Source organism: Pseudomonas sp. 2725, from assembly GCF_050434585.1.
GTDB lineage: Bacteria > Pseudomonadota > Gammaproteobacteria > Pseudomonadales > Pseudomonadaceae > Aquipseudomonas > Aquipseudomonas jessenii.
The window spans coordinates 109,724-165,014 of record NZ_JBNDIV010000002.1 but is presented as its reverse complement, the minus strand read 5'-3'; the positions used below and the strand labels follow the sequence as shown (position 1 = coordinate 165,014).

The window sequence follows — 55,291 nt, the reverse complement described above, 5'->3', positions numbered from 1 at the left end:
TGCGCTGAACCCCGGCGGTGAAGGCGCGGCACAGATCGAGGAACTCGCGCATCGCCGAGGTCTGATATTTCTGTTTATGCCAGATGAAATAAAACTGTCGCGCCAGATCCAGATCCGGCGTCTCGACAGGTACTAGGCTGCCGCGGCGAAATGCGTCGCGCAAAGCCAGCCTGGAAATGCAGCCAATCCCCAAACCAGACTCCACCGCGCGTTTGATCGCTTCGGTGTGCTCAAGCTCGAGCCGGATGTTTAACGAAGTGCGGTGATGGCGCATGGCTTGATCGAAGGTCAACCGCGTGCCCGAGCCCTGTTCGCGCAGGATCCAGGCTTCGTGGCTCAACTCCTCCATGGTGGCCGTGCCACGCTTGGCCAACGAATGCTGAGGGGCGCAAAACACCACCAGTTCGTCCTCGACCCAGCTTTGCACTTCGATGTCCGGATGACTGCAGTCGCCTTCGATCAGACCCAGATCAATTTCATAGTGGGCCACTTGCTGCACGATATTGGCAGTGTTCTGCACATGCAGCTTCACCTGGCTTTCCGGGTGGCGCTGCATGAAGCTGCCGATCAACAATGTGGCCAGGTAATTGCCGATGGTCAGGGTCGCACCCACGGCCAGCGAGCCGAAACCGGATTTGCCATTGAGCAGGTCCTCGATTTCCTTGGCCTGGTCCAGCAGCGCCACCGCTTGTGGCAACAGCTGTTTGCCCAGGGCGTTCAGGCTCAACCGTTTGCCGGCACGGTCGAACAACTGGCAGCTGCACTGGCGCTCCAGTTCGGTGATCGAGGTGCTCGCCGCCGATTGCGAGAGGTTGAGCAGGCCCGCGGCACGGGACACACTTTCCTGCTGGGCGACGGCGACGAATACTTGAAGTTGACGGAGAGTAAATCGCATATCGATATAACCGATAACCCTTATCTTAATAATCCATTTAACAGATATTGTCTCTGCCTTTAGAATGCGATGCAATTGCGCAGAGCTGGCTTTTTTTGCAGAGCAGGCGCCGAACACGCGCAGACAAATCTCCAGGAGTCCCACGTACATGAGCAACATGAACCACGAGCGTGTCCTCAGTGTTCACCACTGGAACGACACTCTGTTCAGCTTCAAGTGCACCCGTGATCCGGGCCTGCGCTTCGAGAACGGTCAGTTCGTGATGATCGGCCTGCAACAGCCCAACGGCCGCCCGCTTATGCGCGCTTACTCGATTGCCAGCCCGAACTGGGAAGAGCATCTCGAGTTCTTCAGCATCAAGGTGCCTGATGGTCCGCTGACTTCGCAGTTACAGCATCTGAAGGAAGGCGATGAGATCATCATCAGCAAGAAGCCTACCGGCACGCTGGTACTGGATGACCTCAAGCCTGGCAAACATTTGTACCTGCTCAGCACCGGCACCGGTCTGGCGCCGTTCATGAGCGTCATCCAGGACCCGGAAACCTACGAGCGCTTCGAAAAAGTGATCCTGTGCCACGGCGTTCGTTACGTCAACGAAGTCGCTTACCGCGAGTTCATCACCGAGCACCTGCCGCAGAACGAGTTCTTCGGTGACGCGCTGCGTGACAAGTTGATCTACTACCCGACCGTGACCCGTGAGCCGTTCGAGAACGAAGGTCGTCTGACCGACCTGATGCGCAGCGGCAAGCTGTTCAGCGACATCGGTCTGCCACCGATCAACCCGCAGGACGACCGCGCCATGCTGTGCGGCAGCCCGAGCATGCTCGACGAGACCAGTGAAGTGCTGAACAGCTTCGGCCTGAAGGTTTCGCCGCGGATGCGCGAGCCGGGTGATTACCTGATCGAGCGAGCGTTCGTCGAGAAGTGACCGCAGGTCACGTTGTAGGAGCGAGCTCGCTCGCGATGGTCGTTAACGATAACGCGCGTTTTCTGGTTTAACGCGGTGAGTTCGAGCCCATCGCTGGCAAGCCAGCTCCTACAGTAGGTACGCAGCACAAAGAAAAGCCCGCATGGCCTGAAAAGGTCATGTGGGCTTTTTCGTTGCCGGGTTTATTTAACCGGGATAACTTCCAGGACCCGGATCACGTTTGTTTCCGGGTAATGCCAACGCACATCCAGATCCCAGAACTGCGCGCCGTATTCCCGCTCGGGTGCAGGTATTTGATAGGCCGGGCGTGGATCTTGCGCCAGGCATTGCTCGATCAACTCAACCAAAGGCTCTTCAAGACGCTGAGCGTGCTCGTGAGCCTGTTGCAGCGCTGCGTCCGTCCACTGCACGGGAATCAATAGCGGCGCAGCGCTGGCGATGCTGTTGGTGGCTGTATCGATGATGTCGGCGTAAGGCACGTAGGGTTTTATGTCGAGAATCGGCGTGCCGTCCAGCAAGTCAATACCGGATATCCACAGGCGATTGGCTTCGATCTTGTCCAGCTTGACCACGGATTGACCGATGCCATTGGGGCGGTGGGTGGCGCGGGTGGCGAACACGCCCATGGACTTGTTGCCGCCGAGGCGCGGTGGGCGGACCTTCAAGCGAGGTTTTTCTTCCAGGGCCTGGTGGAACAGGAACAGCAGCCACACGTGGCTGACCTGCTCCAGGCCTTGTACCGCGTCCCCTTGATCGAACGGAGCCACCAGTTCCAGCACGCCACGGGCAGCCGGGGCCAGTTGCGGTTGGCGCGGAATGGCGAATTTCTCCTTGAAGCAGGAGCGCACGAAGCCGATGGGGGAAACGCTGTAGGTCATGGTTTGGGGTCGAGGTGGAATTTAAGGCAGGCATGATAACCCACACGGCCTTTGGCCCGGTGGCGCCTATCAGTCCGTCATCGCGGGCAAGCCACGCTCCCATAGGGTTCTCGAGCGCACACAAGATTTGTGTCCGTCTCAAAACCTGTGGGAGCGTGGCTTGCCCGCGATGGCCGCACCGCCGATCTACAGGCTGAACCCACCATCCAGCGGAATGATATTCCCGGTCATATAAGCCCCGGCAGTACTCGCCAGGCTGATCGCCAGCGCCGCCATTTCCTCCTCGCGGCCCCAACGCTTCATCGGGATCAACGCCGTATCCTGCGCCAGCGCCTGTTCATCATTGCCGATGTGCTGGGTCATCTTGCTCGGAAACCGCCCCGGGGCGATCACGTTGACGTTGATGTGCTGGCTCACCAGTTCGCGCGCCAGAATCCTCGACAGTTGGTGCAACGCAGCCTTGCTCGGCCCGTAGGCATACGCCTGCTCGCCGAAGGAGGAAATCCCTGCCACCGATCCTATGTTGATGATCCGCGCCGGATTCGCTTCGGAACCGGCCTTGCGCAGCAGGGGCAGGAACTGCTGGATGCAGTTGAACACCGACGTCACGTTGAGCTGCATGACTTTTTCCCAGCCTTTGATCGGGTAGCTCTCCAACGGTGCGCCCCAGGTGGTGCCGGCATTGTTCACCAGGATGTCCAGATGAGTGATCTGCTCGCCCAGGCGCGTGGCCAGTTGCAGGACGCCCTCTTCGGTGGCGAGGTTCGCCGCGATGGCGCGGCAGCGGCCAAGTGCACCGAGTTCGTCAGCGGTTTGCTGGCAGGCTTCGACGTCGCGGGCGCAGACGTATACGGTGGCGCCCGCCTCGACGTAGGCCTTGGCGATCATCTTGCCGATACCACGGGTGCCGCCGGTCACCAGGGCGGTGCGGCCTTGCAGGGAAAAGTAGGGATGCATGGCGAATCCTGAGAACTGAGGTCTTTACACCCTAGTCGTCAGCCGCCAGAAGCGGAGCCACTATTTTTGCGCGGAATAGGGAGGCATTCGGTCCTGTAGGAGCTGGCTTGCCAGCGAAGGATGAGAGACCGCCGCGCTCATCCAGTCAGCACGCGTTATCGTTTGCGACCATCGCTGGCAAGCCAGCTCCTACAGAAAACAGATGTGTCTCGAGCTTACTGCGGGCGCACTCGCAGGGTCAGGCCCTTGAGGAAATTGCGTAGCAGCTGGTCGCCGCACGGGCGATAGTTGGTGTGACCGAACTTGCGGAACAGTGCGCTCAGTTCAGGCTTGGACACCGGGAACTCGGCAGCCTTGAGGATCGCGTGCATGTCGTCTTCTTTCAGCTCGAACGCTACCCGCAGCTTTTTCAGGATGATGTTATTGGTCACCGGCACTTCGATCGGCTGCGGCGGGCGGCTTTCGTCCTTGCCGCGCTTGAAGATCACCAGACCGTCGAGGAAGTGCGCCATGACTTCGTCCGGGCAGCGTACGAAACCTTCCTCGTCTTCCTCTTTCTTGTCGAGGTAGGTCAACAGGTCCGGCAGGGTCACGTCCAGGCCGCCGAGCTTGATGATCTCGATGACTTTCTTGTCGCTGATGTCGAGCATGTAGCGCACGCTGCGCAGTACGTCGTTATGAATCATGTGTGCAGTCCTGATATTCAGCTGTGAGCGTCGCGGCCAGGCGCGGCGCCGAAATGGATGGCGGCCAGAAAAGCCTTAGAACTTCTCTTTGCCGGACAGATAGCGCCATTGCCCCACCGGCACTTTGCCGATGGACACGCCACCGATGCGAATACGGCGGATACCGACGACCTTGAGGCCGACCGCCTGGCAGAGCAGGGCGATGATGCCCGGCTGCGGGTTCTTCATGGCAAAGCGCAGACGGTTCTCGTTCTGCCAGCTGGCCTTGACCGCCGGCAACTCCTTGCCCTTGTAGGTCAGGCCGTGGTTCAGGCGGTTCAGGCCGTGGGCCACCATCTCGCCTTCAACCTCGACCACATACTCTTGCTCGATCTTGCTGGAGTCGGCGGTGAGTTTGCGCAGGATTTTCCAGTCCTGGGTGAACACCAGCAGCCCGCTGGCGTTGGCCTGCAGGTCGGTGCTGGCGGTCAGGCGCAGGAAGTGCCCGCGCAACGGGCGCTTGCCGTAGCGGTGCTCTTCGCTCAGGGTCTCGGCGCCGAGGGTGGCCAAGGCGGTGTCTGCGTCCATGCCTGCGGGCACATTGAGCAGCAGGGTCACCGGTTCCGGCGCAGTGGCCTTGGCTTCTGGATCAAGCTCGACTTTCTGGGTGTCGACCTTGAATTGCGGCTCGTCGATGACCACACCGTCGACGGTGACCCAGCCGCCCTCGATGAACAGCTCAGCCTCCCGACGGGAACAGCCGACGAGTTCGATGAGGCGTTTGGAGAGACGAATCGGGTCAGTCATGTCAGGGCCGTAACAAAAAGGGGGTGGGCATTGTACCTGCCTGGCGCCGGTTAATCCCGGTTCCATTTACGCAGTGAGGCTTTTTGTGGGAGCGGGCTTGCTCGCGAAAGGGCCATCAGCCTCAACATGTATGTTGGCTGACACACCGCCTTCGCGAGCAAGCCCGCTCCCACATTTGATCTGTGTTGTGTCATCCATGCCGTGATTTTTGCTGGTCCTGACGCAAACGCATGTGCAACAACGGATACGGCTGGCCCATGCCATCGACCTCCGAACGACCGATGACCTCGAAGCCTTGCTTGAAGTAAAAGCCGAGGGCTTGCGGGTTCTGTTCGTTGACGTCCAGTTCGTCGGCGTTCAGGTGTTCCAGGGCATAGTGCAACAATTTCTTGCCCAGGCCCTGGCCGCGATGGTCGGGGTCGATGAAGAGCATTTCGATCTTGCCCGCCGCGACGCCGGCGAACCCGGTGATGCGCTGGTTCGAATCCTTGGTGCAGATCAGCATCACCGCGTCGAGGTAGCGGGTCAGCACCAGGTTCTTCAGCAGTTCGATGTAGCTGTCTGGCAGAAAGTCGTGGGTGGCGCGTACCGAGGCCTCCCAGACCCGGGTCAATTCTTCGTAGTCGCCGAGTTTCGGCGTGTGGATGACCGAATGCTGACGCATGCCCGTCTGCCTCTTATGCAGTGGTTGATAGGAATCCTTCCATGTGCAAACGATAGCCGTAAAAAAGCCCCGCATCTCGTCAAGAGAGCGGGGCTTTGCGTATTTTTTGCGTTTAGATCTGTTCAGCCCACAGATCGTATTCGTCGGCGTCGGTCACTTTGCACCAGACCTTGTCGCCCGGCTTGAGGTTGCTGCCGTTGTCGATGAATACGTTGCCGTCGATTTCCGGGGCATCGAAGAAGCAGCGGCCGACCGCGCCTTGCTCGTCGACTTCATCGACCAGCACTTCGATCTCACGGCCGATGCGCATTTGCAGACGCGCCGAGCTGATGGCCTGCTGGTGCGCCATGAAGCGCTCCCAGCGGTCCTGCTTGATGTCGTCCGGGACGACTTCCAGGTCCAGGTCATTGGCCGGTGCGCCTTCAACCGGCGAGTACTGGAAGCAGCCGACGCGGTCGAGCTGGGCTTCGGTCAGCCAGTTCAGCAGGTACTGGAAGTCTTCTTCGGTCTCGCCCGGGAAGCCGACGATGAAGGTCGAACGGATGATCAAGTCCGGGCAGATTTCGCGCCAGTTCTTGATCCGCGCCAGGGTCTTGTCTTCGAAGGCCGGGCGTTTCATCGACTTGAGCACTTTCGGGCTGGCGTGCTGGAACGGGATGTCCAGGTACGGCAGGATCTTGCCGGCGGCCATCAACGGGATCAGCTCGTCAACGTGCGGGTACGGGTAAACGTAGTGCAGGCGAACCCAGACGCCGAGGGTGCTCAGGGCTTCGCAGAGTTCGGTCATGCGGGTTTTCACCGGCGCGCCGTTCCAGAAACCGGTGCGGTATTTCACGTCGACGCCGTAGGCGCTGGTGTCCTGGGAGATCACCAACAGCTCTTTGACGCCGGACTTGACCAGACGCTGGGCCTCGTCGAGCACATCACCCACCGGGCGGCTGACCAGTTTGCCGCGCATCGACGGGATGATGCAGAAGCTGCAGCTGTGGTTGCAGCCTTCGGAAATCTTCAGGTAGGCGTAGTGGCGCGGGGTCAGCTTGATGCCTTGTGGCGGCACCAGGTCGATCAGCGGGTTGTGGTCCTGGCGCGGCGGCACGACTTCGTGCACGGCATTGACCACTTGCTCGTACTGCTGCGGGCCGGTCACCGCCAGCACGCTCGGGTGTACGTTGCGAATGTTGCCTTCTTCGACGCCCATGCAGCCGGTCACGATGACCTTGCCGTTTTCCTTGATGGCTTCGCCAATCACTTCCAGGGACTCGGCCTTGGCCGAATCGATGAAGCCGCAAGTGTTGACTACCACGACATCGGCGTCCTGGTAGGTGGACACCACGTCATAGCCTTCCATGCGCAGCTGGGTAAGGATGCGCTCGGAGTCGACCAGTGCTTTGGGGCAACCCAGGGATACGAAGCCAACCTTTGGATTGGCCGGCGCAGGAGTGGTGGACATGTCTAACCTCGGTATTTTGTGACGCCGCTTGCCGGGCAGGGCAAAACCGACGGACGGGCGCTTGAACTGCGCCTCTGATCAAAAAGTGCGCAATTCTAGCGATGAGTCGTTCACTTGACCAGCTTTATGCGGGGAAATACGACGAGTGCTGCGCTATGCTTCGCGCCGTTACGCCTTACAGATTTTTTACTGTCAACAAAACGTCTGTAACGTGAAGTAAAACAGCGCATGCTGCACGACAAAGCATAGTGCTTCTTTCAAAGAAGCCCGGGTCTGAGAAGTAGGAGTGGTGGATGGGTCAGGCAAGTAGTCAGGCTACCGATGCCGAGCATTCGGCGGTGAAGCCGATCGGCATGCTGGTCGCGGCAGTCGGGGTGGTTTATGGCGATATCGGCACCAGTCCGTTGTACACCCTGAAGGAAGTATTTTCCGGAGGCTATGGCGTGCCGGTCAACCATGACGGGGTGCTGGGGATTCTTGCGCTCATTTTCTGGTCGCTGATCTGGGTCGTGTCGATCAAGTACATGATGTTCGTGCTGCGCGCCGACAACCAGGGCGAAGGCGGGATCATGGCCTTGACCGCACTGGCCCGGCGGGCGGCGGCGGGGCATGCCAAATTGCGCATGTTGCTGGTGGTCTGCGGACTGATCGGCGCGGCATTGTTCTATGGCGACAGCATGATCACCCCGGCGATCTCCGTACTGTCGGCGATTGAAGGCCTGGGGCTGGCGTTCGAAGGTATCGACCATTGGGTCGTGCCGCTGTCGCTGGTGGTGCTGGTCGCGCTGTTTCTGATCCAGCGTCACGGCACGGCGCGAATCGGCATTCTGTTCGGGCCGATCATGGTCACCTGGTTCCTCGTGCTGGGTGCATTGGGCGTCTATGGCATCAGCCAGCATCCGGAAGTCCTGGAAGCGATGAACCCGATGTGGGGCGTACGTTTCTTCATGGTCCATCCGGGCATGGGCGTGACGATTCTCGGCGCCGTGGTGCTGGCATTGACCGGTGCCGAAGCGCTGTACGCGGACATGGGCCACTTCGGCCGCAAGCCGATCGCACGTGCGTGGTTCATCCTTGTACTGCCGGCGCTGGTGCTGAACTACTTCGGCCAGGGCGCGCTGCTGCTAGGTGATCCGGAAGCGGCCCGTAACCCCTTCTACCTGCTGGCGCCGAGCTGGGCGTTGATCCCGCTGGTCGGCCTGTCGACCCTGGCCACGGTGATTGCCTCGCAAGCGGTGATTTCCGGTGCGTTCTCCCTGACCCGCCAGGCGATCCAGCTCGGTTACATTCCGCGCATGCACATCCGACACACTTCCAGTGCCGAACAGGGCCAGATCTACATCGGTGCGGTGAACTGGGCGTTGATGGTCGGCGTGATCCTGCTGGTGATCGGTTTCGAATCCTCCGGTGCCCTGGCCTCGGCCTATGGCGTGGCAGTAACGGGCACCATGCTGATGACCACCATCCTGGTGTCGGCGGTGATGCTGCTGCTGTGGAAGTGGCCACCAATCTTCGCGGTTCCGATATTGTTCGGCTTCCTGTTGGTCGATGGTCTGTACTTCGCCGCCAACGTACCGAAAATTGTTCAGGGCGGTGCATTCCCGGTGATCGCGGGTTTCGCGCTGTTTGTGCTGATGACCACCTGGAAGCGCGGCAAGCAGTTGCTGGTCGAGCGTATCGATGAGGGTGGATTGCCGCTGCCGATCTTCATCAGCAGCATTGCCGTACAACCACCCCATCGTGTTCAGGGCACCGCCGTGTTCCTGACGGCACGGCCGGATGCCGTGCCCCACGCGCTGTTGCACAACCTGCTGCATAACCAGGTACTGCACGAGCAAGTGGTGCTGCTGACGGTAGTGTACGAAGACATCCCGCGGGTGCCGCCGAATCGGCGCTTCGAGGTCGACTCCTATGGCGAAGGGTTCTTCCGGGTCATCCTGCATTTCGGCTTCACCGATGAGCCGGACGTACCGCAGGCGCTGAAGCTGTGTCATCTCGAAGAGCTGGACTTCAGCCCCATGCGCACCACGTACTTCCTCAGCCGCGAAACGGTCATCGCCTCCAAGCTCGAAGGCATGTCGCGCTGGCGCGAGGCGCTGTTCGCGTTCATGTTGCAGAACGCCAACGGCAACCTGCGTTTCTTCAATCTGCCGCTGAACCGGGTGATTGAGCTGGGGACGCAGGTCGAAATGTAAACCTGATCCTGTAGGAGCGAGCTTGCTCGCGATGGTCTCAAATGCACCGCGTTTATTCAGGATTTCCGCGTCATCGTTGACGTCCATCGCGAGCAAGCTCGCTCCTACAGTGTGTTGTGGTGTTGAATGAAAAAGCCCCCGTTACCTTGCGGCAGCGGGGGCTTTTTTGTGGGGCTCAGATCACTCTTGAGCTTCTGCTTCTTTGGCTTGACGCTTCTCGATCACATCCACCAAACGCTTGGCCAGCGCTGGGTAGTTCTCGTCGAAGTGGTGGCCGCCAGGCAGCTTGATGGCTTCGCCTACTGCCGTCTTGTCGGTGCAGCCACTCTCGTCGGTTTCTTCTTCGCCGTAGATGCACACCACTTTGGCGGCTGGCAGCTTGGCCATTTCCGGGCCAGTGGCGGCTTCCTTGCCGGCGTTGCCGAGCCAGCCTTCGACTTCGATCTCGAAGCTGCCGGTACGGGCGAAGGCCAGCAGGATGATCGCGTCGACGCGTTGCTGTTCCGATTCGGCCAGGCGGTTGTAGATCGCCGGCAGTACGTCGGCGCCGAACGAATAGCCGGTCAGGATGAAGCGCTTGGTGCCCCATTTCTGCCGGTAGTGCTGCATCAGTTCCGCCAGGTCCAGCGCGCTTTGCTCCGGGCTCTTGTGCTGCCAGTAGTAGCGCAGGGTATCGATGCCGACCACCGGGTAGCCGATCTTGGCCATCTCGCCCGCCACGTCGCGGTCGAGGTCGCGCCAGCCGCCGTCGCCGGACAGGAACAGGGTCACGGTGTCACTGGCCTGGCCCGCTGGCACTTCGACCACCGGGATCTGCAGGCCGCCAGCGGCTTTGTCGCCACCGACGAGGATCTTGCGCAGTTCGTTGTTCAGCACTTGCGGCAGGTTGATGTCGTAGTCGCTGATGCTGGTTTCGGCGTTCGGTTGATCACGCACGAAGCCGGCACTGGTGTCGTCCGGGTTGTCGTTCCACGCGACCAGCCAGTGACCGTGGGCCGCGCTTTTGGGTAGCAGGTGAGTGCAGCCGCCCTTTTCCAGCGCCAGGTCAACCGAGACGGCCTGGGCCTTGTCGTCCTTTTGCTCGGACAACCAGCGCCAGGCCAGCACAGCGCCAGGGCCGATACCGCTGACCAGGGTCGCGGGGCCTTTGAGTTCGCGCAGGCCCGATTGGAGGGCGCGGCTTTGCAGCAGGCAATCCTTGGGCAGGATCACCTGGACAATTTGCGCCGCGCCACTGCGGCTCAGGGTCATCAATTGCTTGTCGCTGAGTTTCTGGTCTTCGTTGACCGCCACCAGCACCTGGGCGCGTGGCGTTGTGCCGGGGATGACACGGGTCATCGCCGCACCATCGGCCGGGGTCAGCAATTCGAGGGTCGGCTCCGGTGCCGGGCGTTTCAGGTACCAGAAACCGCCACCGAGAATCAGGGCCACTATCACCAGTGTGCCCAATACATACCGCAAGGAGCGTTGAATCATCAGCGTTTCACCAATCCGGTCAAGCCACCCGCGATCAGGGCAGCGGTGTCGGCCAGCGCAACCAGCGGATCGAGTCCGGCGGGCACGGCCATATAACGGGGTTCCCAATCAGGCTGGAACTTGTCTTTGAAGCGGCGCAAGCCCTGGAAGTTGTACAGCTGCTCACCACGGCGGAATACCATCGAGCCAAGGCGCTGGGTCAAGGGTGCGCCGCGACGGGGTTGCAACCCCGACAACGGCACCATGCCCAGGCTGAAACGCGCGTATCCATGATTTTTATAATGTTGAATCAGGCCGACCATCATGAACTCCATGGTCAGCTTCGGCGCATCCGGGTGCGCGCGCATCAGGTCGAGGCTGGCCAGGTCATGGCCGTAGGTCTCGAGCAGGTTGGCGAACGCCACCGGGCGCCCTTCGAAACGAATCACCGCGATGCGAAAATGCTTGAGGTAGTCATCGCTGAAGCGACCCAGTGAAAAACCTTTCTCCCGGACATTCTTGCCGGTCAGCCAGGCATCGGAAATTACCTTGAGCTCATCCATCGGCGCCTGGCCGGGTTCATGGATTTCCAGGGACAGGCCGTCGCGGGTGCCACGGTTCCAGGTGTAGCGCAGGTCCTTCATCTCTTTGCCCTTGGCTTCGAGATCAAAACGCTTGAGGTCGACCCGGGCTTCTTCGCCGAGCTTGATCGCGGTCAGGCCGATGTCCATGTAGTACGGCAGGTTCTCTGCACGCACTTGATAGAACACGGGGCGGGCGTGGTGGATGTCGCAAAGGTCGCGGAACTGCCAGATCATTTCCGCCCGTTGCTGGCCCGGGCCGATCGGGTCATACAACGCCACCAGGCTGCGACCGCGACGGGCGTACATCAGGAACGCTTCGTCATTGGGGTGGAACAGCAGCGCCTTGTCGCCGGTCAGGGCCAGGCCGCCATCCGGTTGGGCCGATGCCATGAGGATCTTGCTGGCGCGCTCCAGTTCGTCGGGGGTGGGCAGGTGAATGACCGGGCGCGCGGTGCGCAGCAGCCAGGTCAGCGACACCACCACCAGCAGCACGGCAGCCCCGAGCAGCGAGCGCAGGCCGCGAGGGGCATCGGCGTCCAGAGTGAACTGCCACCAGAGCTGGTGGCTGTACGGAACGTCCTGATAGGCGAACAGCAGCAACCAGATCGACGCACCGAGCACGCACAGGCTGGCCACCAGGTACAGCGGCGAGAACGGTACTTCGGTCAGGCGGCTGGGGCGATAGAACGAGCGGCGGAATACCCCGAGCAGGCTCGCCGTCAGCACCATCAGGCTGGCTTCTTCCCAGTCGAAGCCTTTGAGCAGTGAGAGCAGAGCGCCGACCAGTAACAGAATGGTGGTCAGCATCCACGCGGCCGACAGCCGGCGACGCAGCCCCTGGGCCAGCAACAGGCAAAGCACGCCGACCAGGCTGGCGCCAAAGTGCGAAGCATCGACCAGTCGATGGGGGATCAGAAAACCGATGTGTTCCAGGCGCGTATCGATTTCCGGAGTGACGCCGGAGAACAGCAGGACAACACCGGACAGGAACACCAGCACCGCCAGTATCGGAGCCGCCAGACCCGAGGCGGCGCGCAACGTCTGGCGTGTCTGGAACAGGCGCTGGCCTTCGTTGATCAGCAGCAACAGGCAGGCCACCAGCAAGGGCAGGACCACGTAGATCAAGCGATAGAGCAGCAGGGCGGCCGCCAGTGGCGCAGCACCCAGGGTGTCGGAAAACGCCGCCAGCAAAATGGCCTCGAACACCCCGACACCGCCCGGCACATGGCTGAGCACGCCGGCAGCCAGCGCCAGCAGGTAAACCAGAAGGAACGCACCGAAGGGTGGTGTTTCCGGCAGCAGCAGATAGAGCACGGTCGCGGCGGCGGCTACGTCCAGGGCGGTGATGACCAATTGCAGGAAGGTCAGGCGACGCCCGGGCAGACGCAAGGTGCGGCGCCCGATTCTGACCAGCAGGTTGTCCGGGTAAGGCTGTTCCGGCAGCCGTCGACGGTAGATACCGATGGCCAGCACTGAAAACAGCACGAGCACGGCAGTCGCCACTACGCCCAGCAACGTCTCGGAGAGTCCCAGGGCGGAGGACGCCGCTGGCAGGTCGCTGAGCGTCGCCAGGGCAGCCAGCGGTGGCAGGGCGCAACCGAGGGAGAGGCTGGCGAACAAAGTCATGCGGGCGACTTCTGCCGCTCCCAGGCCATGACGGGCATAGAGGCGATAGCGAACCGAGCCTCCCGACAACATTGAAAGACCGATGGCGTTGCCGATGGCAAAGGCCGTGAAACCGCCCAGAGCCAGGGTGCGCGGTGCCAGGCTCGCCCCGGCATAGCGGCTGGCTGACCATTCGTAGCCGAGCAGAATGATGAAGCCCACCACAGTTGCAGCCAGTGCGCCCATCAAGGCAGGTTTTGGAACGTCGAGGATCGAGTCGTGCAGGGCGTTAAGGTCGAGTTCGCTCAACAGGTGGCGACAGGCAATCAGCGCGATCGCGAACAGCAGCAGGGTGACCGCCAGGCCAATGGGTTGACGGTATTTGCTCAATCGATCAAGCAGGCGCAGGCGCTCGGCATTGATCGGTTGTGTCGCTGTGACAGTGTCTTGTGAATCAGACGAGTTGGCGCGCATCAATCACCTCTTGGATCGTGCGCGACAGGATGGAGGTATCCAGCCAAGTTACCAATCCCTGTAGAAAAAAATAATCACAAATTTTAACGCCTATCACCCGGCAACAGGGATGGCGCGGTATCAGTCGCGGAGGCTTCAGCCTGTGATAGAGCATAGTCTGAACCCGGCGCATGGGTGATCCCCAAGCGGCTTGCTACACAGTGACAGGTCATTGTTGCGAAAGGACTTTTTCAACAGATACAAAAAAGGCCACTCTTTCGAGTAGCCTTTTTTGATGTTTGGTTGCGGGAGCCGGATTTGAACCGACGACCTTCGGGTTATGAGCCCGACGAGCTACCAGACTGCTCCATCCCGCGTCTGTGTGGCGGCATTCTATAGAGATGCGCCGGGGTGTCAACCGTTAATCCTGAAGCAGGTCAAATAAATGCTGAATCGCGGCAAACGGTCGCAGGGATGGCCTAAGTTTCGGAATCAGAACGATTTCCGGTTTCGCTCTCGTTGAGCGTCCAGGCCTTGTTCCTGCGTTCGGTGCTACAAAACGAGCACGCACAAAAAAGGCCACTCTTTCGAGTAGCCTTTTTTGATGTTTGGTTGCGGGAGCCGGATTTGAACCGACGACCTTCGGGTTATGAGCCCGACGAGCTACCAGACTGCTCCATCCCGCGTCTGTGTGGCTCATTCTATAGAGATGCGCTCGGGTGTCAACCTCCAATTCCGATAAAACCTCTTCCCGTTCAATCGCTTAGCGTTCAAAAGGGGAGGTCGGCCGGTCTGTGAGGCAGGCAGGACAAGGCCTGCGAGTCTATTGAAAGTATTTTTTCGATTGAAAAAATAAATTCACAATCGACTCTTCCTACGATTGGAAAAGAACATTCAGACTACTGGTGCTATATACAGGTGCCAGTGAGATACTGTTTGTCCGGCACGCCATGACGCCTTTTCCTTGCCATGAACACAGCTTTGCTATGACCCAACGCAAGATCATCCACGTCGATTGTGACTGCTTCTATGCAGCCATCGAGATGCGCGACGACCCACGCCTGGCCGGTAAACCACTGGCGGTAGGTGGGTCGGCGGACCGGCGCGGGGTGATCGCCACCTGCAATTATGAGGCGCGAGCGTACGGGGTGCGTTCGGCGATGTCCTCCGGGCATGCCTTGAAGCTGTGCCCGGACCTGACCATCGTCAAGCCACGCATGGATGCCTATAGAGAAGCGTCCAGGGAAATTCATGCGATCTTTCGCGATTACACCGAGATCATCGAGCCGCTCTCGCTCGATGAGGCGTACCTTGATGTGTCGGACAGCGCGCATTTCGCAGGCAGTGCAACGCGAATCGCCCAGGACATCCGGCGCCGGGTCTCCAACCAGTTGCATATCACCGTGTCGGCGGGTGTGGCGCCGAACAAGTTTCTGGCCAAGATTGCCAGTGACTGGAAAAAGCCCAACGGCCTGTTTGTCATCACACCGGACCAGGTCGAGGACTTTGTCAGTGGTTTGCCGGTGAGCAAATTGCACGGGGTCGGCAAAGTCACCGCCGACAAGCTCGGCAAGCTGGGTATCAGCGATTGCCTGCAATTGCGCGAGTGGGACAAGTTGGCGCTGGTGCGTGAGTTCGGCAGCTTTGGCGAGCGACTCTGGAGCCTGGCCCGTGGGATCGACGACCGTGTGGTGCACAACGACAGTCGTCGTCAGTCGATCAGCGTTGAAAATACCTACGATGTTGACCTGCCAGACCTGAAGAGCTGCCTGGACAAGTTGCCCGAGCTGCTGGAGACCCTGGCAGGTCGCATGGCGCGAATCGACAGCAGCTATCGTCCGGGCAAGCCATTCGTCAAAGTGAAGTTCCACGACTTCACCCAGACTACATTGGAGCAGGCCGGGGCAGGGCGGGATCTGGGCAGTTATCAGTTGATGCTGACCCAGGCCTTCAATCGCGGCGGTAAGCCGGTGCGGTTGTTGGGTGTCGGGGTGCGGCTGGAGGACTTGCGGGGCGGGTTCGAGCAGATGGAGTTGTTTGAGCGGTAGTTTTGTGGTGAATGTGCGGGCCCCTTCGCGAGCAAGCCCGCTCCCACATTGGATTTGTGAACACCTGAAATCCTATGTGGGAGCGAGCCTGCTCGCGTTTAGTTCAGCCCCGGATTCGCTACCAGTCGCTCGCCATTGCGGGCCAGTGACTTCAGGAACTCAGTCTGCAATTCGGGATCATTGCGTGTCAGTTCGATCAGGCTCTGTTCCAGTTCACTGGCTTCCTCTTCAAGACCCAGCTCCGACAGGCGCTTGACCCGGTGGACCCACTGATTGACTTCGTCGCCCTCGAGATCGTCATAAATCAGCCCGTGGGCCTCATAGAGCTTGCTGCGCAAGGTGCTGCTGACGGCTAGCGAGGAGTCGGTGTGTACGTCGTCCTTGGCATCCTCGACACGAATCAGCAATCGGCTCAGGTGATTGATGTCATGTTCGGCGAACGGGTTGTCCAACAGATTCAGGCGCAACACGCCGTTTTTGTCGGTGGTCAGTTCGAAGGTTTCCTTGCCGGCCTTGACCTCGACCGGGCGCTCGCTCCAGGGCAGGCTTGAGTACTCCGTGCGCTTGTCGCGCTGGACTTCATCAATACCGGCCAGGTTCTGCTGCGCGCGACCGTGGGACTGCACGTTCATGAACGGGTTGAGCCCGGCGAAACCGTAGCTCAGCCAGTCCTTGGTCACGCTGTCCGGCAAATTGCCGAGGGCAAACACATTGACCACGTTGGCACCGACACCCGCTACCACGGCCACCACGCCCAGCGGGATTTCGTAAATCTCCCGCCAGGGTTGGTACGGCGTATAGCGGTCGTAGTGACGCGTGACTTCGTATTCGGTGACTTCGAAAGTCTTCTGCTCGTGGATTTTCACCCGCCGTTGCGGAAGCTCAAGCACCTTGGGCTCACCGACATCGATCTGCAGGCTGTGATCGAGCAATTTGCGCTCGACACGTTCCTCGTGCTCGCTGCGTTGTGACATTTGATTGGCACAGCCGCTGACCAGCAGGGCGCCGCACAAGGCGGCACCACCGAGGCCTAAGGTGTTTCGCTTGAACATGACGTCTCTATATCTGCTATCAGCGGCGGATGCGGGCCTGAAGGAAGGACAGTACGTCGGCGACCGGCAGCGCTTGTGCGTCGGCCTCGGTACGGCTCTTGTATTCCAGGTTGCCTTCGGCCAGGCCGCGGTCGCTGACCACGATCCGGTGTGGAATGCCGATCAGCTCCATGTCCGCGAACTTGATGCCTGGGCTGGTTTTCTTGTCACGGTCATCCAGCAGCACTTCGAAGCCGGCAGCGGTAAGTTGCGCGTACAGCTTGTCGGTGGCTTCGCGAACCTGCTCGGTTTCGTAGCGCAGCGGCACCAGGGCAATCTGGAACGGCGCGAGGGTGTCGCTCCAGATGATCCCGTTTTCGTCGTTGTTCTGCTCGATGGCAGCCGCCACCACGCGAGACACACCGATGCCGTAGCAGCCCATTTCCAGGGTGACCGGCTTGCCGTTCTCGCCCAGCACTTCGCATTTCATCGCTTTGCTGTACTTGTTGCCCAGCTGGAAGATGTGCCCGACTTCGATGCCGCGCTTGATCTCCAGGGTGCCCTTGCCGTCCGGGCTCGGGTCGCCGGCCACGACGTTGCGCAGGTCGGCAACGGTCGGAACAGGCAGGTCGCGCTCCCAGTTCACGCCGAAGTAGTGTTTATCATCGATGTTGGCACCGATGCCGAAGTCGCTCATCAGCTCGACCGAACGGTCGATGATGATCGGCAGCGGCAGGTTCAATGGGCCGAGGGAACCGGCACCGGCGCCAATGGCCTCGCGCAGTTCGCCTTCCGAGGCCATGACCAGCGGGCTGGCAACGCCTGGTTGGTTGGCGGCCTTGATTTCGTTCAGCTCATGGTCGCCACGGATGATCAGGGCAATCAGCTTGCCTTTCTCTTCAGCATGCACCACGAGGGTCTTGATGGTTTTCTCGATCGGCAGGTTGAAGCCTTCGACCAGTTGCGCAATGGTCTTGGCGTTCGGCGTGTCGACCAGGCGCAGCTCTTCGGTCGCAGCGGCACGCGAGGTTTCGCGAGGCACGGCTTCGGCTTTTTCGATGTTGGCGGCGTAGTCGGAGCCGTTGCTGAACACGATGTCGTCTTCACCGGACTCGGCCAGTACGTGGAACTCGTGGGAGCCGGCACCGCCGATGGAGCCGTTGTCGGCTTCTACAGGGCGGAACTTCAGGCCCAGACGGGTGAACACGTTGCAGTAGGCCTGGTGCATGCGGTCGTAGGTGACCTGCAGCGAAGGCTGGTCGGCGTGGAAGGAGTAGGCGTCCTTCATGATGAATTCGCGGCCGCGCATCAAGCCGAAGCGTGGGCGGATTTCGTCACGGAATTTGGTCTGGATCTGGTACAGGTTGATCGGCAGCTGCTTGTAGCTGCTCAATTCGTTGCGCATCAGATCGGTGATGACTTCTTCGTGGGTCGGGCCGGCGCAGAAGTCGCGACCGTGGCGATCCTTGAAGCGCAGCAATTCAGGGCCGTACTCTTCCCAGCGCCCGGATTCCTGCCACAGCTCAGCCGGTTGCGTGCTTGGCATCAACACTTCGAGAGAGCCGGCAGCGTTCATTTCTTCACGAACGACGGCTTCGACCTTGCGCATTACTCGCAAGCCCATCGGCAGCCAGGTGTACAGGCCTGAGGCGAGTTTGCGGATCATGCCGGCGCGCAGCATCAGCTGGTGGCTGATCACGACCGCGTCGGAAGGCGTTTCTTTTTGTGTGGCGAGCAAAAATTGACTGGTGCGCATGGTTGGCCGTTATCGATTGCTGATGACGAGATATGACGGAGCATTGTACGGGCGAGATCCGCTGGCGTACAGGCGTGCGGTCGGTGGTGTGGCAGGAGGGCGCGATTCACTCGGCCCTCCATGATTCTTCCTGCGTAACGAACCTACGATTCTTCGGCGACCGGGGTATGCACCGGTTCCGGTGTAGGTGTCGGACCTTCACGGCGGTTCTCCTGGAACCAGTGCAAGGCGATCAACAGCAGGGTCGGGACGCCCAGCAGGGCGGTAATCAGGAAGAAGTCGTGATAACCGAACTTCTCCACCATGACCCCGGAGTAGCCGCCGATCAGGCGTGGCAGTAGCAGCATGATCGAGCTGAGCAGGGCGTATTGGGTGGCGGAGAATTTGAGGTTGGTCAGGCTCGACAGGTAGGCGACGAACGCCGAGGTCGCCAGGCCCGAGCTGAAGTTGTCCAGGGAGATGGTCAGCACCAGCATGTTCAGGTTGGGGCCCATGTCGGCGAGCATCAGGAACAGGATGTTGGTCGCCGCGGAGGCGACACCGCCGATGAACAGGATCGGCAGGATGCCGAAACGCACGATCAGCAGGCCGCCCATGCCGGCGCCGACCAGGGTCATGATCAGGCCGAAGATTTTGCTGACGCTGGCGATCTGGTCCTTGGTGAAGCCCTGGTCGATGTAGAACACATTGGCCATCACGCCCATGACCGTATCGGACATCCGATAGGTGGCGATCAAGCCGAGCAGCAGCAGCGCTTGCCAGCGGTATCGCAGGATGAAGTCGTTGACGGGTGTCAGCACTGGCGCCAGGCCGCGGCGGCCCATGGCCGAGAGGCACAGGGCGGTGAGGGTGGTATAGAGAATCGCGCGCAGGAAGGCGCGGTCCTCCAGCAGCAGGTCGAGCAGGCTCTCGCCTTCGAACAGTACGCTGGCGAAGTCGGTGTTGTAGAGCTGGGTGAACATGGCCGGCACGGACACCAGCAATACGATCAGCACGAACACCGAGGCCAGTTGATGCACGAAGCTGTAGCGCCCGGCCTGCAGTTGCGTGCGCAATGGTACTGGCGGCTCGCGCATGAACAGGGATGTCAGCAGTGCCGGGACCATCAGGGCACCGAACAGGATGTAAGTGCCGGCCCAGGCCGAATGCTTGTAGTTGAAGCCGGTGGAGCCAAAACCTTCGGCGAAGTACAGCGCGCCTGCGGTAGCCAGCAGCGCAGCTACCCGGTAACCGGACATGTAACTGGCGGCCAGTGCGGCCTGGCGGTTGTCTTCGGCGATTTCCAGACGGTAGGCATCGACCGCGATGTCCTGCGTCGCTGATGCGAAAGCGACGACGACGGCAATGGCGATCAGCCAGGACAAATGCTTTTGCGGGTCGCAGAAACCCATCCCGATCAGGCCAAGGATGACCAGTGCCTGGGACAGCACGAGCCAGGACCTTCGTCGACCGAGTTTGCCGAGCAATGGCAGTCGCCATTGGTCGAGCAGGGGTGACCAGACCCATTTGAAGGCATACGCCAGGCCGATCAGGCTTGCATAGCCAATGGTTTCACGCGCCACGCCGGCTTCACGTAGCCAGACTGAAAGCGTCGAAAACACCAGCATGTAGGGCAGGCCGGCGGCGAAACCAAGCAGCAACAGCACGAGTGTCGAGGGGCTGGCATAAGCGGCGAGCGCGGCGCGCCAGGTTTTACGGGGCATGGGCTGGAGTCTGCCTCAAGAAATACGGAAACAAAGCGCGCACTCTAACCGCTGTGCTCTACCGGACGCCAGCCATGGCGCTGAATATCAACACGATTATTCAGGACACTGATGCCCTCCATGCGTAATCGTGCGCGCTGCTCATCACCCGAAGGGCTGCCGACCGGCAGGCTGATACGCCCGTTTGCGCCCAGAACACGGTGCCAGGGCAACTTGCTGTCGCCGGGCAGTTGACTGAGGGTGCGCCCGACCCAGCGGGCGGCGCGACCCAGTCCTGCGAGCTCGGCCAACTGGCCGTAGCTGACGACTTTGCCCTCGGGTACTTGTGCCAGTGTCAAATACAGCGCCGTGCGTCGGATTTGCGCTGCACTCTCGGGGTCTTCGGTTGGATCGGTCACGTCCGTCAGTCCTGAAGAAGTTTGCCTTACCATCTGTAGAGTAATTCCTGCGCAGGAAGTTGAGAAATGAACTCAACAGAAATAGTCGGGTCAGTCCTTGTCAGGGCATTGTTCCTACGGATAATGCCGACTTTTCTCGCAAGCCTGAGCCTGTATTTTGTTTATGTTGTCCAGATCCCTGCTGTGTCTCGCCGTCCTTGGCGCATCCTCTCCCTTGCTGGCCGATACCGTGTGGTTGAAGAACGGTGACAAGCTGAGCGGCAAGATCACGCTGTTCGATGGCGGAAAGCTGCTGATCCAGACCGAGTACGCCGGTGCGGTGACGATCGACTGGAAACAGGTCAAGACCCTGGACAGCGATCAGGAGTTGCTGGTCAAGCAGGATGCCTACAGTGGTGAGAAAGCCAAATCGTTGAAAGCGGCGGACGACGGCAAGGTCACGCTGGCCAACGGCGAGGGACCGAAGACGGTCGAACTGGCGAGCATCCAGCAGATTCTCAAGCCAAAACCGGTGGTCGAGGATCTGGTGTGGAAAGGCAACGTCGATGTCGCGCTGGATTATCAGCGGGCGGAAAACGACACCGATGACTACGACATCGACTTCAAGACCAGTGCGCGACACGGGCGCTGGCGGCACACCGCTGAAGGTGAGTACAACCGTGAGTTCCAGGACGACGTGGTGACCACGGACAACTGGCGGGCGGAATACTCCATCGACCGATTCCTGACCGAGCAATGGTTCTGGCAGGGGCGCCTGGTCTACAAACGCGACAAGGTCGAAGACCTTTCCCGTCAACGCACCGTCGGTACCGGTCCCGGCTATCAGTTCTGGGATAACGAACTCGGGGCGTTCTCCCTGGGCTCGCTGGTCAACCGCACGGACTATGAATTCTCCGATGGCAGCGAGGAAAATTTCTACGCCTTGGCCATGAAGTGGGACTACAACCGCTACCTGATCGGCAAACGTGTCGAGTTCTTCACCAATGGTGAGGTCGGCAAGCCGCTGTCGGGCGTGGCCGACTACGCGCTCGATGCCGAGATGGGGTTGCGCTACAAGGTGACTGACTGGGCTTCGCTGAACCTGAAGGCGGAACGCGATATCATCAGCGGCGCCGACGATGCGGATCTGGACAAGACACGCTACACCGCAGGGTTTGGCGTGACCTGGTAACAGCATCAAAAGATCGCCGCCTTCGACAGCGCCTGCAGGGGCAACCCGGGAGCTGTCGAAGGCGGCGATCTTTTTTGTGTGGACAAAACACCCGCCCACAAAAAAGCCCCGCTGTTGAGGGCGGGGCTTTTTACTAAAGCAAGTACAAGTTAGATAACTTGAACTTCTTCAGCTTGCATGCCTTTCTGACCGCGGGTAGCGATGAAAGAAACCTGTTGGCCTTCTTTCAGGCTTTTGAAGCCGTCGGACTGGATAGCTTTGAAGTGAACGAACAGGTCGTCACCGGATTGTGGAGTGATGAAGCCGAAGCCTTTTTCATCGTTGAACCACTTAACGGTACCGGTTTGGCGATTAGACATGGTGTAACTCCTTGAACAAAGATAACTGCGACTCAGGAAGAACCCTGGCCGAGACTGAGTGCAAAGAGCAGGAAAAATTCTTGTAGATGGTTGGATCGAAATTCAACATATCGTGTAGAGATTCTCAGTGACACAAGCAGCACAGTGACGCCACCTTAACCCTTTTTCCGGAACGTGCCAATGCTTCTTGCACAGGTTTCTCTGTTTTAAGGATCGGCGGTGTGACGGTTCGTCGCCAGCGCAGGTAATTCCCGCCTGTTCGGCGAGAATTGCACCGCGGACTTTGAACCCGGCGGCGCGCCCGGTAAGATGCCGGACAGAATTTTTCGACCTCGCTATTCAGGACACCCGCCATGAGCATCAAATCGGACAAGTGGATTCGCCGCATGGCGCAGGAACACGGCATGATCGAGCCATTCGTCGAGCGCCAGATGCGCGGCAGCGACGATAGCCGTGTGATCTCCTACGGCGTGTCGAGCTACGGCTACGATGTGCGTTGCACCAATCATTTCAAGGTGTTCACCAACATCAATTCGGCCATCGTCGACCCGAAGAACTTCGATGCCGGCAGCTTCGTCGACATCCACAGCGACGTGTGCATCATTCCGCCGAACTCCTTCGCCCTGGCCAGCACCGTCGAATATTTCCGCATTCCGCGTAATGTTTTGACCATTTGCCTGGGTAAAAGCACCTATGCGCGCTGCGGCATCATCGTCAACGTCACACCGCTCGAGCCTGAGTGGGAAGGTCACGTGACCCTCGAGTTCTCCAACACCACCAATCTGCCGGCGAAAATCTACGCGAACGAGGGCGTGGCACAGATGCTGTTCCTTGAGTCTGACGAAGAGTGTGAAGTGTCCTACAAGGACCGTGGCGGCAAGTATCAGGGCCAGCGTGGCGTGACCCTGCCTCGCACCTGAGTCAACCGTCTGGCAAATGCCGGGAATTCCTGAGCGGGCGTACACTCTATGGGGTGTACTGTTCCGATCCGCGCAAGGTGGGTCGGGTCATCGCTCAGGAGTGCCGAATGAAGATCGATCCGCGAATCAGTGCCGAACTGGCAAGGCTTGAACCCAATCAGGTTGGCGTTCTGGCCTGGTCCTTGTTGGCACACCCGCCCGTCAGCATGGCAGGGGGTATTCCCGGCCAGCCTGATCCTGATACCCCGAACGAGCAGCCTAATGAGCCGGGCGAGCCTACGCTGCCGGATGAGCCGCCGCCTGCGCCAGTAGTCTGATAATCCAGACACTACAGATCAAAAAATGTGGGAGCGGGCTTGCTCGCGAAAGCGGTGTGCCAGACAACACAAATGTTGAATGTCAGACCGCATTCGCGAGCAAATCCGCTCCCACAGGTTTTTTGTCAGGTGTTACTTCAGGTTGCCGCTGAGGAACTGCTTCAACCGCTCGCTTTTCGGATTGCCCAGCACTTCTTCCGGTGCGCCTTCTTCCTCCACCAGGCCCTGGTGCAGAAACAACACCTGGCTCGACACTTTGCGGGCGAAGCTCATTTCGTGGGTCACCATGATCATGGTCCGGCCTTCTTCGGCCAGGCCCTGGATCACCTTGAGCACTTCACCCACCAGTTCCGGGTCCAGCGCCGAAGTCGGTTCGTCGAACAGCATGACTTCCGGCTCCATGGCCAGTGCGCGGGCAATCGCTACCCGTTGTTGCTGACCGCCGGACAGGAATGCCGGGTATTGGTCAGCCACACGGGGGGCCAGCCCCACCTTGTCCAGGTAGCGCCGGGCGCGATCCTCGGCTTCTTTCCTGTCACAGCCCAGCACCCGGCGCGGCGCCATGGTGATGTTTTCCAGCACCGTCATGTGGCTCCACAGGTTGAAATGCTGGAACACCATGGCCAGGCGGGTGCGAATCCGCTGCAGTTCATTGGCGTCGGCCACGTGCATGCCGTGACGATCCTTGATCATGCGGATGTTCTGCCCGTCGAGGCTCATGGCGCCATCGTTGGGTTGTTCCAGGAAGTTGATGCAGCGTAGAAAGGTACTTTTACCCGAGCCGCTGGCGCCGATCAGACTGATGACGTCGCCGGTTTTGGCCTTGAGCGAAACACCTTTGAGGACTTCATGGTCGCCGTAGCTTTTATGCAGGCCTTCGATGGTCAATTTGTACATGGGGCGTGCATCCTCAAGGCGAAAGTAGATAGCCGCTGCGATAGGCTTCGGTGCCCGCGACGTGGGCGATCACCATGCCGGCAGTGGCCATGCGGCGCAGCGAGCGGGCGTACATCAGCCCGGCTGTGGCGCAATGAACGGGAGTGACCAGATCGTTGACCGGATCAATGATCTCGGCGATCAGTTGCCCGGCTTCCAGGTACTGGCCCGGCCGCGCGGTGAACACCAGCAGGCCGCCGACGGGCGTGGCCACCGGCTCAACACCGGCCAGCGGTGTCGCCGGATAGGGCAGGTCGGGCAGGGGCGCGGGTTCGCCGGCGATCGCGCCGAAATGGATCAGGTAATCGATCAGTGCCTGGCAATCGAGGCTGGCCAGCGGGTGATTGACGTCGCCTTGACCGCGCAGTTCGACGGTCACCGAAAAACTGCCCGGCGGAATGTCGAACTCCTCGCCGAAGCGATCCTTCAATTGCCACCAGAGCAGGGTGAAGCATTCGTCGAACGACTGGCCACCGGAATCGGTTGCCAGCAGGCTGGCTTGGGCGCCGATGTAACGGGCCAGCGGCTCGACCTGCGACCAGGCTTCAGGTGTGGTGTAGAGGTGCGCGACCGCTTCGAAATCGCAATGCAGGTCGAGCACCATGTCGGCGTCGCAGGCCAGTCGCTGCAGGGTCAGGCGCTGGGATTGCAATTGGGTGCCGGCGGTCTGCCGGGCCAGCGCGTCGCGCAGGTTGCTGCGGATCAATTGCAGGTTGTGCTGCGGATCGTCACCGAGCTTGCCTTCGATCGCGTTGCCGACTTCCTCGCTGAGGTCGACGAACCAGCGGTTGAAGTTCTGGCCGCTTTCCAGCTCGTAGCGACCCAGCGGCACATCCATCAGCACCTGTTCCAGGCCCACGGGGTTGGCGATGGGCACCAGCACGATTTCGCTGCGCAGGCGCCCGGCGGCTTCCAGCTCTGCCAGGCGTTGCTTGAGGTGCCAGGCCACCAGCATGCCGGGCATTTCGTCGGCGTGCAGGGAGGCCTGGATGTAGATCTTGCCGTTGGCCGATTGAGGGCCGAAGTGAAAGCTGTGGATCTGTCTCGCGGTCCCCGGCAGCGGGGCCAGCAGGTCATGTTTCTGGTGGCGCATCTGTTGTTCCTGAAGCAGGTTGAGACCTAGTGGGTCGGCCCGAGGAAGGCCAGCCATCGGCGTTCGGCAAGGCGGAACAGGCCGACCAGCGCAAAAGTGACGGTCAGGTAGATCAGCGCGGCGATGCCGAACGACTGGAAGGTCAGGAAGGTCGCCGAGTTGGCGTCCCGAGCAACTTTGAGCACGTCCGGGATGGTCGCGGTGAAGGCCACGGTGGTCGAGTGCAGCATCAGGATCACTTCGTTGCTGTAGTACGGCAACGAGCGACGCAAGGCCGATGGCATGATCACGTAGGCATACAGTTTCCAGCCGGTCAGGCCGTAAGCCTTGGCCGCTTCGACTTCGCCGTGGTTCATGCTGCGGATGGCCCCGGCGAAGATCTCCGTGGTGTAGGCGCAGGTGTTCAGGGCGAAGGCCAGGATCGTGCAGTTCATCGCATCGCGAAAGAACGCGTCCAGTACGGGCTGGGCCCGAATGGCGGCCAGGCTGTAGATCCCCGTGTAACAGATCAATAGCTGGATATAGAGCGGCGTGCCACGGAACAGGTAGGTATAGAACTGCACCGGCCAACGGATGTAGAAGTGCGGCGATACACGGGCGATGGACAGCGGGATCGACACGATAAAACCGATGAAGATCGAAGCGCTGAGCAGCCACATCGTCATGGCCAGGCCGGTGATGTTGTTGCCGTCGCTATAGAGGAAGGGTTTCCAGTATTCCTGCAGGAGTTCGATCATCGTACGGCCTCCCGGGTCCCGGCGGAGTAACGACGTTCGAGCCAGCGCAGGATGACGTTGGACGCGCTGGTGATCACCAGGTAGATCAGCGCGGCAAGCACCAGGAAATAAAACAGCTGATAGGTACTTTTACCGGCGTCCTGGGCAGCCTTGACCAGGTCGGCGAGGCCGATGATCGACACCAGGGCCGTGGCCTTGAGCATCACCATCCAGTTGTTGCCGATACCCGGCAAGGCATAACGCATCATTTGCGGGAACACCACAATCCAGAAACGCTGGCCGCGCTTGAGGCCATAGGCGGTGGCCGCTTCGACCTGACCCCGCGGAACGGCGAGAATCGCGCCACGGAAGGTTTCAGTGAAATACGCACCGTAGATGAAGCCCAGGGTGATGACCCCGGCACTGAACGGGTTGATCTCGATGTATTCCCATTCCATGTAATCGGTAAACGAGGTCAGCCAGGTTTGCAGGCTGTAGAAGATCAGCAGCATCAGGACCAGGTCCGGAACGCCGCGAATGAGTGTGGTGTAGAGCTGGGCAGGCACGCGCATCAGTTTGACTTTTGACAGCTTGGCACTGGCGCCGAGCAGCCCGAGCAGCACGGCCAGCAACAGCGACAACGCCGACAGCTTGATCGTCATCCAGGTACCTTGCATCAGCAGCGGACCGAAGCCCTTGAGGCTGAAGGCAGAGAGCCCCAGATTTTCTAATAAGGTTTCGAACATAAATCAGCAACCTGATCGGATGAAAAAAGCGCCCATCGAGAGATGGGCGCCGGGCATTATTTGCCGCTGTACAGATTCAGATCGCCAAAGTGTTTCTTCTGAATGGTGGCGTAGGTGCCATCATCGTGTAACGCTTTGATACCTTTATCCAAAAGTGCTTTCAGCTCGGTGTTACCTTTCTTAATACCGACAGCGGTTTTGGCAGGCAGCAGTTCGCTGTCGACTGGCTTGCTGACTTCGTAGCCTTCACCTTTTGGTGACTTCAAGAAGCCCAGTTCGGCTTGCAGCATGTCCTGGATCGCTGCGTCGAGACGGCCGGAAGTCAGGTCGGAATACACCTGATCCTGATTCTGATAGGCCTGGGTTTTCACGCCGGCCTTGTCGAGAACGGCTTTGGCGTAGGCTTCCTGGATGGTGCCTTGCTCGTAGCCTACGGTTTTGCCCTTCAGCGAAGCGACGTCCTCGGTCAGGCCGGAGCCTTTCTTGAACACGTAGGCGGTTGGGCCGGAGAACAACTCGCTGGAGAAGTCGATGACTTTTTCACGGGCCGGGGTAACGGTCATCGACGAGATCACACCGTCGAATTTATTGGCTTTCAGGCCCGGAATCATGCCATCGAAGTCACTCTCGACCCACTTGCACTTGACCTTCAGTTCGGCGCAGATCGCGTTCCCCAGATCGATGTCAAAGCCTACCAGGCTGCCATCGGCCGCTTTCGATTCGAACGGTGCGTAGGAAGGGTCAACGCCGAAACGCAGTTCTTTGTACTCCTTCGCCATGGCGGAACCAGCAGCCATGCACAACGCCAGTGCAGAAAGGGTCAGCAATGCTTTTTTCATTATTCAATCCCTAAAAACCAATATGAGCGCTTGTGGCGCAGAATTATTGTTACTGGAAAGCGTAAGACCTGTTGAAAGTAGCAATTTCCGAACCAGAGTGCCGAACAAGCGTTTTATTTAGTTACTTGGAAATGGCCGGAGACAGATTTATGCACGAAAACGGGCGCAGGGAAATGGGTGCACCAAATCAACTCGCCACAAAAGAACGGATTGACCGAGCAGGTTTCGCAGGGCCGGGCACTCCACCTCGTTACATGACTTGTCCTTGAGTCAGCGCAACCGCGATTACGATTCAACATTCAACCTCTATTTTGAATGTCAGACCGCTATCGCGGGCAAGTAAAGGGCTGGGTTATTTACCGGGTGTCAGCGTCAACCGCGCCTTGCCATAGGCGTTGTCGAAGTTCTGCGGCTGCATCGGCAGGCTCATGTACTGGCCCTTGAACCACGGCTCGATGCTGTTGAGGTAGTTCGGGCTGGCCGGGTTGCCGGACTGGCCGGTGCCGTTCTGCGCCATCAGCGGTTCGGACTGGCCGAAGTCGACGATAAAGCGCATGGCTGGCGCCAGCGTGGTGTTGAAGTCCTGGCCCCAGGCGAAGGCGGCGGTGTTGAGAGTGGTGTGATCGCCACCGGCCGGCAACGGTCCGCGTACGGTCTGGCCGCTGCTGTTTTTCCATTCATAGCGATGCAGTTTGCCCCATTGCCAGGCTTTGTGATCGCCACCCAACTGACTGTCGCCGGCGCTGATCGCGGCGGCGAGGCTGCGGGCGAGGATGGCCGGTTTGTCCTCTTTCTGTGCGGTGCGCACGTCATCCCAGAACGGGCTGTCCTCACGCCCGAGCAGGTGATCGGCCTGGGTCGCGTAGGACAACTTGCCGTCGGCGACAAAAGCTTTCCACGTCGGGCTGCTTTCCGGGCCCAGTTCATCGAGGAAGATCTGCCGCGTGCTTTCCTGCAGGAACAGTTCGTAGATGGCCGCATCGGTGGAGGTCGGGCCGAGCTTGCCGTCGAACGCCATCAAGCGGCTGTAGGCTTCGTGTGCCTTGGCGCGATCGGCCGCCGGCAAGGCGTCCATGGCTTGTTTGAGTGGCTGGGCCATACCCGGCGCTTCGAACATTTTCTTCAGCTTGGCAGCGAAGGTGGTGGTCTGGTCGTATTGCATGGCGATCAGGCTGCGGCTGTCGTGTTTGCCTGCACCGGCCAGTTCGGCCAGGCGCTCGCCGCGCTCCGGAGCGGCCCAGGAATTGGACAGCTGCATGCCGTAGCCATGGGGAATGACTCGCTGGTTGGCGGTGCCGAGCCAGCCCTGAGCCGGGTCCTGATCGTACGGGTGCAGCATTGGGTCAGCGTAACCGTCCCAATCGTATCGACCTTCCCAGCCCGGCGAGGGCAGCAAGCCTTCGCCTTCGCGGCGATTCGGGTAACGACCGGTGACTTGCCAGCCGATGTGATTCGCGTCGGCGAACACCAGGTTCATCGCAATGGCGCGGATTTCGCGGCTGGCGTCCGAGGCTTTCTCGACACTCTGGGCGCGGGACAGGTCGAAGAGCGCGTCCAGGGTCTTGTCGTCGGTGAAGTTCGGCGTCTGCAAGGCCAGGCCGAAACCATTGGCCAGCGTGGTGCCCTGGGCGCTGTTGAGCAGCGGGCCATGGCGGGTTTCGTACACCGCTTCGCGAATCGGCCGCTGGCCTTTGACGAAATAGGTTTCGTTGCGCACGATCGCCGGCTGCCACTTCCCGGCGTTTTCGTAGGTAAGCCCGTTACTCTGGCGCTTGATCTTCTCCAGGAACAGGTCCTGATTGTCGCCCATCACGGACGTCATGCTCCACGCCACCTTGCCGTTGAAACCTCCAAGCACCATCGGCAGACCCGCGATGGTCACGCCGGATGCCTGATACTTCGGCGTGCGAATCTGCACGTAACTGAACAATGAAGGCACGCCCAGCGGGCCATGACTGTCACTGGCCAGCAGGCTCTTGCCGCTGCGGCTGCGTTGCGGGGCGATGGCCCAGTTGTTCGACGAAGTGGCGCCCAGCAGGTTCAGGTCCGACAGTTGGCCTGTGGCTTTGCTGAGTTCGGTCAGCCCCGGCACTTGCCCGTTGAGCTTGAGGCCTTGTAGTTTTTCGCTTTCGGCGACCGGCAGTTTTTCGTCGGGAGCCGACGGCGTCAGCCATGCAAGTTTGTCGGTGGTGACGGTCTGGGCCAGTACCAGCGAGGAAATTTCTTCCGGCAGGTTGGTCGACTGGCTGAAGTTCAGCAGGCAGAAAATCAGCGCCGAATCCTCCGGCTGCCAGTACTCAGGCTTGTAGCTGGTGGCTGCCAGATCCGTCGGCAGTTTGTCGCGGTAGCGGAACAGGTAGGCGTTGACCCCGCGCGCATAGACTTCGAAGAAACGCTTGAGGCGCGGTGAAGAGGCCTTGTACAGCTCGCCAGCACTTTTCTTCAGGTTGACCGCCCGCATGTAACGGTCGGCATCCAGCAGGTCCGCACCGTGCATCTCGGCCAAACGGCCCTGGGCCAGCAGGCGCAGGGTGACCATCTGGGTGATGCGGTCGCTGGCATGCACGTAACCGAGGGTGAACAGCGCGTCGTGGAAGCTGTTGCTTTCGATCAGCGGCATGCCCATGGCATTGCGGCGCACCGAAACGCTCTGCGCCAGGCCCTTGAGTGGTTGTACGCCGGAGGTCGGCGGGAGGGTGTCCTGGGCGTTGAAGTTCTGACAACCGGTCAGGCTCAACACACCGGCCACTGCTGCGGCAACGCCGAACCGGGGTAGAAAATGAGTAAGGGCTGGCGAGGCCATGGCAAAGCTCCTGCGGGGGTAGAGGCGGCGGCGCGCAATAAAGGCGCTACGTTAGTGAGCGGGAGGTGGCCGCGCAAGCGGGGTACAAGGTTATTTCAGGATTTGTCTGATAAACCGGAAAGATCGCAGTCTTGTCAGTCGCAATGGGAGATGTTGAAGTGCGAAACGCTCAACAATCCAGGAGAACAGTCGGCATGGAGCTCAAGGCAAACGCGGCACTGATCATCATCGATCAACAAAAAGGCATCCTGCATCCCAGGCTCGGCCGCAGGAATAATCCAGAGGCCGAAGCGCGCATGCTGGACTTGCTTGGCCATTGGCGATGCACCGCTAGGCCGGTGATCCATGTGCAGCACCTGTCGCGCTCGGAGGACTCGGTATTCTGGCCGCAGCAGTCGGGGGTGGAGTTTCAGGAACGGTTTGAGCCAATGGCCGGTGAACGCTTGATCCAGAAGCAGGTGCCGGATGCGTTTTGTTCGACGGGGCTGGAGGCGCAGTTGCGCGAGGCGGGGATCGGGCAGTTGATCATCGTCGGTGTCGCGACCCACAACTCGGTGGAGTCCACGGCGCGTACCGCGGGCAACCTGGGGTTTGATACGTGGGTGGCCGAGGATGCGTGCTTTACCTTCGACAAGGCTGATTTCTTTGGCCAAGCCCATAGCGCCGAAGTGGTGCATGCGATGTCGCTGGGGAATTTGCACGGTGAGTATGCGACGGTGGTCAGCACCGCATGTGTATTAACGGCTGACTGAAAAACCTGTAGGAGCGAGCTTGCTCCGGGCGGCGTTCCGACGATAGCGGTCTGACTGACACATTGATAGTTGATGTGCTGCCGTCATCGCGAGCAAGCTCGCTCCCACAGGAGAGGATTGCGATTCAACAGGCGAAGCAAGTCTTCGCCCGAAGCATCAAGCGCCGTGGCACTTCTTGAATTTCTTGCCGTTGCCGCATGGGCACGGATCGTTGCGGCCGACGTCTTTCAGGGCATTGCGCACCGGTTCCTGGTGAGCGTGGCCGCAGTTCGGACCGTGGACATGGCCGTGGTCGTGATCATGGTGGTGATGGTCATGATCATGATCGTGATTGCAGTCAGGGCCGTGGACATGGGGTTGCTGGGTCATCGGTGTTGCTCCGGAATTAAATCGGCGGCGATTATCACGCCATTGCGCGTCAGGTGCACGTAGTGGGTGATGAATATACCGGTTTCCAGTTCACCTTCCAGACGATAGGGAATGGGTTGATCGGATTTTTTCAGCAGTTTGGCCAGATCACGGACCTTGGACCACAGGTTGGTGCGGATCGGTACCTTGAAGTAAGCGCTGTGCCTGGGGCTGATGGTGAACCAGTGTTCGTACTCGCCGTCGGCCAGCAGTATGTCGCCCAAGTGAACGCGGTACTCCAGACCGCGCACGGTCAGGTCGCTGTCGTTGGGGTTGTCGATGCGAAAATGCAGGAGGAGTTTCTGTTCCAGCAGTTTGGCGTTGACCACCTCGATCTTCACCAGATGGACCTCGGGGTCCGGCAAGTCGTCGTCGAACCACGAGGCACAGCCGCCGAGTCCCAGTGTCAGGAACAAGGTGAGCAGACAGAGTGCGCAGCGGCGGATGATCATCGTGGTGTTTCTCCCTTGAGCTCCAGTCTAGACCCAAAGGATCGCAGCCTTCGACAGCTCCTGCGTGGTGGTCAGTCATTCCATGTACTAGCTGCTGAAGTACCCCGCACAACACTTCTTGAACTTCTGCCCACTCGCGCACGGGCAAGGATCATTGCGCCCGAGTTTGAGTTGCACGGTCGGGTCGATGAAATACCAGCGCCCGGCGTTCTGTACGAAGGATGAGCGCTCTCGATGACTGTGCTCGCCATTGCTGTCGTGCCAGCGCGCGGTGAAGGTCACGAAAGCGTGTTCAGGCTGGCCGCCCAGCACTTCGGAGCTTTCCACCTCAAGGCCCAGCCACGTACTTTGCGCGCTCCAGTCGCTGATCGATTGACGGTCCAGGCCGGCCTGTTGGGCGGGCAGGGTGGTGGCCACCAGATAGTCGACCAACCCCAGCACATAGGCGCTGTAGCGTGAGCGCATCAAGGTTTGCGCGCACGGCGCCGGGTGTCCGGCATGGTAGTGACCGCAGCAGGCGTCGAGCAGGGTGCCGCTGCCGCAAGGGCAAATGGATGTACTCATTGCATTACCACCAGTATTTCCCGAAGTTTTCCGGATTGGCCCAGAAGCGCGAATTGAGCCAGTCGGGGACTTGTTTGTATTCAAGCAGATCGTAGGTAAACAGGGTCAGGACCTGTTCGTCCCGTTGGAAGCGTTCACTGGCTTGCAGGGCCAGGGAGAAAAAGTCGGTTTCCTGCCAGCCACAGGCCGGCAGATCCGCCAGCACCGCGATGCGGCTGGCGTTGAGGTTGCGGATGCCACCCAGCAGGTTCAGGCCGTCGCGCTTGGGCAGATGCTCCAGGCAATCGACCACCAGGGCCAGGTCGAAACGGCGGGCCGCCAACTCGTCGGGCAACGGCCCGGGGGCGGCGAAAGCGACGCAGCTGTCCGGGTGAGCGAGTTTGAAAGCCTCCAGTGCCGGGAACTCGCTGGCGCCGATCAACAACAGACGTGCTGGGGCATATCGGTCGAGTAGCGCGGCCAGTGCCTGTTGTGGCGTGCGTGAAGAAATACCTGCAGTCATCGAAGATCCTCAATCAGATCTGCCAAGACTAGCCTGCCCTTACGTTCGGGCCTAGAGCGCCTTGGCGACAAAAGCGCCAAGCTGCCGTTAATACGCGAATAAACAGCATGGCCTATTGCTGGCGGAGTTTAAAACTCGGGTCTTTACTACCTGAATCGGTTCTAAGCCGATCCTTCAGGAGAAAACTAGATGAGCATAGTTCGGACAGTATTACCCTTGGTTCTGCTAACCAGTGTCTTGACTGGTTGCGCAGGTTTGCAGAAAACCGACTGGCCGACCTGTGCGGCTGTTGGTGGTGTCGTGGGTGCGGGCCTCGGAGCGACCGAAAGCTCGGCATGGGCAGGGTATGGTGCTCTGCTCGTCGGCGGTACGGCAGCGGCTTATTGCTGGGTGCACGGTGATGGCGACGAAGACGGCGACGGTGTGCCGGATAGTCGCGACAAGTGCCCAGGCACGCCTAAAGGCGTTCAAGTCGATGCCAACGGTTGCCCACCACCTGCGCCTGTGGTCGAAGAAGCGGTTGTGGTCCAGGAAGAAACCATCGTCATTCGCGATGTCCACTTCCAGTTTGATAAAGCCACGCTTACCTCGTCCGACAAACTGGTACTCGACAAGATTGCCACTCGCCTGAAAGCCGAAGCCCCGACTGCTCAACTGACCGTAACCGGCCATACCGACAGCGTGGGTAGCGACGCCTACAACCAGAAACTGTCGGATAAACGCGCCCACTCGGTGGTTGAATACCTCATCGATCAAGGCGTACCTCGCAGCAACTTCGTGTCGGTTGTCGGTGCCGGTGAAAGCCAGCCGGTTGCAGACAACAAAACCGCTGACGGTCGTGCACAGAACCGCCGTACCGAAATCAAAATCCAGCGTTAGGCCCCCCTCGCATCCGCGCCTTGTGCAGTCGCGGATGCGGGTCTTTACTCCTGTGTAACCGGTATTGGCCGGGGACACAGGAGCTTTCAACATGATCGTTCTCACAAGGACCGTCTTGCCGGTTCTGCTACTTGGCAGCCTCTTGACCGGCTGCGCGACCCACAGCGATGGCACCGCCCCCCTCAATCAACGCACCTGGCCAATTTGCAGCCTCATCGGCGGTCTGGTCGGTGGTGGTCTGGGCGCAATCGAGAGTAGTGCCTGGGCCGGGGGTGGGGCGGCGCTGGGTATCTTGTCCGGCGGCTTGATCTGCTATGCCCAGGATGGCGACGAAGATGGCGACGGCGTTTTCGACCGACGCGACCGTTGCGCTGATACCCCTGCCAATACCCCGGTCGACCATCGCGGTTGCGTGGTGCCGCAGTACCCGGACAGCGTCCAGGTCGAGCCTGCGCAATCCGAAGTCATTACTCTGAGCGATGTACTGTTTGTCTTCAATCAATCCGAGCTGACCCCGACGGCGAAGAGTCAACTGGATGCGTTGATGAGCAAGTTCGAGGATGCCGATGTGGTCAGCATCAAGGTGGTCGGCCACACCGACAGTGTCGGTTCGGATGCCTATAACCAGGCCTTGTCGGAGCGGCGTGCCAGCAGCGTGGCGGAATACCTGTTGAGCCAGGGTGTGGCGCCGAACAAAATCACCAGCGAAGGCAAGGGCGAGAGCCAACCGATTGCCGACAACGAAACAGAAGAAGGCCGTGCGAAAAACCGTCGCGTGGAACTGCATATAAACCGCTGAGCCAAGAGATAGAGCCGTCGAGCGACTGGTGTGATCGCTGCGACGGCCGTTCGGCGGCCTCCATGAAGAATTTTCCGTTGCCCTCTGGCTTATCCCGCGTGGAAGCCGTTACTGTGCGCGCAAACAATAATTCTCATCGGGGGCGCGTATGAAATTCATATGGGGACTGGGGCGATTACTGACCTTGCTGTTCTGGGCGGTAGTGCTGGTCAATCTGCTCACACCGTTTGTCTTTCCGCTGCACCCGTTGGTCAACCTGGCCGGCGGCCTGTTGGGGTTCATCCATCTTCTGGAAGCGTTGCTGTGCTATCGCAGCCTTCGAGGTCGCGCCCATCCCTGGCTTGACCGCCTGAAGATCGTCATTTTCGGCGTATTCCACCTGCAAACCATTCCAGCCCCCACCGCTTCGAAGGCTTCCCATGCGTAAACTCTGTCTGCTCGCCGCACTCATCAGCCCATTGGCCTGCGCACAGGTGGTGAGTGTCGAACCCAACTCGCTGATGCGCTTGCCCAACACCGCCAGCGCCCTGCAACTGGAACGTCTGGAAGTGGCCGATTACGGCACCTTGCTGATTCCTTCGAACGTCACCGAAGTCACCGTGGGTGAATTGCATCTGGGGCGTGAAGCGCGCATTGCCATCGTGCCGGGGGAACAGGCGCTGGCGCTGAAGGTCCGTCGCGCTGATTTGTCCGAAGGCAGCCAGATCACCTCCCGTGGCTCACCCGGGACCTACCAGAAGGCCGCTCGATCCGGGCGCAGCCTTGATTTGCAGATCAAGACACTGAACGCAGCGCAATTGACCGTTGATGCTCGCGGTGGTGCGGGTGCACCGGGGTTCGTTGGTCTTGATGGGGGTAACGGCCAGGAACCGGGCTGCACATGGGGTCAGGCCGGTCGCGGTGCCGATGGCAGCGATGGCAGCAATGGTCAGCCGGGAGCACCGGGGGCGCTGGTCAAACTGGCAGTGCCGCACGACTTCCCGGTAGACCGGATCAAGGTTCAGGTGGCTGGCGGCGCCGGTGGCCTGGCCGGCCCGGGCGGCAAACCGGGCGCGGGTGGCAAGGCCAAGGGCTGCCTGATTTACAAGGCCGATGGTGGCAAGAGCGGTAAACCCGGGGCTGATGGTCAGCCTGGGCCTGAAGGTGCCGCTGGTTCGGTGACTGTGCAGCGGTTGTAAGAAGCGCCGAAAGCCCTGTGGCGAGGGGGCTTGTCTGTGGCGAGGGGGCTTGCCCCCGTTGGGCCGCGAAGCGGCCCCATTTCCGGCAATCGCGAAGGTTAGTGGTGTCTGGTTTACGACTGCTTCGCAGCCGAACGGGGGCGAGCCCCCTCGCCACAAAAGTTCGGCAGAATCAAAGCATAGGCCGGGCCGCGGCAATCACCACCAAAGCCAACCCTACCAGCAGATTGATCCCCACCAACTTGCGGATCCGTCCCAGCACCGCTGCACCGGCTGGCCAATCCTGCTCGGCCACGGCGGTGCGCAGTTCCGGCAGCATCAGCGCCTGAATGCGGATGAACAGCGCGGTCATTACCACATACAAGCCCATCATCACCTGCACATAACGCGGCGCGGCTTCAAAACCGTTGAATTGCATGTGCAGCATGCCCACGCCGCTGACTGGCAATAGCACCACCGCCACCCAGACCCAGCGGAAAAAGCCTTGAAACACTTCAACCCACAGCTTCAGCCGGGCAGGGCCTTCAAGTGCCTTGATCGCGGCGGGGCGCAGGACCATCCAGGCGAAAAACATGCCGCCGACCCAGACCAGGGCCGCCAGTAGGTGCAGGCTATAAATGAGGCTAAAAGGTGTCATTGGGTTACTCCGTTCTGCGCGGGATTCATTAGCGGGGTATGATAGCGACCGAACCGAACTACTGAAAATTTATCCAGCGTTTTTTGCGCCCGACAATCCATGATCAGCACTGAACTCAAAACCACGATCCAGGGCGCCTACTCGCGTTTTCTCGAAGCCAAGAGCCTCAAGCCGCGCTACGGCCAACGCCTGATGATCGCCGAAGTCGCCAAGGTCCTGGGTGACATCGACACCGACGACGAAGGCCGGCGCAGTGGCGACCCCGCGATTGTCGCGGTGGAAGCCGGCACCGGTACCGGCAAGACCGTGGCCTACAGCCTGGCGGCGATTCCCACGGCGAAGGCCGCCGGCAAGCGCCTGGTGATCGCCACGGCGACCGTGGCCCTGCAAGAGCAGATCGTCTACAAGGACTTGCCTGACCTGATGCGCAACAGCGGGCTGAATTTCAGCTTCGCCCTGGCCAAGGGACGCGGACGCTACATGTGCCTGTCCAAGCTCGACATGTTGCTCCAGGAAGGCCACGCGCAGACCGCCACCGCTCAGTTGTTCGAAGAAGAAGGTTTCAAGATCGAGGTCGACGAGGCCAGTCAGAAGCTGTTCACCAGCATGATCGAAAAACTCGCCGGCAATAAGTGGGACGGCGACCGCGACAGTTGGTCTACCGCCCTGGAAGACGCCGACTGGGCGCGCCTGACCACCGATCACAGCCAGTGCACCAACCGTCATTGCCCGAACTTCGGCCAGTGCGCCTTCTACAAGGCCCGCGAAGGCATGGGCAAGGTCGACGTGATCGTCACTAACCACGACATGGTACTGGCCGACCTGGCCCTGGGCGGCGGCGCCGTGCTGCCGGACCCGCGCGACACCATCTACGTGTTCGACGAAGGCCATCACCTGCCGGACAAGGCCATCGGCCACTTCGCCCATTACACGCGCCTGCGCTCCACCGCCGACTGGCTGGAAACCACCGCCAAGAACCTCACCAAACTTCTGGCCCAGCACCCATTGCCGGGGGACCTGGGCAAGTTGATCGAGCAGGTGCCGGAACTGGCGCGGGAGATCAAGACCCAGCAGCAGTTCATGTTCACCGCGTGCGAGCAGATTGCCGATTTCAAGCCCGGCGAAGACGTCGAAGGCCGCGAGCGCCCGCGTCACCGATTCGTCGGCGGGGTGATTCCCGAGCACATGCGTGAAATGGGCATCGAGCTGAAGAAAGGCTTCGCACGGCTGACCGATCTGTTCACCCGCCTGACCGAGTTGCTCAAGGAGGGCATGGACGGCGAGGTCAACATTGGCATCGCCAGCAACCAGGCCGAGGAGTGGTATCCGCTGTTCGGCAGCTTGTTGTCGCGTTCTTCCGGCAACTGGGAGTTGTGGACCGCCTTCACCGTCGAAGACCCGGAAGACAACCCGCCCATGGCGCGCTGGCTGACCCTGGCCGAAAGCGGCTCGCTGTTCGATATCGAGGTCAATGCAAGCCCCATCCTCGCGGCGGAAATGCTCCGGCGCAACCTGTGGAACGTGGCGTATGGCTGCCTGGTGACGTCGGCGACCTTGACGGCCCTCGGCACCTTCGATCGCTTTCGCATGCGCGCTGGCCTGCCGAAAAAAGCCGTGACCGCCGTGGTCCCAAGCCCCTTTCATCATGCCGACGCCGGTGTGTTGCGGGTGCCGAACCTGAACGCCGATCCCCGTGATGCAGCGGCGCATACCGCCGCGATCATTCGTGATTTGCCTGAGCTGGTCGAAGGCTCGCGGGGCACGCTGGTGCTGTTTTCCTCGCGCAAACAGATGCAGGACGTGTTCGACGGCCTGGACCGCGACTGGCGCAAGCAAGTGTTCATCCAGGGCAACCTGTCGAAACAGGAAACCCTGAACAAGCACAAGGCGCGGGTCGATGGCGGCGATTCCAGCGTGTTGTTCGGCCTGGCGAGCTTCGCCGAAGGGGTCGACTTGCCCGGCGCCTATTGCGAGCACGTGGTCATTGCCAAGATTCCTTTCTCGGTACCCGATGATCCGGTCGAAGCGGCGCTGGCCGAATGGATCGAAGCCAGGGGCGGTAATCCGTTCATGGAAATCTCCGTGCCGGACGCCTCGCTGAAACTGGTCCAGGCCTGCGGTCGCTTGCTGCGCACCGAAGAAGACCGCGGCACCATCACCTTGCTCGACCGGCGCCTGGTGACCCAGCGCTATGGCAAAGCCATCCTCAATGCGTTGCCGCCGTTCCGTCGAGAAATTTCCTGAATCACCGGTGGGCAGTTTTGCCCACCGCGTTGTCTATCTCTCTGCCATCGCTTTTCCACTGGCCCATTGAAGGTCGTTAGGGAGAATTTCGTTCTCATGATTTGCCGTTCGTTGCCTGCTGTTTTTGCCATGCTGTTCGCAACACCGCTGTTGGCCGCCCCGGCCAGCCAGCAGACGCTGTTCAACTTTGTGCGCCCCGCCGACGTGGTCCAGGTGGCGACTCAGGACGCCAGCCTGCCGCAATCCAACGCCGAGCAAACCCCCGAGGGCGAAGTGCTGCGCCGGGTGACATTCAACCCGGTCGCCCGGCCGACGTTGCGCCTGACCCCGCAAAGCGGCGCCTGGGACTGGTCGCAGTCGGGCGTCATGAGCCTGCGGATCCAGAGCGCCATGAACTGGGCCTTGACCCTGTACGTGACCATCCAGAGCAACGACGGCAAGACACTGGTCAGCCGCGTCGATCTGCCGGCGGGGCCTGCGCAAACCCTGTTGGTGCCTTTGCAAGCGACATCACCGCTGAGCCAGGGCATGAAGGCTGGCCCGCCGATGCCGATGACCGTTGAGGGGCAGCGAGTGTTGCTGGCCAGCAGCGCCGGTGAGCTGGATCGCAGCCGGGTGGTGTCGGTGAGCCTGTCGATGGACCAGCCCAAAGCCGCGCAAAGCATCCTGCTGGAGCGCTTTGGTGTGCAGGACGGTGAATCGATAACCCACGCCGTGTATGGCGGGTTGGTGGATGCCTACGGCCAGTCGACCCGAAACAAATGGCCGGAAAAAATCAGCAGTGACGAACAACTGAAAAGCGCCGCCAGCAAGGAGCAGCAGCAACTGAAAACCTGGCTGGCCGAGCGCGAGAAGTCCTCCCTGGACAAGTTCGGTGGTTTGACCAAAGGCCCGTCCTTCAAGGCCAGTGGCTTTTTCCGCACCGAGAAACGCGATGGACGCTGGTATCTGGTGACGCCGCAAGGCCATCCGTTTTATTCGCTCGGGGTTAACACCGTCGCTGCAGACGTCAACCCGACCTACGTTGCCGGTCGTGAGTGGATGTTCGAATCCCTGCCCAAAGCAGATGACGCACTCGCCAGCCACTACGGCGAAGGCGACAACCGTGGCGGCAACGGTGCCGATCAAGGGCGTGGCTACAATGCCGGTCGCTGGTACGACTTCTACGGTGCCAACCTGCAGCGCCTGTATGGCGACCCGTGTGTTAAGGGCAGCGATACCAAAGCGGGCGTCGCCGCGGCGGCCAAGGCGGATGCAGTTGAGGCGACCGCGGCCAAGGCGGCGGAGCAATCTGTAGTGCCAGCAACTGCCGAGTCTGGTGTCGCCGAAGCGGCCAGGACTGAAGCGACGGTAGCGAAAGCCGCCGAGCAAAAAACCGCCGAACCGTGCAAACCGCTGTTCGACGAGCAACGTTGGGCCAGTCACACCCTTGATCGCTTGCAGGCCTGGGGCTTCAACACCATTGGCAACTGGAGCGCACCCGTATTGGGCGACGCTGATCGCGTGCCCTACACCTTGCCGCTGTCGATCGTCGGCGACTACGCCAGCATCAGCACCGGTACCGACTGGTGGGGCGGCATGCCCGACCCCTTCGACCCGCGTTTCGCCATGGCCACCGAACGTGCCGTGGCCATTGCCGCCCGCGATCATCGTGACGATCCGTGGTTGATCGGTTACTACGCCGACAACGAACTGGCCTGGGCCGGTCCCGGGGATGACCCGAAAGCCCGGTATGCCTTGGCCTACGGCACCTTGAAAATGACCACCGACGTGCCGGCCAAGCGCGCATTCCTCAAGCAGCTGCGTGACAAGTACCGCAATCAGGCTGGCTTGTCGAAAGCCTGGGGCATCGATCTGGCGGCCTGGGAACTGATGGAGGATCCGGGATTCGTGCCGCCGTTGCCAAGCGCCGAGCACCCGGAAATCGAAGCCGACTTCAAATACTTCCAGAAGGTCTTTGCCGACACTTACTTCAAGACCATCTCCGACTCGCTCAAGTGGCACGCACCGAACCAGCTATTGCTCGGCGGCCGTTTCGCCATCAGCACGCCGGAGGCCGTGGAGTCCTGCGCCCAGTATTGCGACGTGTTGAGCTTCAACATGTACACCTTGCAACCCCAGGATGGTTACGACTTCGCCAGGCTGCGCAGTCTCGACAAACCGGTACTGATCACCGAGTTCAATTTCGGCTCGGCTGATCGTGGCCCGTTCTGGGGCGGCGTTACGCCTTTGGTGAAGGAGGAAGACCGCGGTCCGGCGTACGCCAACTTCCTCAAGCAGGCATTGAGCGAGCCGTCGATTGTTGGCGTGCATTGGTTCCAGTACCTCGATCAACCGGTCACCGGGCGCCTGCTTGACGGCGAAAACGGTCACTTCGGGTTGGTGGGCATCACTGATCTGCCGTTCCAGGGTTTTGTCGACAACGTGCGCAAAAGTAACCTGGCGACAGTCGAGCAATTGGGCAAAGAGGCCGAGAAGGCTGCGGCCGCCGCCGACAAAGCCAGCCACGACGCCGAGGGCGGCCGCAAGGCCGACGCCGGCAAGGGGCCGGGGAAGGGTGCTGGCGGGCACTCCGGCAAAGGCCATTAAAAGCTGAAACTCTGTGGCGAGGGGCTTGCCCCCGTTGGGTTGCGTAGCAACCCCAAAATCTCGGCAGCGGCCGAAAAATTTGGGAGCGCTACGCACTCCGACGGGGGCAAGCCCCCTCGCCACAACCGCCCGGCCCAATCCTGTTCCCAAAACCCTCAAGGGCTGGAACAATGCCCGCCACTTTGTAGAGCGTTAATCCGGGGAGTTGCGGGTGCAGATTCAGGGTCATTACGAGCTTAAGTTCGAGGCGGTGCGAGAGGCGTTCGCGGCGCTGTTCGACGATCCCCAGGAACGTGGCGCAGCGTTGTGCATTCAGGTCGGCGGCGAAACCGTCCTCGATCTGTGGGCCGGCACTGCCGACAAGGACGGGAGCGAGGCCTGGCACAGCGACACCATCGCCAATCTGTTCTCCTGCACCAAGACCTTTACCGCCGTCACCGCGCTGCAATTGGTGGCCGAAGGCAAGCTGCAACTGGATGCCCCGGTCGCGCGCTACTGGCCCGAATTTGCCGCTGCCGGCAAAGAGTCCGTCACCTTGCGTCAACTGCTCTGCCATCAGGCCGGCCTTCCGGCATTGCGCGAGTTACTGGCCCCCGAAGCCCTTTACGACTGGCAAACCATGGTCGACGCCCTGGCCGCCGAAACGCCGTGGTGGACGCCGGGCGAAGGCCACGGTTACGCGGCGATCACCTATGGCTGGCTGATCGGCGAATTGCTGCGCCGTGCCGACGGTCGTGGGCCGGGTGAATCCATTGTCGCGCGGGTCGCCAAACCGTTGGGGCTGGACTTCCATGTGGGCTTGGCCGACGAGGAGTTCCATCGCGTGGCCCACATTGCGCGGGGCAAGGGCAATGTCGGCGATGCCGCCGCCCAGCGCCTGCTGCAAGTGACCATGCGTGAGCCAGCGGCCATGACGACCCGGGCGTTCACTAACCCTCCGTCGATCATGACCAGCACCAACAAGCCCGAGTGGCGACGCATGCAACAGCCGGCCGCCAATGGCCATGGCAATGCCCGCAGCCTGGCCGGGTTCTATGCCGGCCTGCTCGACGGCAGCCTGCTGGAAAGCGAAATGCTCGATGAACTGACCCGCGAGCACAGCCTCGGCGAGGACAAGACCTTACTGACCCGGACCCGTTTCGGTCTGGGCTGCATGCTCGATCAACCGGACGTTGCCAATGCCACCTTCGGCCTTGGCCCGCGGGCGTTCGGTCATCCGGGTGCCGGCGGCTCCATCGGTTTTGCCGACCCGGAGCACGACGTGGCTTTCGGATTTGTGACAAATACCCTGGGGCCGTACGTCTTGATGGACCCGCGTGCGCAAAAGCTGGTGCGGGCTCTGGCCACTTGTCTGTAAAAACGGCTATCGGGTTCCAGGGCTGGAACCCGATAACCTTTTCAGTTTCAAAGTGTTTGTTTATACCGGCCAATGTGGCCTGATTTTTTTGACTTCATTCTTGTGGATATCCAATGTCATCCAATAAAACCCTCGCCTTGGCCCTGTGCTTCGCTATTACCGGTTGCGCACAGACTCCACAGAAAGACGTGACGGCACCTGTCGCCAAGACTGAAAGCGGCAGCCACTGGTACTGGCCGTTCAGTTCCGACGACAGTGCCGGCAAGCCTGTGGCCAAGCCGGAGGTGAAACCTGAAGTCAAACCGGTTGCGGTGGCCAAGGCCGGAACCGATAGCGGCAGCAAGTGGTACTGGCCGTTCGGCGGTAGCGAGCAGAGCACCGCCAAGGCTGTGCCGATGCCCGACCCGAAAGTCACCCAGGCCTGGCTTGACGACTATGAACCGCGTCTGCGGGAGGCGGTCAAGGGCAGCAACATGCAACTCGAGCGCCGCGAAAACGTGCTGGTGGTGACTGCGCCGGTCGAAGGCTCGTTCAACCCTGATCGTCCGGCCATGCTGCTGCCGGTCACGCTCGGTCCGTTCACCCGCGTTGCCAAGATCCTTGAAGCCGATCCAAAGACCGCTGTGTTGATCCTCGGCCACAGCGATACGTCCGGCGCTGTGCCTGCCAACGTCAAACTGAGCCAGGAGCGTGCCCAGGCCGTTGCGGCGATTTTCCGTCTCAGTGGTTTGCAGCGTGATCGCTTGATGCTGCGTGGCCTGGGCGGTGATGCGCCGCGTGCCGCCAACGACAGCGTGCAAGGTCGTGCGTTGAACCGTCGCGTGGAACTGCTGGTGACCCCGCAAAACACCATGGTTGCGCTGCTGAGCAAGTACAACATGCCGGCTCCAGCCCCGGTAAGCATGGTTGCTGCCGCGGACGCCAAGCCGGTCGCCAAGCCTGTGACTCCGGCCCCTACGACTAAAAAGGCTGCGGTTCCAGCGGTGAAAAAAGCTCCGGCGAAAAAAGCCCCGGCCAAGAAAACACCTGCGAAAACCGCAACGCCGGCAAAAAAGACCACGCCAGCCAAAGCCTCGACGGCTGACAAGAAAGTCGCCGCCACTGATACTGCAAAGCAGTGATTCGTTAACCAAAAGGAATGCGCCATGACCCAGGGCCTGGCTGATATGCGTCGTGACTACACCCGTGATGGCTTGACCGAGGCACAAGCCCCGGCCGAGCCGTTTGCGTTGTTCCACCAATGGTTCGCCGACGCGGTGAAAACCGAACAGGTCCCGGTGGAAGCCAACGCCATGACCCTGGCCACCGTTGACCAGGACGGTCGACCGCACTGTCGCATTCTGTTGCTCAAGGGCCTGGACGAACTGGGCTTCACCTTTTTCACCAACTACGAAAGCGCCAAGGGCCAGCATCTGGCCGCGAATCCGTTCGCGGCCATGACGTTTTTCTGGCCGGCGCTCGAGCGTCAGGTGCGCATCGAAGGGCGGGTGGTGAAGGTGACGCCTGAAGAGTCCGACGCCTACTATCAGGTTCGTCCACTGGGCAGTCGCCTGGGAGCCTGGGCGTCGCCGCAGAGCCAGGTGATCGCCGATCGTAGCGAGCTCGAAGCGCTGCTCAAGGACACCGAGCAACGTTTCAGCGACACCCAGCCCCATTGCCCGGAACACTGGGGTGGTTATCGCCTGCTGCCGGAACGCATCGAATTCTGGCAGGGTCGCCCAAGCCGCCTGCACGACCGCCTCAATTACCGCCAGCAGGGCACCGACTGGATTCTTGAACGTCTGGCACCCTGAGCAGTCTACCGATCGGGATAGCCTGCCGCAGCGGCCTCCAGCCACTTCGGCAGGTCTCGACGCTTGATCTTCTGCGCCTGAGCACTCGCCAATCGTTCGAGCATGAAGGCTTTTTTCTGCTCGTCCTTGCCCGCCAGCGCTAGCGCCAGGTCGCGGTCCATCCAGCGTTTGATCCGCACGTACAGCCACCAATGGAAGTACAAACCGGCAACAGTCGTGACGACGATGATAAAGTAATCCATGGAAATCCTTGGCCAGTGGGGCGGCTTTGCGAATTTGCCGCTACTGTGTGAGTTCGTGGAAGCACCTTAACGGAGCCTGAATCAAACCAATTTTACCCGGGCGATGCCGTGACAGGCGTCAAGCAGCGGAGTTTAATGAACAACTGTTTTTTTGGAGTTGATGCTATGCGTAAGTCTGTTCTGCTGGTTGCTTCCTTTTCCACGATGGCGATGTTGCTCACTGGTTGCCAATCGAGCCTGACCGGTGACTCCTACTCCCGTGACGAGGCGCGTCGCGTGCAGACCGTTCGCATGGGCACCATCGAAGCATTGCGCCCGGTGAAAATCGAAGGCACCAAAACCCCGATCGGCGGCGCTGCAGGTGCAGTGGTCGGCGGCGTTGGCGGCAGTGCCATCGGTGGCGGCAAAGGCAGCGTCGTTGCAGCGGTTATCGGTGCCGTGGCCGGTGGCCTGCTCGGTTCAGCCGCTGAAGAAGGCCTGACCCGCACCCAGGGTGTGGAAATCACCGTGCGCGAAGACGATGGCAGCATGCGCGCCTACGTTCAGGAAGTTCAGCCGAACGAAGTGTTCCGTGTTGGCGAACGTGTGCGCATCGCAAGTGTGAATGGCACCAGCCGCGTTTCGCACTAAGCGCAAACACCGGCTAAACAAAAAACCCGATCAGGTGACTGATCGGGTTTTTTGTTTTTCAGCTCAGGTGAGTCCTGATTGATGCCGGCCGTTATGGCGGTTTATCAGGAAGCCAGCGCGCTGTTCTTGCGGCTCGCCATCGCCGTCACCACATAACCGATCAGCGCAGCCAGAATCGAACCGGTCAAGATCCCCATGCGGTCCATCCCGGCGAAATCACTCACGCCTGGCTCGAAGGCCAGCGAGCCGACAAACAGGCTCATCGTAAAACCGATGCCACAGAGAATCGCCACGCCCAGTATCTGGCCCCAATTGGCACCTTGGGGCAGGGCGGCGATACCGGTTTTCACGGCCAGCCAGGTCAGGCCGAAGACACCGACGGTCTTGCCCAGCAGCAGTCCGATGGCGATGCCCATGGGGACATGGTGAGTGAAGCTCTCGACAGTGACACCGCTCAGGGACAGGCCGGCGTTGGCAAAGGCGAACAGTGGCAGGATGCCGTAGGCGACCCACGGGTGCAGGGCATGCTCCAGGGCAAGCAGTGGCGAAGGTTCGGCATTTTTCGTGCGCAACGGAATGCAGAATGCCAGGGTCACGCCGGCCAGGGTGGCGTGGACACCGCTCTTGAGCACGCAGACCCAGAGGATCAGTCCAATGATCATGTACGGCCCGAGCTTGACCACGCCAAGCCGGTTCATCCCGATCAGCGCCGCAATACAGGTCGCGGCCAGCGCCAGAGACAGGGTCGACAGCGCGCCGGAATAGAAGATCGCAATGATGATGATCGCGCCAAGGTCGTCGATGATCGCCAGGGTCATCAGGAACAGTTTCAGCGATACCGGAACCCGTTTGCCCAGCAGCGCCAGTACGCCAAGGGCGAAGGCGATGTCGGTGGCGGTCGGGATTGCCCAGCCGTTCAGGGCGGCTGGCGTGTCGCGATTGAGGTACCAGTAGATCAGCGCCGGCACCACCATGCCACCAATGGCGGCGGCACCGGGCAGGACGATCTGCGACGGTTTGGACAACTGGCCGTCGAGGACTTCGCGCTTCACTTCCAGGCCGATCAGCAGGAAGAACAGCGCCATCAGGCCGTCGTTGATCCAGAGCAGCAAGGGCTTGGCGATTTTCAGTGCGCCGATCTGCGCCACCACGGGGGTGTCCAGCAGGCCGTTGTACAGCCACGACAGCGGCGAGTTGTTGATGATCAGAGCCAGAACGGCAGCGGCGATCAGTAACAGACCGCTGGCAGCTTCCAACTGAAAGAAACGCGTGAAAGTGCTACGCAGAGGCAAGGTCGCTCTCCATCCATGAATTCAAAAGGTGTTACACCCTAACAAGTACCGTTAGTTGTTAAAACAAAAGTTATATTCTTTTTTGTTATATACCGTTACAGAGTGATCCCTCGGCACCGACCTGAGCCTAGCAGTTGCCGGGCGTATTGGATTTCATCTGTACCTGTGCTGGATGCAGGATTTTTCCTAAGCTTGTTGGATGAGCCTTGTCAAAAGGCCGACTCCTGCCCGATACAACGAGAAAACCATCATGAGCGACAACCGACAGTGGTCCCGCGAAGCGATTCGGATCATCGAAGCCGATTTCCAGCGCAGCGCCGACACCCACTTGATCCCCTTGCCGCTGCCGGGTTTTCCAGGCATCGAGTTGTACTTCAAGGACGAGTCCAGCCACCCCACGGGCAGCCTCAAGCACCGCCTGGCCCGTTCGCTGTTCCTGTATGCGCTGTGTAACGGCTGGCTCAAGCCCGGTGCGCCGGTGATTGAGGCATCCAGCGGTTCGACGGCGATTTCCGAAGCGTACTTCGCGCGCATGCTGGGCTTGCCGTTCATTGCGGTGATGCCGGCGACCACGTCCAAGGAGAAGATTGCGCAGATCGCCTTCTACGGTGGCCAAAGCCACCTGGTGGACGATCCGACCCAGATCTACGCCGAGTCCGAGCGCCTGGCCCGTGAACACGACGGGCACTTCATCGACCAGTTCACCTACGCCGAGCGCGCCACCGACTGGCGGGCGAACAACAACATTGCCGAGTCGATCTTTCAGCAGATGCGTTTCGAGCAGCATCCCGAACCGAGTTGGCTGATTTCCAGCCCCGGTACCGGCGGCACCACGGCCACCCTGGGCCGATACGTGCGTTATCGCCAGCATGGCACCCGCGTGCTGTGTGCCGATGCCGAGCGTTCGGTGTTCTTCGATTACTACCAGACCGGCGATGCCAGCCTGCGACTGGACCACGGCTCGCGTATCGAAGGCATCGGCCGGCCGCGCGTGGAAGCGTCGTTTCTGCCCAAGGTGATCGACGCGATGGTCAAGGTACCGGATGCCTTGTCGCTGGCGGCCATGCACTACCTGGCGGAGCGTCTGGGACGGCATGTGGGCGGGTCGAGCGGGACCAACCTGATCGGCGCACTGATGGCCGCCCAGCACATGAAGGCGGCAGGGGAGACGGGGTCGATGGTGGCGATTCTGTGCGACGGCGGCGAGCGCTATGCCACGACCTATTACGATCAGGGCTGGCTCAAGGCTCAGGGGTATGAACTGAGCGGTTTGATGGCTGCGGTGGCAGCGACGGTGGAGCGGGGTGAGCCGTTGCCGGACTCGGTTTTGCGCGCCAATATCTGAGATCTTTCAGACATTGAATACCCCTGTGGGAGCGAGCTTGCTCGCGATGGCGGCATAACATTCAACGCATATGTTGACTGATTTACCGCCATCGCGAGCAAGCTCGCTCCCACAGGGTTTTGCATTATTTCCGGGATCGCGTATCAGGCTTCCAGGCCAAGGATATCCCGAGCCACCGCTTCAGCAATGCGAATCCCGTCAACACCCGCCGACAGAATCCCGCCCGCATAACCGGCCCCTTCACCGGCCGGGAACAAGCCCTTCACGTTCAGGCTCTGCAACGACTCGTTACGGGTAATGCGCAGCGGCGACGAGGTGCGGGTCTCGATCCCGGTCAGCACTGCGTCGTGCAGCGAGTAACCACGAATCTGCTTCTCGAATGCCGGCAAGGCTTCGCGAATTGCTTCGATGGCGAATGCCGGTAGTGCCAGCGCCAGATCACCCAGGGCAACGCCCGGCTTGTAGGACGGCTCGACGCTGCCCAGTTCGGTAGACGGTTTACCCGCGATAAAATCGCCGACCAGTTGCGCCGGCGCTTCGTAGTTGCTGCCGCCCAGCACGAATGCGTGGGACTCCAGGCGTTCCTGCAGCTCGATACCGGCCAGCGGGCCGCCCGGATAATCGACTTCCGGCGTGATGCCGACGACGATGCCGGAGTTGGCATTGCGCTCATTACGCGAGTACTGGCTCATGCCATTGGTGACCACGCGGTTTGGCTCGGAAGTCGCCGCCACCACGGTGCCGCCCGGGCACATGCAGAAGCTGTAGACCGAACGGCCGTTCTTGGCGTGGTGCACCAGCTTGTAGTCGGCGGCGCCCAGTTTCGGGTGGCCGGCGTACTTGCCCAGGCGCGCACGGTCGATCAGCGACTGCGGGTGCTCGATGCGGAAACCCACCGAGAACGGCTTGGCTTCCATGAACACGCCACGGCCGTGAAGCATGCGGAAGGTGTCGCGGGCGCTGTGGCCGAGGGCCAGGATCACGTGTTTCGAGTGGATCTGTTCGCCGCCATTGAGTTCGACGCCGACCAGTTGGCCGTCTTCGATCAACACGTCGGTGACGCGCTGCTGGAAGCGCACTTCACCGCCCAGGGCGCGAATCTGCTCACGCATGTTTTCCACCACGCCGGTCAGACGGAACGTACCGATGTGCGGTTTGCTGACGTAGAGGATTTCTTCCGGAGCACCGGCCTTGACGAATTCGTGCAGGACTTTACGGCCGAGGAATTTCGGGTCCTTGATCTGGCTATAGAGCTTGCCGTCGGAGAACGTCCCCGCGCCGCCTTCACCGAACTGCACGTTGGACTCCGGGTTGAGAACGCTTTTGCGCCACAGGCCCCAGGTGTCCTTGGTGCGCTGGCGTACTTCGGTGCCGCGTTCGAGGATGATCGGCTTGAAGCCCATTTGCGCCAGCAGCAGCCCGGCGAAAATCCCGCACGGGCCGAAGCCGACGACGATCGGCCGCACGCTCAGATCGGCCGGCGCCTGGCCGACTTCCTTGTAGCTGACATCCGGTGCCACGTTGACGTTACGGTCATCGGCAAACTTGTGCAGTACCGCCGCCTCATCGCGAACTTCAAGGTCGATGGTGTAGATGAAGCACAGTTCGGAGGACTTTTTGCGCGCATCGTAGCTGCGCTTGAACAAGGTGAAATCGAGCAGGTCATCGCTGGCAAGCCCTAAGCGCTGCACGATGGCAGGGCGCAGGTCTTCTTCGGGATGGTCGATCGGCAACTTGAGTTCGGTGATTCGTAACATGGCGGGATCCGGTTCGCGGGGCGCACAACTGCGCCAGGGCGTTTGAAACCCGCGATTATAAGCCTCAAAGGCGCAGGCCCGTGAGGCTTAAACGATCAGTCGTCGCGCGATCCGCCGAAATACCCGCAGCCGCGCTGTACCTGACCGTCGATGCGCAGCTCGGCGCTCATGTGCTGGATGCTGCCGGTGCTGCTGTCGACGCAACGTTGCGGTGCAACCCACAGTTCGATGTGCTGGTTGTTGGCTTCGGTGCTGAGGTTGAAACGGCCATCGCCCAGTTGCTCCTCGACGTAAGGCACGGCCAACGGCGGCTGGCCGGCCCGGTCGAGGACCATGCCTTTGCCGCTGACTTTCACGCTCCACTCCGGGGTGTGGCCGGCGGCGCGCAGGATCAGCAACTTGAAATTCGGATCGTCGCACGCGGTGCCCGAGCGCTCGACGCGGTACAACTGCTCCAGATCGAGCTGGCCGTCACCACCGCTGCCGGCCACAACCCGCCCGCGCACGTCGGCAAACAGCTTGCCCTGTTTGTCCGCCAGGTTTGCGGCCTGCTGCAGGACGCTGGTGCCGCCCGTGTCGTTGACCACGTAGCGGTTTGTCTGGTTGCACGGCTGGAACAGCAGTTTGCCGTCCGCCGCGGTCAACTGGCCTTGCATGCGTGTCTGGCCGACATGGGAGGCGTTCTGCCGCTCGCCCTCGAACAACTGGCAAGCGGCGAACAGCGGAAGCAGGGCAACGAGGACTAAGGAACGGGCAACACGCATCTTGGGGTCTCCTGACAGGTGCCGCCACGTTACTCAGCCTGACCGTTCATCACAACCGGTTATCGTCTCCACTTTGTATTGGCGCGGACGCAGGTTGCGATTTTTCATCTTCAGATGTGAAAGGTCTGACCCGTTTGCAGGCCTTCCACACTCTTGGCGTAGGCCAAGGCCACATCCGCCGCAGAAACCGGCTTGAAGCCACGGAAGTACGGCGCGTATTTGCCCATGGCTTCGACCAGGACGTTCGGGCTGATCGAGTTCACCCGCAGGCCGCGCGGTAGCTCGATGGCGGCGGCGCGGACAAAGCTGTCCAGTGCACCGTTGACCAGCGCCGCCGAGGCGCCACTGCGAATCGGGTCGTGGCTGAGCACGCCGGTGGTGAAGGTGAACGAAGCGCCGTCATTGGCGAAGTCGCGGCCGATCAGCAGCAAATTGACCTGGCCCATGAGCTTGTCTTTCAGGCCCAGGGCAAAGCTCTCTTCGGTCATCTCGTTGAGCGGTGCGAAGGTCACGTTACCGGCCGCGCACACCAGTGCATCGAATTTGCCGGTCTGCTCGAACAGCTTGCGAATCGAGGTGCTGTCACTGATGTCCACCTGAAAGTCGCCGCTGGTGCGACCGATGCGGATGATTTCGTGGCGTTGCGACAGTTCCTTGTCGACTGCCGAACCGATGGTGCCGCCTGCGCCGATCAAAAGAATTTTCATGGGGGCTGATCCTCGTATGGGTTGAACGAGGTTTCAGTTTAGGGTGGTTTTTTCTCCGGATAAGCGCACTAATAGGCAACCTTTGGTTTTCAAATGGAAACAATCCATGAGCGAGATGGATGACCTGGCGGCGTTCGCGGTGTTGATCGAGGCGGGGAGTTTTACCCTGGCGGCGCAGCAGCTTGGTTGCAGCAAAGGCCAGCTGTCCAAGCGCATCAGCCAGTTGGAAGCGCAGTTTTCCGTGGTGTTGTTGCAACGTACCACCCGCCGCTTGAGCCTGACGGCCGCCGGTGCTGCGTTGTTGCCCCAGGCCCAGGCGCTGGTGGTGCAAGTCGAGCGGGCGCGCCAGGCCCTGGCGCGCCTGAAGGACGACATGGCCGGCCCGGTGCGGATGACGGTGCCGGTGTCGCTCGGGGAAACCTTCTTCGATGGCCTGTTGCTGGAGTTCTCGGCCAGGTATCCCCAGGTGCAGATCGAGCTGGAGCTCAACAACAGCTACCGCGACCTGTCTCGCGACGGCTTCGATCTGGCGATTCGTTCCGACGTGGCCATTGACCAGCGACTGGTGGCGCGTCCACTGTTGGCGTGGCAAGAACTGACCTGTGCCAGCCCGGCTTATCTGGAGCAATACGGTGAACCGCAAACCCCCCAGGCGCTGGCCGAGCATCGCTGCCTGCTCAACAGTCATTACAGCGGCCGCGAAGAGTGGCTGTATCACCAGCAGCACGAGTTGTTGCGGGTGCGAGTGTCGGGGCCGTTCGCCAGCAACCACTACAACCTGTTGAAGAAAGCCGCACTGGTCGGCGCCGGTATTGCGCGCCTGCCATCCTACTGTTTGCCAACAGAGCTGGCGGACGGGCGCTTGCGATGGCTGCTGCGCGATTATCAGACCCGCAGCATGCCGATGTACCTGGTGCATCCGTATCAGGGCGGTTTGCCCAAGCGCACGCAGGTACTGGCGGATTATTTGATCGGGTGGTTCAAGCGCAGTGGGGAGGTGCTGGATCGGTTGTAAGTCTTCACACGCATGTCCTGTAGGAGCGAGCCTGCTCGCGATGGACGTTAACGATGACGAGGGCTGTCTGAATGAACGTGGCGCCCTCCAGTTTTTCGCGAGCAAGCTCGCTCCTACAGAAGAGGGTTTGCGTAGTCAGGGAGGTTGGCAGACATAAAAAAACGGCCCGCAAAGGCCGTTTTTTTGTTTACCGCTAAGGCTTAGCCGCCCAAGTACGCATCACGCACTTTCGGGTCGGTCAGCAGCGCTTCACCGGTGCCTGTCATCACCACCCGGCCGTTCTCCAGAACGTAGGCTCGGTCAGCGATCTTCAGCGCCTGGTTGGCGTTCTGCTCGACCAGGAACACTGTCACACCGTCCTTGCGCAGCTGTTCGATGATGTCGAAGATCTGCTGGATGATGATCGGTGCCAGGCCCAGTGATGGCTCGTCGAGCAGCAACAGCTTGGGCTTGCTCATCAGCGCACGGCCGATGGCGAGCATTTGCTGTTCGCCGCCGGACATGGTGCCGCCGCGCTGGTTGAAGCGTTCTTTCAGGCGTGGGAAAAGTCCGAGAACCTTGTCCATCTGTTCCTGATAGTCGCCCTTGGCGGTGAAGAAACCCCCCATGGACAGGTTTTCTTCAACGGTCAGTCGGGAAAACACCCGACGACCTTCCGGCACCACGGCGATGCTCTTGCGCATGATCTGCGAAGAGTCCTGGCCGACCAGTTCCTCACCCATGTAGCGGATGCTGCCGCTGTGGGCGCGCGGCGAACCGCAAAGCGTCATCAGCAGCGTGGACTTGCCGGCACCGTTGGCACCGATCAGGGTCACGATCTCGCCCTGGCGGACTTCGACGTTGACGCTGTGCAGGGCCTGGATCTTGCCATAGAAGGTGGAAACGTTTTCGAATTGCAGCATTTACGCTTCCCCCAGGTAGGCTTTGATCACTTCAGGATTGTCGCGGATCTGTTCCGGCGTACCGTTGGCCAGGGGAGTGCCCTGGTTGATCACGACAATGTGGTCGGAAATGCTCATGACCAGCTTCATGTCGTGTTCGATCAGCAGCACGGTGACGTTGTGCTCTTCACGCAGCATGCTGATCAGCGCCTTGAGGTCCTCGGTTTCCTTCGGGTTCAGGCCGGCAGCCGGTTCGTCGAGCATGAGGATCCGCGGGCGGGTCATCATGCAACGGGCGATTTCCAGACGACGTTGCTGACCGTAGGCCAGGGTGCCGGCCGGACGGTTGGCGAACTCCTTGAGATTGACCTTTTCCAGCCAGAATTCGGCGAAATCCATGGCCTCGCGCTCGCTTTTGCGGAACGACGGGGTCTTGAACAGGCCGGACAGGAAGTTGGTGTTCAGGTGACGATGCTGGGCGATCAAGAGGTTCTCGACCGCCGTCATGTCCTTGAACAACCGCACGTTCTGGAAGGTGCGCACCACGCCTTTGAGGGCAATCTTGTGGCCCGGCAGGCCTTCGATCGCTTCGCCGTCGAGCAGGATGCTGCCGCCGCTCGGCTTGTAGAAGCCGGTCAGGCAGTTGAACACGGTGGTCTTGCCGGCGCCGTTGGGGCCGATCAGCGCAACCACTTGTTTCTCTTTCACGCTCAAGGCTACGCCGTTGACCGCCAGCAAGCCGCCGAAGCGCATGCTCAGGTTTTCTACTTTAAGGATCTCGCGGCTCATTTGCGCAGCTCCATGTGAGGACGTTGCATGGGCAGCAGACCCTGAGGGCGCCAGATCATCATCAGTACCATCAAGGCACCGAACATCAACATGCGGTACTCACTGAACTCACGCATCATTTCCGGCAGCAGGATCATCACCACGGCAGCGAGGATCACGCCCAGCTGCGAGCCCATGCCACCCAGCACCACGATGGCGAGGATGATCGCCGACTCGATGAAGGTGAAGGACTCCGGCGTCACCAGACCCTGACGGGCAGCGAAGAAGCTACCGGCGAAACCGGCGAAGCTCGCACCCAGGGTGAAGGCCGACAGTTTGATGACGGTCGGGTTCAGGCCCAGGGCACGGCAGGCGATTTCGTCTTCACGCAACGCTTCCCAGGCGCGGCCCAACGGCATGCGCAGCAAACGGTTGATGACGAACAGCGCACCCAGGGCAAGCAACAGCGCAACCAGGTAGAGGAAGATCACCTTGTTGATCGAGTTGTATTCCAGGCCGAAGTACTCGTGGAAGGTTTGCAGGCCTTCCGCGGCTTTACGTTCGAAGGTCAGGCCGAAGAACGTTGGCTTCTCGATGTTGCTGATACCGTTCGGACCGCCAGTGAGGCCGGTCAGGTTACGCAGGAACAGACGAATGATTTCACCGAAGCCCAAGGTCACGATCGCCAGGTAGTCACCACGCAAACGCAGCACCGGGAAACCGAGCAGGAAGCCGAAGGTGGCCGCCATCAGGCCGGCGATCGGCAGGCAGATCCAGAAGCTCAGGCCGTAGTAGTGCGACAGCAGCGCGTAGCTGTAGGCGCCGACGGCATAGAAACCGACGTAACCGAGGTCGAGCAGACCGGCCAGGCCGACCACGATGTTCAGGCCGAGGCCGAGCATCACGTAGATCAGCACCAGCGTAGCGATATCGACCGCACCGCGAGAGCCGAAGAACGGCCAGACCAGGGCACCGGCGATCAGCGCGATGATGATCCAGCGCTGGGTGGTCGGCAGGGTCAGGAAGTTGCTGGCCTTGGCCGGGATCAGCGGCATGCTCGGCGAAGAGCGCCAGGCCGAGCTGATCTGCTGGTCGAACAGCACACGCAGGAACATCAGCACCGAGCACACCGCGATGGTGATCAGGGTGGCGTCGCTGGTGCCATGAACTTCGAGGTTGATGCCGACGATGGTCAGCTTCAGACCGAGTACCGGGTAGGCCACGGCCCACACCAGCAAAGCGCTGAACAGCGCCTGTTTAAGATTCCTAGTCATACCTTCTCAACCTCCGGACGGCCCAGCAGGCCGGTTGGCCGGAACAACAGCACCAGAACCAGCAGGCCGAACGCCACGACGTCCTTGTAC

General features: G+C 60.5%; 53 protein-coding genes and 2 tRNA genes (2 of these 55 cut by a window edge). 19 read left to right on the top strand and 36 right to left on the bottom strand.

What is annotated here, in order from left to right; all coding sequences use genetic code 11:
• A protein-coding gene (locus tag ABIE16_RS05090; RefSeq protein ID WP_429520655.1) for a LysR family transcriptional regulator crosses the window boundary here: on the bottom strand, window positions 1–895 show its 5' portion. Its footprint begins 32 nt before the window's first position; only the first 895 of its 927 coding nucleotides appear in the window; its start codon is at window positions 893–895; its stop codon lies beyond the left edge, outside the window.
• Between the two features lie 148 nt (window positions 896–1,043).
• Between ABIE16_RS05090 and fpr the strand changes: the two genes are divergently transcribed.
• The gene (fpr, locus tag ABIE16_RS05085) at window positions 1,044–1,823 is read left to right on the top strand and encodes a ferredoxin-NADP reductase (RefSeq protein ID WP_008054100.1); all 780 of its coding nucleotides are present in this window, start codon (window positions 1,044–1,046) and stop codon (window positions 1,821–1,823) included.
• A 182-nt stretch (window positions 1,824–2,005) separates the two neighbouring features.
• Here the strand turns inward: fpr and tsaA are convergent, their stop codons facing one another.
• The 6 genes from tsaA to rimO all read right to left on the bottom strand — a co-directional run bounded on the left by tsaA (window position 2,006) and on the right by rimO (window position 7,244).
• Window positions 2,006–2,701, bottom strand: coding sequence for a tRNA (N6-threonylcarbamoyladenosine(37)-N6)-methyltransferase TrmO (gene tsaA / locus ABIE16_RS05080; protein WP_218495047.1), 696 nt, complete (start codon window positions 2,699–2,701; stop codon window positions 2,006–2,008).
• Between the two features lie 186 nt (window positions 2,702–2,887).
• Window positions 2,888–3,658 carry an SDR family oxidoreductase gene (locus ABIE16_RS05075; RefSeq protein ID WP_057716145.1) on the bottom strand — a complete coding sequence of 257 codons (771 nt, stop codon included), beginning with the start codon at window positions 3,656–3,658 and terminating at the stop codon, window positions 2,888–2,890.
• A 215-nt stretch (window positions 3,659–3,873) separates the two neighbouring features.
• Window positions 3,874–4,344, bottom strand: coding sequence for a DUF1456 family protein (locus tag ABIE16_RS05070; RefSeq protein WP_046041186.1), 471 nt, complete (start codon window positions 4,342–4,344; stop codon window positions 3,874–3,876).
• Between the two features lie 75 nt (window positions 4,345–4,419).
• Entirely contained in the window at window positions 4,420–5,130 is a 711-nt protein-coding gene (locus ABIE16_RS05065; RefSeq protein ID WP_057716144.1) for an rRNA pseudouridine synthase, read from the bottom strand.
• A gap of 190 nt (window positions 5,131–5,320) precedes the next feature.
• A complete protein-coding gene (locus tag ABIE16_RS05060; protein WP_150812923.1) occupies window positions 5,321–5,794 on the bottom strand; it encodes a GNAT family N-acetyltransferase in 474 nt (157 codons plus the stop codon).
• A gap of 112 nt (window positions 5,795–5,906) precedes the next feature.
• Window positions 5,907–7,244 carry a 30S ribosomal protein S12 methylthiotransferase RimO gene (gene rimO, locus ABIE16_RS05055; RefSeq protein ID WP_057716142.1) on the bottom strand — a complete coding sequence of 446 codons (1,338 nt, stop codon included), beginning with the start codon at window positions 7,242–7,244 and terminating at the stop codon, window positions 5,907–5,909.
• Between the two features lie 293 nt (window positions 7,245–7,537).
• On the opposite strand from rimO, the gene ABIE16_RS05050 reads away from it, so the two are divergent.
• Window positions 7,538–9,439 (top strand): potassium transporter Kup, encoded by a 1,902-nt coding sequence (locus tag ABIE16_RS05050; RefSeq protein ID WP_218495048.1) that lies wholly within the window; start codon window positions 7,538–7,540, stop codon window positions 9,437–9,439.
• A gap of 180 nt (window positions 9,440–9,619) precedes the next feature.
• On the opposite strand, the gene ABIE16_RS05045 is transcribed toward ABIE16_RS05050, so the two are convergent.
• The 4 genes from ABIE16_RS05045 to ABIE16_RS05030 all read right to left on the bottom strand — a co-directional run bounded on the left by ABIE16_RS05045 (window position 9,620) and on the right by ABIE16_RS05030 (window position 14,222).
• Entirely contained in the window at window positions 9,620–10,915 is a 1,296-nt protein-coding gene (locus ABIE16_RS05045; RefSeq protein ID WP_429520654.1) for an AcvB/VirJ family lysyl-phosphatidylglycerol hydrolase, read from the bottom strand.
• Window positions 10,915–13,557, bottom strand: a complete 2,643-nt coding sequence (mprF, locus tag ABIE16_RS05040) for a bifunctional lysylphosphatidylglycerol flippase/synthetase MprF (protein WP_090453509.1) — start codon at window positions 13,555–13,557, stop codon at window positions 10,915–10,917. The genes ABIE16_RS05045 and mprF overlap by 1 nt, the downstream gene beginning before the upstream one ends.
• Window positions 13,558–13,836: 279 nt before the next feature.
• A tRNA-Met gene (locus ABIE16_RS05035) sits at window positions 13,837–13,913 on the bottom strand.
• Window positions 13,914–14,145: 232 nt separating this feature from the next.
• Window positions 14,146–14,222: transfer RNA gene (locus tag ABIE16_RS05030), tRNA-Met, on the bottom strand.
• A 300-nt stretch (window positions 14,223–14,522) separates the two neighbouring features.
• Between ABIE16_RS05030 and dinB the strand changes: the two genes are divergently transcribed.
• The gene (gene dinB / locus ABIE16_RS05025; protein ID WP_154909638.1) at window positions 14,523–15,584 is read left to right on the top strand and encodes a DNA polymerase IV; all 1,062 of its coding nucleotides are present in this window, start codon (window positions 14,523–14,525) and stop codon (window positions 15,582–15,584) included.
• 98 nt (window positions 15,585–15,682) lie between these two features.
• On the opposite strand, the gene ABIE16_RS05020 is transcribed toward dinB, so the two are convergent.
• From ABIE16_RS05020 to ABIE16_RS05005, 4 genes are all read right to left on the bottom strand, one after another.
• Window positions 15,683–16,636, bottom strand: a complete 954-nt coding sequence (locus ABIE16_RS05020; protein WP_429520653.1) for a hypothetical protein — start codon at window positions 16,634–16,636, stop codon at window positions 15,683–15,685.
• Between the two features lie 19 nt (window positions 16,637–16,655).
• The gene (locus tag ABIE16_RS05015) at window positions 16,656–18,371 is read right to left on the bottom strand and encodes a proline--tRNA ligase (RefSeq protein WP_057716136.1); all 1,716 of its coding nucleotides are present in this window, start codon (window positions 18,369–18,371) and stop codon (window positions 16,656–16,658) included.
• Window positions 18,372–18,514: 143 nt separating this feature from the next.
• Entirely contained in the window at window positions 18,515–20,074 is a 1,560-nt protein-coding gene (locus ABIE16_RS05010) for an AmpG family muropeptide MFS transporter (RefSeq protein WP_057716135.1), read from the bottom strand.
• A gap of 44 nt (window positions 20,075–20,118) precedes the next feature.
• Window positions 20,119–20,505 (bottom strand): MGMT family protein, encoded by a 387-nt coding sequence (locus tag ABIE16_RS05005; protein ID WP_219733057.1) that lies wholly within the window; start codon window positions 20,503–20,505, stop codon window positions 20,119–20,121.
• Window positions 20,506–20,635: 130 nt separating this feature from the next.
• On the opposite strand from ABIE16_RS05005, the gene ABIE16_RS05000 reads away from it, so the two are divergent.
• Window positions 20,636–21,643: a DUF481 domain-containing protein gene (locus tag ABIE16_RS05000; protein WP_090453513.1), complete on the top strand. Its 1,008-nt coding sequence runs from the start codon at window positions 20,636–20,638 to the stop codon at window positions 21,641–21,643.
• 149 nt (window positions 21,644–21,792) lie between these two features.
• Here ABIE16_RS05000 and ABIE16_RS04995 read toward each other — a convergent pair whose 3' ends face one another.
• Window positions 21,793–22,002 carry a cold-shock protein gene (locus ABIE16_RS04995; RefSeq protein WP_002554837.1) on the bottom strand — a complete coding sequence of 70 codons (210 nt, stop codon included), beginning with the start codon at window positions 22,000–22,002 and terminating at the stop codon, window positions 21,793–21,795.
• Window positions 22,003–22,355: 353 nt separating this feature from the next.
• Between ABIE16_RS04995 and dcd the strand changes: the two genes are divergently transcribed.
• Window positions 22,356–22,922, top strand: a complete 567-nt coding sequence (gene dcd / locus ABIE16_RS04990) for a dCTP deaminase (RefSeq protein WP_007940589.1) — start codon at window positions 22,356–22,358, stop codon at window positions 22,920–22,922.
• A 107-nt stretch (window positions 22,923–23,029) separates the two neighbouring features.
• Entirely contained in the window at window positions 23,030–23,239 is a 210-nt protein-coding gene (locus ABIE16_RS04985; RefSeq protein ID WP_008052149.1) for a hypothetical protein, read from the top strand.
• 132 nt (window positions 23,240–23,371) lie between these two features.
• Here ABIE16_RS04985 and ABIE16_RS04980 read toward each other — a convergent pair whose 3' ends face one another.
• From ABIE16_RS04980 to ABIE16_RS04955, 6 genes are all read right to left on the bottom strand, one after another.
• Window positions 23,372–24,136 (bottom strand): ABC transporter ATP-binding protein, encoded by a 765-nt coding sequence (locus tag ABIE16_RS04980; RefSeq protein WP_057716131.1) that lies wholly within the window; start codon window positions 24,134–24,136, stop codon window positions 23,372–23,374.
• 13 nt (window positions 24,137–24,149) lie between these two features.
• On the bottom strand, window positions 24,150–25,268 hold the full coding sequence (locus ABIE16_RS04975; RefSeq protein WP_429520652.1) for a succinylglutamate desuccinylase/aspartoacylase family protein: 1,119 nt from the start codon (window positions 25,266–25,268) through the stop codon (window positions 24,150–24,152).
• Window positions 25,269–25,294: 26 nt separating this feature from the next.
• The gene (locus ABIE16_RS04970) at window positions 25,295–26,005 is read right to left on the bottom strand and encodes an ABC transporter permease (RefSeq protein WP_057716129.1); all 711 of its coding nucleotides are present in this window, start codon (window positions 26,003–26,005) and stop codon (window positions 25,295–25,297) included.
• Window positions 26,002–26,730: an ABC transporter permease gene (locus tag ABIE16_RS04965; RefSeq protein ID WP_057716128.1), complete on the bottom strand. Its 729-nt coding sequence runs from the start codon at window positions 26,728–26,730 to the stop codon at window positions 26,002–26,004. The genes ABIE16_RS04970 and ABIE16_RS04965 overlap by 4 nt, the downstream gene beginning before the upstream one ends.
• Window positions 26,731–26,786: 56 nt before the next feature.
• Window positions 26,787–27,569 (bottom strand): transporter substrate-binding domain-containing protein, encoded by a 783-nt coding sequence (locus tag ABIE16_RS04960; protein WP_057716127.1) that lies wholly within the window; start codon window positions 27,567–27,569, stop codon window positions 26,787–26,789.
• A gap of 352 nt (window positions 27,570–27,921) precedes the next feature.
• Entirely contained in the window at window positions 27,922–30,372 is a 2,451-nt protein-coding gene (locus tag ABIE16_RS04955) for a penicillin acylase family protein (RefSeq protein WP_429520651.1), read from the bottom strand.
• Window positions 30,373–30,566: 194 nt separating this feature from the next.
• Between ABIE16_RS04955 and ABIE16_RS04950 the strand changes: the two genes are divergently transcribed.
• Window positions 30,567–31,124, top strand: a complete 558-nt coding sequence (locus ABIE16_RS04950) for a cysteine hydrolase family protein (RefSeq protein ID WP_150812934.1) — start codon at window positions 30,567–30,569, stop codon at window positions 31,122–31,124.
• 156 nt (window positions 31,125–31,280) lie between these two features.
• Here the strand turns inward: ABIE16_RS04950 and ABIE16_RS04945 are convergent, their stop codons facing one another.
• The 4 genes from ABIE16_RS04945 to ABIE16_RS04930 all read right to left on the bottom strand — a co-directional run bounded on the left by ABIE16_RS04945 (window position 31,281) and on the right by ABIE16_RS04930 (window position 33,050).
• The gene (locus ABIE16_RS04945; protein ID WP_015093814.1) at window positions 31,281–31,493 is read right to left on the bottom strand and encodes an SEC-C metal-binding domain-containing protein; all 213 of its coding nucleotides are present in this window, start codon (window positions 31,491–31,493) and stop codon (window positions 31,281–31,283) included.
• Complete coding sequence (locus tag ABIE16_RS04940) at window positions 31,490–31,984, bottom strand: LEA type 2 family protein (protein ID WP_090453523.1); 495 nt, start codon at window positions 31,982–31,984, stop codon at window positions 31,490–31,492. Before ABIE16_RS04940 ends, ABIE16_RS04945 begins: the two co-directional genes overlap by 4 nt.
• A gap of 87 nt (window positions 31,985–32,071) precedes the next feature.
• Window positions 32,072–32,548 (bottom strand): YchJ family protein, encoded by a 477-nt coding sequence (locus ABIE16_RS04935; RefSeq protein WP_057716123.1) that lies wholly within the window; start codon window positions 32,546–32,548, stop codon window positions 32,072–32,074.
• Between the two features lie 4 nt (window positions 32,549–32,552).
• Window positions 32,553–33,050 (bottom strand): DUF6231 family protein, encoded by a 498-nt coding sequence (locus ABIE16_RS04930; protein WP_090453527.1) that lies wholly within the window; start codon window positions 33,048–33,050, stop codon window positions 32,553–32,555.
• Window positions 33,051–33,239: 189 nt separating this feature from the next.
• On the opposite strand from ABIE16_RS04930, the gene ABIE16_RS04925 reads away from it, so the two are divergent.
• The 4 genes from ABIE16_RS04925 to ABIE16_RS04910 all read left to right on the top strand — a co-directional run bounded on the left by ABIE16_RS04925 (window position 33,240) and on the right by ABIE16_RS04910 (window position 35,906).
• On the top strand, window positions 33,240–33,929 hold the full coding sequence (locus ABIE16_RS04925) for an OmpA family protein (RefSeq protein WP_090453529.1): 690 nt from the start codon (window positions 33,240–33,242) through the stop codon (window positions 33,927–33,929).
• Window positions 33,930–34,020: 91 nt separating this feature from the next.
• Window positions 34,021–34,728 carry an OmpA family protein gene (locus ABIE16_RS04920; RefSeq protein ID WP_218495055.1) on the top strand — a complete coding sequence of 236 codons (708 nt, stop codon included), beginning with the start codon at window positions 34,021–34,023 and terminating at the stop codon, window positions 34,726–34,728.
• 148 nt (window positions 34,729–34,876) lie between these two features.
• On the top strand, window positions 34,877–35,155 hold the full coding sequence (locus ABIE16_RS04915) for a DUF1145 domain-containing protein (RefSeq protein ID WP_057716119.1): 279 nt from the start codon (window positions 34,877–34,879) through the stop codon (window positions 35,153–35,155).
• On the top strand, window positions 35,148–35,906 hold the full coding sequence (locus ABIE16_RS04910; RefSeq protein WP_429520650.1) for a collagen-like protein: 759 nt from the start codon (window positions 35,148–35,150) through the stop codon (window positions 35,904–35,906). Before ABIE16_RS04915 ends, ABIE16_RS04910 begins: the two co-directional genes overlap by 8 nt.
• A 172-nt stretch (window positions 35,907–36,078) precedes the next feature.
• Here ABIE16_RS04910 and ABIE16_RS04905 read toward each other — a convergent pair whose 3' ends face one another.
• Complete coding sequence (locus tag ABIE16_RS04905) at window positions 36,079–36,543, bottom strand: CopD family protein (RefSeq protein WP_340316516.1); 465 nt, start codon at window positions 36,541–36,543, stop codon at window positions 36,079–36,081.
• Between the two features lie 99 nt (window positions 36,544–36,642).
• On the opposite strand from ABIE16_RS04905, the gene dinG reads away from it, so the two are divergent.
• The 5 genes from dinG (at window position 36,643) to pdxH (ending at window position 44,526) form a co-directional block, all read left to right on the top strand.
• Complete coding sequence (dinG, locus tag ABIE16_RS04900; protein ID WP_007992389.1) at window positions 36,643–38,787, top strand: ATP-dependent DNA helicase DinG; 2,145 nt, start codon at window positions 36,643–36,645, stop codon at window positions 38,785–38,787.
• Window positions 38,788–38,883: 96 nt separating this feature from the next.
• The gene (locus ABIE16_RS04895; protein WP_429520649.1) at window positions 38,884–41,376 is read left to right on the top strand and encodes a beta-galactosidase; all 2,493 of its coding nucleotides are present in this window, start codon (window positions 38,884–38,886) and stop codon (window positions 41,374–41,376) included.
• Between the two features lie 211 nt (window positions 41,377–41,587).
• The gene (locus tag ABIE16_RS04890) at window positions 41,588–42,733 is read left to right on the top strand and encodes a serine hydrolase domain-containing protein (protein ID WP_429520648.1); all 1,146 of its coding nucleotides are present in this window, start codon (window positions 41,588–41,590) and stop codon (window positions 42,731–42,733) included.
• A 113-nt stretch (window positions 42,734–42,846) separates the two neighbouring features.
• Entirely contained in the window at window positions 42,847–43,854 is a 1,008-nt protein-coding gene (locus ABIE16_RS04885) for an OmpA family protein (RefSeq protein ID WP_429520647.1), read from the top strand.
• A 24-nt stretch (window positions 43,855–43,878) separates the two neighbouring features.
• Window positions 43,879–44,526 carry a pyridoxamine 5'-phosphate oxidase gene (pdxH, locus tag ABIE16_RS04880; protein WP_429520646.1) on the top strand — a complete coding sequence of 216 codons (648 nt, stop codon included), beginning with the start codon at window positions 43,879–43,881 and terminating at the stop codon, window positions 44,524–44,526.
• Between the two features lie 5 nt (window positions 44,527–44,531).
• Here pdxH and ABIE16_RS04875 read toward each other — a convergent pair whose 3' ends face one another.
• Window positions 44,532–44,768 carry a hypothetical protein gene (locus ABIE16_RS04875; RefSeq protein WP_046041257.1) on the bottom strand — a complete coding sequence of 79 codons (237 nt, stop codon included), beginning with the start codon at window positions 44,766–44,768 and terminating at the stop codon, window positions 44,532–44,534.
• Between the two features lie 165 nt (window positions 44,769–44,933).
• On the opposite strand from ABIE16_RS04875, the gene ABIE16_RS04870 reads away from it, so the two are divergent.
• Window positions 44,934–45,398, top strand: a complete 465-nt coding sequence (locus tag ABIE16_RS04870) for a glycine zipper 2TM domain-containing protein (RefSeq protein ID WP_057716111.1) — start codon at window positions 44,934–44,936, stop codon at window positions 45,396–45,398.
• Window positions 45,399–45,502: 104 nt separating this feature from the next.
• On the opposite strand, the gene nhaA is transcribed toward ABIE16_RS04870, so the two are convergent.
• Window positions 45,503–46,690 carry a Na+/H+ antiporter NhaA gene (gene nhaA, locus ABIE16_RS04865; RefSeq protein ID WP_057716110.1) on the bottom strand — a complete coding sequence of 396 codons (1,188 nt, stop codon included), beginning with the start codon at window positions 46,688–46,690 and terminating at the stop codon, window positions 45,503–45,505.
• A 247-nt stretch (window positions 46,691–46,937) separates the two neighbouring features.
• On the opposite strand from nhaA, the gene ABIE16_RS04860 reads away from it, so the two are divergent.
• Window positions 46,938–48,035 (top strand): PLP-dependent cysteine synthase family protein, encoded by a 1,098-nt coding sequence (locus ABIE16_RS04860; protein WP_173677912.1) that lies wholly within the window; start codon window positions 46,938–46,940, stop codon window positions 48,033–48,035.
• Between the two features lie 143 nt (window positions 48,036–48,178).
• Here the strand turns inward: ABIE16_RS04860 and ABIE16_RS04855 are convergent, their stop codons facing one another.
• From ABIE16_RS04855 to ABIE16_RS04845, 3 genes are all read right to left on the bottom strand, one after another.
• Window positions 48,179–49,792, bottom strand: a complete 1,614-nt coding sequence (locus tag ABIE16_RS04855) for an NAD(P)/FAD-dependent oxidoreductase (protein ID WP_090453539.1) — start codon at window positions 49,790–49,792, stop codon at window positions 48,179–48,181.
• Between the two features lie 95 nt (window positions 49,793–49,887).
• The gene (locus tag ABIE16_RS04850) at window positions 49,888–50,556 is read right to left on the bottom strand and encodes a COG3650 family protein (protein WP_102669884.1); all 669 of its coding nucleotides are present in this window, start codon (window positions 50,554–50,556) and stop codon (window positions 49,888–49,890) included.
• 110 nt (window positions 50,557–50,666) lie between these two features.
• On the bottom strand, window positions 50,667–51,263 hold the full coding sequence (locus ABIE16_RS04845) for a short chain dehydrogenase (RefSeq protein ID WP_429520645.1): 597 nt from the start codon (window positions 51,261–51,263) through the stop codon (window positions 50,667–50,669).
• Between the two features lie 106 nt (window positions 51,264–51,369).
• Here ABIE16_RS04845 and ABIE16_RS04840 point away from each other — a divergent pair, with 106 nt between their 5' ends.
• On the top strand, window positions 51,370–52,278 hold the full coding sequence (locus tag ABIE16_RS04840) for a LysR family transcriptional regulator (RefSeq protein WP_218495061.1): 909 nt from the start codon (window positions 51,370–51,372) through the stop codon (window positions 52,276–52,278).
• Window positions 52,279–52,478: 200 nt separating this feature from the next.
• On the opposite strand, the gene ABIE16_RS04835 is transcribed toward ABIE16_RS04840, so the two are convergent.
• The 4 genes in view from ABIE16_RS04835 to livH are tightly spaced (each overlapping or abutting the next) and all read right to left on the bottom strand, a layout consistent with a single transcriptional unit that may run on beyond the window.
• Window positions 52,479–53,180, bottom strand: a complete 702-nt coding sequence (locus ABIE16_RS04835) for an ABC transporter ATP-binding protein (protein ID WP_057716104.1) — start codon at window positions 53,178–53,180, stop codon at window positions 52,479–52,481.
• On the bottom strand, window positions 53,181–53,948 hold the full coding sequence (gene livG / locus ABIE16_RS04830; RefSeq protein ID WP_057716103.1) for a high-affinity branched-chain amino acid ABC transporter ATP-binding protein LivG: 768 nt from the start codon (window positions 53,946–53,948) through the stop codon (window positions 53,181–53,183).
• Window positions 53,945–55,201, bottom strand: a complete 1,257-nt coding sequence (locus ABIE16_RS04825; protein WP_057716102.1) for a high-affinity branched-chain amino acid ABC transporter permease LivM — start codon at window positions 55,199–55,201, stop codon at window positions 53,945–53,947. The genes livG and ABIE16_RS04825 overlap by 4 nt, the downstream gene beginning before the upstream one ends.
• On the bottom strand, window positions 55,198–55,291 hold the final stretch of the coding sequence (gene livH / locus ABIE16_RS04820) for a high-affinity branched-chain amino acid ABC transporter permease LivH (protein ID WP_007947264.1). The gene runs 830 nt beyond the window's last position; 94 of the gene's 924 nt are visible here — the last part of the coding sequence; its start codon lies off the right edge, out of view — the gene reads right to left on this strand; its stop codon occupies window positions 55,198–55,200. The genes ABIE16_RS04825 and livH overlap by 4 nt, the downstream gene beginning before the upstream one ends.

Bases quoted from the DNA above. Each gene is read 5' to 3' on its own strand.
- ABIE16_RS04910 (WP_429520650.1), top strand. From the start codon at position 35,148: ATGCGTAAACTCTGTCTGCTCGCCGCACTCATCAGCCCATTGGCCTGC.
- ABIE16_RS05070 (WP_046041186.1), bottom strand. From the start codon at position 4,344: ATGATTCATAACGACGTACTGCGCAGCGTGCGCTACATGCTCGACATC.
- ABIE16_RS04955 (WP_429520651.1), bottom strand. From the start codon at position 30,372: ATGGCCTCGCCAGCCCTTACTCATTTTCTACCCCGGTTCGGCGTTGCC.
- ABIE16_RS04870 (WP_057716111.1), top strand. From the start codon at position 44,934: ATGCGTAAGTCTGTTCTGCTGGTTGCTTCCTTTTCCACGATGGCGATG.
- ABIE16_RS05000 (WP_090453513.1), top strand. From the start codon at position 20,636: ATGTTGTCCAGATCCCTGCTGTGTCTCGCCGTCCTTGGCGCATCCTCT.
- ABIE16_RS04985 (WP_008052149.1), top strand. From the start codon at position 23,030: ATGAAGATCGATCCGCGAATCAGTGCCGAACTGGCAAGGCTTGAACCC.
- ABIE16_RS05060 (WP_150812923.1), bottom strand. From the start codon at position 5,794: ATGCGTCAGCATTCGGTCATCCACACGCCGAAACTCGGCGACTACGAA.
- ABIE16_RS04960 (WP_057716127.1), bottom strand. From the start codon at position 27,569: ATGAAAAAAGCATTGCTGACCCTTTCTGCACTGGCGTTGTGCATGGCT.
- ABIE16_RS05005 (WP_219733057.1), bottom strand. From the start codon at position 20,505: ATGGTAAGGCAAACTTCTTCAGGACTGACGGACGTGACCGATCCAACC.
- ABIE16_RS04970 (WP_057716129.1), bottom strand. From the start codon at position 26,005: ATGATCGAACTCCTGCAGGAATACTGGAAACCCTTCCTCTATAGCGAC.
- ABIE16_RS04855 (WP_090453539.1), bottom strand. From the start codon at position 49,792: ATGTTACGAATCACCGAACTCAAGTTGCCGATCGACCATCCCGAAGAA.
- pdxH (WP_429520646.1), top strand. From the start codon at position 43,879: ATGACCCAGGGCCTGGCTGATATGCGTCGTGACTACACCCGTGATGGC.
- ABIE16_RS05075 (WP_057716145.1), bottom strand. From the start codon at position 3,658: ATGCATCCCTACTTTTCCCTGCAAGGCCGCACCGCCCTGGTGACCGGC.
- ABIE16_RS04980 (WP_057716131.1), bottom strand. From the start codon at position 24,136: ATGTACAAATTGACCATCGAAGGCCTGCATAAAAGCTACGGCGACCAT.
- mprF (WP_090453509.1), bottom strand. From the start codon at position 13,557: ATGCGCGCCAACTCGTCTGATTCACAAGACACTGTCACAGCGACACAA.
- ABIE16_RS04905 (WP_340316516.1), bottom strand. From the start codon at position 36,543: ATGACACCTTTTAGCCTCATTTATAGCCTGCACCTACTGGCGGCCCTG.
- ABIE16_RS04885 (WP_429520647.1), top strand. From the start codon at position 42,847: ATGTCATCCAATAAAACCCTCGCCTTGGCCCTGTGCTTCGCTATTACC.
- ABIE16_RS05045 (WP_429520654.1), bottom strand. From the start codon at position 10,915: ATGATTCAACGCTCCTTGCGGTATGTATTGGGCACACTGGTGATAGTG.
- dinB (WP_154909638.1), top strand. From the start codon at position 14,523: ATGACCCAACGCAAGATCATCCACGTCGATTGTGACTGCTTCTATGCA.
- ABIE16_RS05010 (WP_057716135.1), bottom strand. From the start codon at position 20,074: ATGCCCCGTAAAACCTGGCGCGCCGCGCTCGCCGCTTATGCCAGCCCC.
- ABIE16_RS04995 (WP_002554837.1), bottom strand. From the start codon at position 22,002: ATGTCTAATCGCCAAACCGGTACCGTTAAGTGGTTCAACGATGAAAAA.
- dinG (WP_007992389.1), top strand. From the start codon at position 36,643: ATGATCAGCACTGAACTCAAAACCACGATCCAGGGCGCCTACTCGCGT.
- ABIE16_RS04850 (WP_102669884.1), bottom strand. From the start codon at position 50,556: ATGCGTGTTGCCCGTTCCTTAGTCCTCGTTGCCCTGCTTCCGCTGTTC.
- ABIE16_RS04950 (WP_150812934.1), top strand. From the start codon at position 30,567: ATGGAGCTCAAGGCAAACGCGGCACTGATCATCATCGATCAACAAAAA.
- ABIE16_RS04835 (WP_057716104.1), bottom strand. From the start codon at position 53,180: ATGCTGCAATTCGAAAACGTTTCCACCTTCTATGGCAAGATCCAGGCC.
- ABIE16_RS05050 (WP_218495048.1), top strand. From the start codon at position 7,538: ATGGGTCAGGCAAGTAGTCAGGCTACCGATGCCGAGCATTCGGCGGTG.
- ABIE16_RS04915 (WP_057716119.1), top strand. From the start codon at position 34,877: ATGAAATTCATATGGGGACTGGGGCGATTACTGACCTTGCTGTTCTGG.
- ABIE16_RS05015 (WP_057716136.1), bottom strand. From the start codon at position 18,371: ATGCGCACCAGTCAATTTTTGCTCGCCACACAAAAAGAAACGCCTTCC.
- ABIE16_RS04845 (WP_429520645.1), bottom strand. From the start codon at position 51,263: ATGAAAATTCTTTTGATCGGCGCAGGCGGCACCATCGGTTCGGCAGTC.
- ABIE16_RS05065 (WP_057716144.1), bottom strand. From the start codon at position 5,130: ATGACTGACCCGATTCGTCTCTCCAAACGCCTCATCGAACTCGTCGGC.
- ABIE16_RS04965 (WP_057716128.1), bottom strand. From the start codon at position 26,730: ATGTTCGAAACCTTATTAGAAAATCTGGGGCTCTCTGCCTTCAGCCTC.
- ABIE16_RS04920 (WP_218495055.1), top strand. From the start codon at position 34,021: ATGATCGTTCTCACAAGGACCGTCTTGCCGGTTCTGCTACTTGGCAGC.
- ABIE16_RS04840 (WP_218495061.1), top strand. From the start codon at position 51,370: ATGAGCGAGATGGATGACCTGGCGGCGTTCGCGGTGTTGATCGAGGCG.
- rimO (WP_057716142.1), bottom strand. From the start codon at position 7,244: ATGTCCACCACTCCTGCGCCGGCCAATCCAAAGGTTGGCTTCGTATCC.
- dcd (WP_007940589.1), top strand. From the start codon at position 22,356: ATGAGCATCAAATCGGACAAGTGGATTCGCCGCATGGCGCAGGAACAC.
- tsaA (WP_218495047.1), bottom strand. From the start codon at position 2,701: ATGACCTACAGCGTTTCCCCCATCGGCTTCGTGCGCTCCTGCTTCAAG.
- ABIE16_RS05020 (WP_429520653.1), bottom strand. From the start codon at position 16,636: ATGTTCAAGCGAAACACCTTAGGCCTCGGTGGTGCCGCCTTGTGCGGC.
- ABIE16_RS04935 (WP_057716123.1), bottom strand. From the start codon at position 32,548: ATGAGTACATCCATTTGCCCTTGCGGCAGCGGCACCCTGCTCGACGCC.
- ABIE16_RS04925 (WP_090453529.1), top strand. From the start codon at position 33,240: ATGAGCATAGTTCGGACAGTATTACCCTTGGTTCTGCTAACCAGTGTC.
- fpr (WP_008054100.1), top strand. From the start codon at position 1,044: ATGAGCAACATGAACCACGAGCGTGTCCTCAGTGTTCACCACTGGAAC.
- ABIE16_RS04930 (WP_090453527.1), bottom strand. From the start codon at position 33,050: ATGACTGCAGGTATTTCTTCACGCACGCCACAACAGGCACTGGCCGCG.
- ABIE16_RS04945 (WP_015093814.1), bottom strand. From the start codon at position 31,493: ATGACCCAGCAACCCCATGTCCACGGCCCTGACTGCAATCACGATCAT.
- ABIE16_RS04940 (WP_090453523.1), bottom strand. From the start codon at position 31,984: ATGATCATCCGCCGCTGCGCACTCTGTCTGCTCACCTTGTTCCTGACA.
- ABIE16_RS04825 (WP_057716102.1), bottom strand. From the start codon at position 55,201: ATGACTAGGAATCTTAAACAGGCGCTGTTCAGCGCTTTGCTGGTGTGG.
- ABIE16_RS04875 (WP_046041257.1), bottom strand. From the start codon at position 44,768: ATGGATTACTTTATCATCGTCGTCACGACTGTTGCCGGTTTGTACTTC.
- ABIE16_RS04975 (WP_429520652.1), bottom strand. From the start codon at position 25,268: ATGCGCCACCAGAAACATGACCTGCTGGCCCCGCTGCCGGGGACCGCG.
- ABIE16_RS04895 (WP_429520649.1), top strand. From the start codon at position 38,884: ATGATTTGCCGTTCGTTGCCTGCTGTTTTTGCCATGCTGTTCGCAACA.
- livG (WP_057716103.1), bottom strand. From the start codon at position 53,948: ATGAGCCGCGAGATCCTTAAAGTAGAAAACCTGAGCATGCGCTTCGGC.